This window comes from Ruegeria sp. H7, assembly GCF_056532945.1.
The window spans coordinates 168763-224676 of record NZ_JBQFNZ010000003.1 but is presented as its reverse complement, the minus strand read 5'-3'; the positions used below and the strand labels follow the sequence as shown (position 1 = coordinate 224676).

Annotated in this window: 57 protein-coding genes, 1 tRNA gene and 1 riboswitch (2 of these 59 cut by a window edge); of the genes, 31 read left to right on the top strand and 27 right to left on the bottom strand. The window is 60.7% G+C overall.

Annotated features, from left to right (window positions below; genetic code table 11):
• Window positions 1-306, bottom strand: partial view of a DUF58 domain-containing protein gene (locus tag ACR0AC_RS09935; RefSeq protein ID WP_170623331.1) — the 5' end (the start) only. It extends 570 nt beyond the left edge of the window; the window shows 306 of its 876 coding nt (coding positions 1-306); the start codon lies at window positions 304-306; the stop codon falls past the left edge of the window.
• Window positions 303-1310 carry an AAA family ATPase gene (locus ACR0AC_RS09930; RefSeq protein ID WP_480873097.1) on the bottom strand — a complete coding sequence of 336 codons (1008 nt, stop codon included), beginning with the start codon at window positions 1308-1310 and terminating at the stop codon, window positions 303-305. The genes ACR0AC_RS09935 and ACR0AC_RS09930 overlap by 4 nt, the downstream gene beginning before the upstream one ends.
• Before the next feature lie 64 nt (window positions 1311-1374).
• Between ACR0AC_RS09930 and ACR0AC_RS09925 the strand changes: the two genes are divergently transcribed.
• Window positions 1375-1956, top strand: coding sequence for a DUF1285 domain-containing protein (locus ACR0AC_RS09925; protein WP_480873095.1), 582 nt, complete (start codon window positions 1375-1377; stop codon window positions 1954-1956).
• Here ACR0AC_RS09925 and ACR0AC_RS09920 read toward each other — a convergent pair.
• Window positions 1953-2897, bottom strand: coding sequence for a DMT family transporter (locus tag ACR0AC_RS09920; protein ID WP_480873093.1), 945 nt, complete (start codon window positions 2895-2897; stop codon window positions 1953-1955). The two genes, ACR0AC_RS09925 and ACR0AC_RS09920, sit on opposite strands and share 4 nt — an antisense overlap.
• A gap of 174 nt (window positions 2898-3071) precedes the next feature.
• Between ACR0AC_RS09920 and ACR0AC_RS09915 the strand changes: the two genes are divergently transcribed.
• Window positions 3072-3824, top strand: coding sequence for a TIM barrel protein (locus ACR0AC_RS09915; protein WP_170623338.1), 753 nt, complete (start codon window positions 3072-3074; stop codon window positions 3822-3824).
• 73 nt (window positions 3825-3897) lie between these two features.
• A complete protein-coding gene (locus ACR0AC_RS09910; protein WP_170453539.1) occupies window positions 3898-4128 on the top strand; it encodes a DUF2798 domain-containing protein in 231 nt (76 codons plus the stop codon).
• Window positions 4129-4173: 45 nt separating this feature from the next.
• Here the strand turns inward: ACR0AC_RS09910 and polA are convergent, their stop codons facing one another.
• The 3 genes from polA to ACR0AC_RS09895 form a co-directional block, all read right to left on the bottom strand.
• Window positions 4174-6969, bottom strand: coding sequence for a DNA polymerase I (gene polA, locus ACR0AC_RS09905; protein ID WP_480873090.1), 2796 nt, complete (start codon window positions 6967-6969; stop codon window positions 4174-4176).
• 70 nt (window positions 6970-7039) lie between these two features.
• On the bottom strand, window positions 7040-7510 hold the full coding sequence (locus ACR0AC_RS09900; RefSeq protein WP_480873089.1) for a hypothetical protein: 471 nt from the start codon (window positions 7508-7510) through the stop codon (window positions 7040-7042).
• Between the two features lie 82 nt (window positions 7511-7592).
• On the bottom strand, window positions 7593-7769 hold the full coding sequence (locus ACR0AC_RS09895) for a zinc-finger domain-containing protein (RefSeq protein ID WP_480583615.1): 177 nt from the start codon (window positions 7767-7769) through the stop codon (window positions 7593-7595).
• An 87-nt stretch (window positions 7770-7856) separates the two neighbouring features.
• Between ACR0AC_RS09895 and ACR0AC_RS09890 the strand changes: the two genes are divergently transcribed.
• Window positions 7857-8846, top strand: a complete 990-nt coding sequence (locus tag ACR0AC_RS09890) for an ABC transporter ATP-binding protein (RefSeq protein ID WP_480873224.1) — start codon at window positions 7857-7859, stop codon at window positions 8844-8846.
• Here ACR0AC_RS09890 and ACR0AC_RS09885 read toward each other — a convergent pair.
• Window positions 8843-9307 (bottom strand): DUF1203 domain-containing protein, encoded by a 465-nt coding sequence (locus ACR0AC_RS09885; RefSeq protein ID WP_480873087.1) that lies wholly within the window; start codon window positions 9305-9307, stop codon window positions 8843-8845. The genes ACR0AC_RS09890 and ACR0AC_RS09885 overlap by 4 nt on opposite strands.
• Window positions 9308-9416: 109 nt before the next feature.
• Between ACR0AC_RS09885 and ACR0AC_RS09880 the strand changes: the two genes are divergently transcribed.
• The 3 genes from ACR0AC_RS09880 to ACR0AC_RS09870 all read left to right on the top strand — a co-directional run bounded on the left by ACR0AC_RS09880 (window position 9417) and on the right by ACR0AC_RS09870 (window position 13880).
• Window positions 9417-12335 carry an error-prone DNA polymerase gene (locus ACR0AC_RS09880; RefSeq protein WP_480873085.1) on the top strand — a complete coding sequence of 973 codons (2919 nt, stop codon included), beginning with the start codon at window positions 9417-9419 and terminating at the stop codon, window positions 12333-12335.
• A 48-nt stretch (window positions 12336-12383) separates the two neighbouring features.
• A complete protein-coding gene (locus ACR0AC_RS09875) occupies window positions 12384-12797 on the top strand; it encodes a group III truncated hemoglobin (protein WP_480873084.1) in 414 nt (137 codons plus the stop codon).
• Between the two features lie 144 nt (window positions 12798-12941).
• Complete coding sequence (locus ACR0AC_RS09870) at window positions 12942-13880, top strand: DMT family transporter (protein WP_480873082.1); 939 nt, start codon at window positions 12942-12944, stop codon at window positions 13878-13880.
• A gap of 9 nt (window positions 13881-13889) precedes the next feature.
• Here the strand turns inward: ACR0AC_RS09870 and ACR0AC_RS09865 are convergent, their stop codons facing one another.
• Both ACR0AC_RS09865 and ACR0AC_RS09860 read right to left on the bottom strand, forming a co-directional pair.
• Window positions 13890-14615 (bottom strand): NYN domain-containing protein, encoded by a 726-nt coding sequence (locus ACR0AC_RS09865; protein WP_170623347.1) that lies wholly within the window; start codon window positions 14613-14615, stop codon window positions 13890-13892.
• 93 nt (window positions 14616-14708) lie between these two features.
• Window positions 14709-15821: an S-(hydroxymethyl)glutathione dehydrogenase/class III alcohol dehydrogenase gene (locus tag ACR0AC_RS09860; RefSeq protein WP_170453530.1), complete on the bottom strand. Its 1113-nt coding sequence runs from the start codon at window positions 15819-15821 to the stop codon at window positions 14709-14711.
• 130 nt (window positions 15822-15951) lie between these two features.
• Here ACR0AC_RS09860 and ACR0AC_RS09855 point away from each other — a divergent pair, with 130 nt between their 5' ends.
• Window positions 15952-16239, top strand: coding sequence for an I78 family peptidase inhibitor (locus ACR0AC_RS09855; RefSeq protein ID WP_170453529.1), 288 nt, complete (start codon window positions 15952-15954; stop codon window positions 16237-16239).
• Between the two features lie 61 nt (window positions 16240-16300).
• The gene (locus ACR0AC_RS09850; protein ID WP_170453528.1) at window positions 16301-17953 is read left to right on the top strand and encodes a Y-family DNA polymerase; all 1653 of its coding nucleotides are present in this window, start codon (window positions 16301-16303) and stop codon (window positions 17951-17953) included.
• 3 nt (window positions 17954-17956) lie between these two features.
• Here the strand turns inward: ACR0AC_RS09850 and ACR0AC_RS09845 are convergent, their stop codons facing one another.
• Window positions 17957-18682 (bottom strand): SDR family NAD(P)-dependent oxidoreductase, encoded by a 726-nt coding sequence (locus tag ACR0AC_RS09845; protein WP_480873079.1) that lies wholly within the window; start codon window positions 18680-18682, stop codon window positions 17957-17959.
• A gap of 185 nt (window positions 18683-18867) precedes the next feature.
• Between ACR0AC_RS09845 and ACR0AC_RS09840 the strand changes: the two genes are divergently transcribed.
• The 5 genes from ACR0AC_RS09840 to ACR0AC_RS09820 are packed head-to-tail and all read left to right on the top strand — an operon-like array spanning window position 18868 to window position 23077.
• Window positions 18868-20202, top strand: coding sequence for an NAD(P)/FAD-dependent oxidoreductase (locus ACR0AC_RS09840; RefSeq protein ID WP_480873077.1), 1335 nt, complete (start codon window positions 18868-18870; stop codon window positions 20200-20202).
• A complete protein-coding gene (locus tag ACR0AC_RS09835; RefSeq protein WP_480583594.1) occupies window positions 20153-20701 on the top strand; it encodes a hypothetical protein in 549 nt (182 codons plus the stop codon). Before ACR0AC_RS09840 ends, ACR0AC_RS09835 begins: the two co-directional genes overlap by 50 nt.
• Entirely contained in the window at window positions 20701-21924 is a 1224-nt protein-coding gene (locus ACR0AC_RS09830; protein WP_480583591.1) for an MFS transporter, read from the top strand. The genes ACR0AC_RS09835 and ACR0AC_RS09830 overlap by 1 nt, the downstream gene beginning before the upstream one ends.
• Entirely contained in the window at window positions 21921-22538 is a 618-nt protein-coding gene (locus ACR0AC_RS09825) for a DUF3833 domain-containing protein (RefSeq protein ID WP_480873075.1), read from the top strand. Before ACR0AC_RS09830 ends, ACR0AC_RS09825 begins: the two co-directional genes overlap by 4 nt.
• Complete coding sequence (locus ACR0AC_RS09820) at window positions 22535-23077, top strand: DUF3833 domain-containing protein (RefSeq protein ID WP_170623354.1); 543 nt, start codon at window positions 22535-22537, stop codon at window positions 23075-23077. Before ACR0AC_RS09825 ends, ACR0AC_RS09820 begins: the two co-directional genes overlap by 4 nt.
• A 128-nt stretch (window positions 23078-23205) precedes the next feature.
• On the opposite strand, the gene ACR0AC_RS09815 is transcribed toward ACR0AC_RS09820, so the two are convergent.
• Window positions 23206-23281, bottom strand: a tRNA-Lys gene (locus tag ACR0AC_RS09815).
• Window positions 23282-23492: 211 nt separating this feature from the next.
• Between ACR0AC_RS09815 and dapF the strand changes: the two genes are divergently transcribed.
• Window positions 23493-24335: a diaminopimelate epimerase gene (dapF, locus tag ACR0AC_RS09810; RefSeq protein ID WP_170453479.1), complete on the top strand. Its 843-nt coding sequence runs from the start codon at window positions 23493-23495 to the stop codon at window positions 24333-24335.
• Window positions 24332-25588 (top strand): tRNA (N(6)-L-threonylcarbamoyladenosine(37)-C(2))-methylthiotransferase MtaB, encoded by a 1257-nt coding sequence (gene mtaB / locus ACR0AC_RS09805; RefSeq protein WP_170453478.1) that lies wholly within the window; start codon window positions 24332-24334, stop codon window positions 25586-25588. Before dapF ends, mtaB begins: the two co-directional genes overlap by 4 nt.
• Before the next feature lie 139 nt (window positions 25589-25727).
• Here mtaB and ACR0AC_RS09800 read toward each other — a convergent pair whose 3' ends face one another.
• The 3 genes from ACR0AC_RS09800 to petA are packed head-to-tail and all read right to left on the bottom strand — an operon-like array spanning window position 25728 to window position 28467.
• Entirely contained in the window at window positions 25728-26519 is a 792-nt protein-coding gene (locus tag ACR0AC_RS09800) for a cytochrome c1 (protein WP_170453477.1), read from the bottom strand.
• A gap of 17 nt (window positions 26520-26536) precedes the next feature.
• Window positions 26537-27868, bottom strand: a complete 1332-nt coding sequence (gene petB / locus ACR0AC_RS09795; RefSeq protein WP_170453476.1) for a cytochrome b — start codon at window positions 27866-27868, stop codon at window positions 26537-26539.
• A 14-nt stretch (window positions 27869-27882) separates the two neighbouring features.
• Window positions 27883-28467: a ubiquinol-cytochrome c reductase iron-sulfur subunit gene (gene petA, locus ACR0AC_RS09790; RefSeq protein WP_170453475.1), complete on the bottom strand. Its 585-nt coding sequence runs from the start codon at window positions 28465-28467 to the stop codon at window positions 27883-27885.
• A gap of 462 nt (window positions 28468-28929) precedes the next feature.
• On the opposite strand from petA, the gene ACR0AC_RS09785 reads away from it, so the two are divergent.
• Window positions 28930-29373, top strand: coding sequence for a c-type cytochrome (locus ACR0AC_RS09785; protein WP_480873071.1), 444 nt, complete (start codon window positions 28930-28932; stop codon window positions 29371-29373).
• Window positions 29374-29388: 15 nt separating this feature from the next.
• On the opposite strand, the gene ACR0AC_RS09780 is transcribed toward ACR0AC_RS09785, so the two are convergent.
• Together ACR0AC_RS09780 and ACR0AC_RS09775 are read right to left on the bottom strand one after the other, a co-directional pair.
• Entirely contained in the window at window positions 29389-29997 is a 609-nt protein-coding gene (locus ACR0AC_RS09780) for a glutathione S-transferase (protein ID WP_170453473.1), read from the bottom strand.
• A 55-nt stretch (window positions 29998-30052) separates the two neighbouring features.
• Window positions 30053-30679 carry an FMN-binding negative transcriptional regulator gene (locus ACR0AC_RS09775; protein ID WP_170453472.1) on the bottom strand — a complete coding sequence of 209 codons (627 nt, stop codon included), beginning with the start codon at window positions 30677-30679 and terminating at the stop codon, window positions 30053-30055.
• Between the two features lie 54 nt (window positions 30680-30733).
• Window positions 30734-30884: riboswitch (FMN riboswitch) on the top strand.
• A gap of 70 nt (window positions 30885-30954) precedes the next feature.
• Between ACR0AC_RS09775 and ACR0AC_RS09770 the strand changes: the two genes are divergently transcribed.
• The 5 genes from ACR0AC_RS09770 (at window position 30955) to cobO (ending at window position 34933) form a co-directional block, all read left to right on the top strand.
• Window positions 30955-31395, top strand: coding sequence for a 6,7-dimethyl-8-ribityllumazine synthase (locus ACR0AC_RS09770; protein ID WP_480873068.1), 441 nt, complete (start codon window positions 30955-30957; stop codon window positions 31393-31395).
• 145 nt (window positions 31396-31540) lie between these two features.
• Window positions 31541-32641 carry a chorismate synthase gene (gene aroC, locus ACR0AC_RS09765; protein WP_480873066.1) on the top strand — a complete coding sequence of 367 codons (1101 nt, stop codon included), beginning with the start codon at window positions 31541-31543 and terminating at the stop codon, window positions 32639-32641.
• Window positions 32625-33287, top strand: coding sequence for an HD domain-containing protein (locus ACR0AC_RS09760; protein ID WP_480873064.1), 663 nt, complete (start codon window positions 32625-32627; stop codon window positions 33285-33287). The genes aroC and ACR0AC_RS09760 overlap by 17 nt, the downstream gene beginning before the upstream one ends.
• Before the next feature lie 54 nt (window positions 33288-33341).
• Window positions 33342-34277 (top strand): DMT family transporter, encoded by a 936-nt coding sequence (locus ACR0AC_RS09755; protein WP_480780760.1) that lies wholly within the window; start codon window positions 33342-33344, stop codon window positions 34275-34277.
• Between the two features lie 56 nt (window positions 34278-34333).
• Window positions 34334-34933 (top strand): cob(I)yrinic acid a,c-diamide adenosyltransferase, encoded by a 600-nt coding sequence (gene cobO, locus ACR0AC_RS09750; protein ID WP_170453467.1) that lies wholly within the window; start codon window positions 34334-34336, stop codon window positions 34931-34933.
• Window positions 34934-34965: 32 nt separating this feature from the next.
• Here the strand turns inward: cobO and ACR0AC_RS09745 are convergent, their stop codons facing one another.
• From ACR0AC_RS09745 to ACR0AC_RS09725, 5 genes are all read right to left on the bottom strand, one after another.
• Window positions 34966-35187: a hypothetical protein gene (locus tag ACR0AC_RS09745; protein ID WP_170453466.1), complete on the bottom strand. Its 222-nt coding sequence runs from the start codon at window positions 35185-35187 to the stop codon at window positions 34966-34968.
• A gap of 206 nt (window positions 35188-35393) precedes the next feature.
• Window positions 35394-36962, bottom strand: coding sequence for an alkaline phosphatase D family protein (locus tag ACR0AC_RS09740; RefSeq protein WP_480873061.1), 1569 nt, complete (start codon window positions 36960-36962; stop codon window positions 35394-35396).
• A 135-nt stretch (window positions 36963-37097) separates the two neighbouring features.
• Window positions 37098-37463, bottom strand: coding sequence for an SPW repeat domain-containing protein (locus ACR0AC_RS09735; RefSeq protein WP_170623368.1), 366 nt, complete (start codon window positions 37461-37463; stop codon window positions 37098-37100).
• A gap of 110 nt (window positions 37464-37573) precedes the next feature.
• Window positions 37574-38524, bottom strand: a complete 951-nt coding sequence (locus ACR0AC_RS09730; protein ID WP_480873222.1) for an AraC family transcriptional regulator — start codon at window positions 38522-38524, stop codon at window positions 37574-37576.
• A 125-nt stretch (window positions 38525-38649) separates the two neighbouring features.
• Entirely contained in the window at window positions 38650-39516 is an 867-nt protein-coding gene (locus ACR0AC_RS09725; protein ID WP_170623370.1) for a branched-chain amino acid aminotransferase, read from the bottom strand.
• A gap of 159 nt (window positions 39517-39675) precedes the next feature.
• Between ACR0AC_RS09725 and ACR0AC_RS09720 the strand changes: the two genes are divergently transcribed.
• The 7 genes from ACR0AC_RS09720 to ACR0AC_RS09690 all read left to right on the top strand — a co-directional run bounded on the left by ACR0AC_RS09720 (window position 39676) and on the right by ACR0AC_RS09690 (window position 46654).
• Window positions 39676-40188 (top strand): MarR family transcriptional regulator, encoded by a 513-nt coding sequence (locus ACR0AC_RS09720; protein WP_170623372.1) that lies wholly within the window; start codon window positions 39676-39678, stop codon window positions 40186-40188.
• Window positions 40185-40886 carry a response regulator gene (locus ACR0AC_RS09715; RefSeq protein WP_170453461.1) on the top strand — a complete coding sequence of 234 codons (702 nt, stop codon included), beginning with the start codon at window positions 40185-40187 and terminating at the stop codon, window positions 40884-40886. The genes ACR0AC_RS09720 and ACR0AC_RS09715 overlap by 4 nt, the downstream gene beginning before the upstream one ends.
• 69 nt (window positions 40887-40955) lie before the next feature.
• Window positions 40956-41882, top strand: a complete 927-nt coding sequence (locus tag ACR0AC_RS09710) for a histone deacetylase family protein (RefSeq protein WP_480873058.1) — start codon at window positions 40956-40958, stop codon at window positions 41880-41882.
• Window positions 41879-42121, top strand: coding sequence for an exodeoxyribonuclease VII small subunit (locus ACR0AC_RS09705; RefSeq protein ID WP_170613140.1), 243 nt, complete (start codon window positions 41879-41881; stop codon window positions 42119-42121). The genes ACR0AC_RS09710 and ACR0AC_RS09705 overlap by 4 nt, the downstream gene beginning before the upstream one ends.
• Window positions 42122-42988, top strand: coding sequence for a polyprenyl synthetase family protein (locus ACR0AC_RS09700; RefSeq protein WP_480873056.1), 867 nt, complete (start codon window positions 42122-42124; stop codon window positions 42986-42988).
• Between the two features lie 16 nt (window positions 42989-43004).
• On the top strand, window positions 43005-44933 hold the full coding sequence (gene dxs / locus ACR0AC_RS09695; RefSeq protein ID WP_480873054.1) for a 1-deoxy-D-xylulose-5-phosphate synthase: 1929 nt from the start codon (window positions 43005-43007) through the stop codon (window positions 44931-44933).
• 179 nt (window positions 44934-45112) lie between these two features.
• Window positions 45113-46654 carry an ankyrin repeat domain-containing protein gene (locus tag ACR0AC_RS09690; protein WP_480873052.1) on the top strand — a complete coding sequence of 514 codons (1542 nt, stop codon included), beginning with the start codon at window positions 45113-45115 and terminating at the stop codon, window positions 46652-46654.
• Window positions 46655-46720: 66 nt separating this feature from the next.
• Here the strand turns inward: ACR0AC_RS09690 and ACR0AC_RS09685 are convergent, their stop codons facing one another.
• Window positions 46721-48880, bottom strand: coding sequence for a hypothetical protein (locus tag ACR0AC_RS09685; protein ID WP_480873050.1), 2160 nt, complete (start codon window positions 48878-48880; stop codon window positions 46721-46723).
• A gap of 252 nt (window positions 48881-49132) precedes the next feature.
• On the opposite strand from ACR0AC_RS09685, the gene ACR0AC_RS09680 reads away from it, so the two are divergent.
• Entirely contained in the window at window positions 49133-50623 is a 1491-nt protein-coding gene (locus ACR0AC_RS09680; protein ID WP_480873048.1) for a chymotrypsin family serine protease, read from the top strand.
• A 21-nt stretch (window positions 50624-50644) separates the two neighbouring features.
• Here ACR0AC_RS09680 and ACR0AC_RS09675 read toward each other — a convergent pair whose 3' ends face one another.
• On the bottom strand, window positions 50645-51073 hold the full coding sequence (locus ACR0AC_RS09675) for a hypothetical protein (RefSeq protein WP_170623383.1): 429 nt from the start codon (window positions 51071-51073) through the stop codon (window positions 50645-50647).
• A gap of 106 nt (window positions 51074-51179) precedes the next feature.
• On the opposite strand from ACR0AC_RS09675, the gene ACR0AC_RS09670 reads away from it, so the two are divergent.
• Window positions 51180-51944: a helix-turn-helix domain-containing protein gene (locus ACR0AC_RS09670; protein ID WP_480873046.1), complete on the top strand. Its 765-nt coding sequence runs from the start codon at window positions 51180-51182 to the stop codon at window positions 51942-51944.
• A gap of 31 nt (window positions 51945-51975) precedes the next feature.
• Here ACR0AC_RS09670 and ACR0AC_RS09665 read toward each other — a convergent pair whose 3' ends face one another.
• The 4 genes in view from ACR0AC_RS09665 to ACR0AC_RS09650 are tightly spaced (each overlapping or abutting the next) and all read right to left on the bottom strand, a layout consistent with a single transcriptional unit that may run on beyond the window.
• Window positions 51976-53664 (bottom strand): ABC transporter ATP-binding protein, encoded by a 1689-nt coding sequence (locus tag ACR0AC_RS09665; RefSeq protein WP_480873044.1) that lies wholly within the window; start codon window positions 53662-53664, stop codon window positions 51976-51978.
• Window positions 53661-54575 carry an ABC transporter permease gene (locus tag ACR0AC_RS09660; RefSeq protein ID WP_170453450.1) on the bottom strand — a complete coding sequence of 305 codons (915 nt, stop codon included), beginning with the start codon at window positions 54573-54575 and terminating at the stop codon, window positions 53661-53663. The genes ACR0AC_RS09665 and ACR0AC_RS09660 overlap by 4 nt, the downstream gene beginning before the upstream one ends.
• Complete coding sequence (locus tag ACR0AC_RS09655) at window positions 54572-55540, bottom strand: ABC transporter permease (protein ID WP_170521055.1); 969 nt, start codon at window positions 55538-55540, stop codon at window positions 54572-54574. The genes ACR0AC_RS09660 and ACR0AC_RS09655 overlap by 4 nt, the downstream gene beginning before the upstream one ends.
• Window positions 55541-55914 carry the 3' end of an ABC transporter substrate-binding protein gene (locus ACR0AC_RS09650; RefSeq protein WP_480873042.1) on the bottom strand. 1180 nt of this gene lie beyond the right edge of the window, so only the last 374 of its 1554 coding nucleotides appear in the window; the start codon falls outside the window, past its right edge; it ends in the stop codon at window positions 55541-55543.

Here is a 55914-nt window from a genome sequence, read left to right as displayed (position 1 = left end):
GTTCGACGCAAAGCGCATCGAGGCACCCTGATCGACCCACAGCATCACCGATTGCGCAATCTGCCATTCGCGTTCGCGCACAAATTGCTGATCACCGCGCGCTGATCGCCTGTGATCGATCATCCGCCGACTGTCACCGATCTGTGCCGGGCGGTACTGCCAGAAATCATCGCCCAACCCCGAGCGTCGCCGCCCGTGGTCACCCAGCAGGACGGTCCCGGCCAGATGTTCGGCACGCGCCAACAGGGGCGGCAGCCGGGACGCCTCGGCCTCGGATCTTTCGCGAAGGGTCAGCGCGGCATTCACGCCGCGGCCTCGGTCCGGATCAGACCGGCGGCGGTGGATTCGATCAGTTCAGACAAGCTGTCGCCGCGTGCCCGCGCCGCAAAGTTCAGCGCCATACGGTGGCTCAGGACCGGGCGGGCCATATCCAGCACATCCTCGGCATTCGGGGCCAGCCGCCCTTGCAGCATCGCGCGCGCTCGCACGGTCATCATCAATGCCTGCGCCGCACGCGGGCCGGGGCCCCAAGCGACGGTTTCGGCGACACGTTCCGAGGCTCCGGGCTCATCAGGGCGGAAGGCGCGGACCAGATCGAGGATCAATTCGACGACCGAGTCCCCAACCGGCATCCGACGCAGCAGGACCTGCGCGGCCAGCAACTCTTCCTTGGTGAAAATCTGATGCGCCGCGTCCTCTTCGACGCCTGTTGTCGCCAACAGAATATCCCGCTCGGTCTGGCGATCCGGGTATTCGACGTCGATCTGAACAAGGAACCGGTCCAGTTGCGCCTCGGGCAGCGGATAGGTGCCCTCTTGCTCAATCGGGTTCTGCGTGGCCAAAACGTGGAAGGGCACACCTAACGAGCGATCCTCGCCCGCCACGGTCACCGTGCGTTCCTGCATCGCCTGCAGCAGCGCTGACTGGGTGCGTGGGCTGGCGCGGTTGATCTCATCCGCCATCAGCAACTGGCAAAAGATCGGACCCGAGATAAAGCGGAAATGACGGGTGCCGTCATCGGCGGTGTCCAGAACCTCGGAACCCAGAATATCGGCGGGCATCAGGTCGGGCGTGAACTGGATACGGTTGCCATGCAGGCCCATCACGGTCGACAGCGTCTCGACCAAACGTGTCTTGCCCAGACCGGGCAAACCGATCAACAGCGCATGCCCACCGCACAGAAGCGCGGTCAGGGTCAGATCCACGACCCGTTCCTGCCCGATGAAGCGGCGAGTGATCGAGGACTTGGCCTCTTGCAGTTTTGTTTCCAGCGCTTCGATCTCGGACACGAGGTCGGCAGGTTCGGTCATGACTTTCCCTTCCGTGGACTATTATAAATGAAGTGTATCGCGCTAAGAGGAAATGGCAAAAGCAATGAGCGGACAAAAACCTGTGAAACCTTCGCCGGATCGTCTGGCTGCATCAGTCAAAGCGGCCAAAACCAGGGGTTTACCGCCCGTTCACCTGTGGAATCCTCCGTTTTGCGGCGATCTGGACATCCGGATCGCACGGGATGGTACCTGGAGTTACTTAGGGTCGCCGATCAACCGGTTCGAGTTGGTAAAGCTATTTTCCTCAATTCTTAAGAAAGATGGCGACAGATACTACCTCGTCACCCCGGTCGAAAAGGTGGGAATCACTGTCGAGGACGCGCCGTTTGTCGCCGTGGACTTTGACCAAACAGGCGACGGCGCGGCGCAAGAGCTGACATTCACAACCCATGTGGGCGATACGGCGGTGGCCGGGCAGGACTATCCCATCCGCATTGTCACCGATCCCGAAACAGAAGAACCCGCGCTATATATGTTGATCCGCGCCAACCTTGAGGCGCGCATCGACCGCAAAAGCTTTTACCGGCTGGTCGATATCGGGACCGAGCACGAGGGTTGGTTCGGCGTCTGGTCCGGCGGGCAGTTTTTCCCGTTGATTGCGGCAGAGGCACTGACCGACGTTTAGGTCGATTGCGGAATCCTGCGGTCCTGCGCGACCAGCACCGCCAATGCAACGATCCCCGCGCCCAGCGCGCGGGTCCAGTCCCATGCCTCGCCCAGCACCAGCATGATGATCATGACGTAGAAGGGCGCGACGTTGATGTGGAATGAGGTCAGCGCGACGCCCATTTTGCCAACAGCGGCAATGAAGAACACCTGGCTGATGCCCATTGAGACCAGCGCGTAAATCACCAGCATCGCGCCTTGGGCAAAATCAACGGGCCGTGAGGGGCGCAGATCAAGCCCAAGCAGATACGCCCCCAACAGCAGCACTGCCGCCATCATCAACGCGCCGACAAAAGTGATCGTCGATCGGCCCATCTGACTGAGTTCAGGGAAGTCGCGCGCTGTGGCCATGCTGCCCCAGCAGAACAGAAACGTGGATACAACCGCGCAAGCCGCCCCCACACCCAGCTGTGCCGGAGTCAGCGCACTGGTGGCGATGATCCCACCGATGATCGAGACCAGGACGCCGAGGGCAAAGTTCCATCGCAGGCGTCGCGTGCCGGTTGCCATTTCAAGCAAAGTGGCGGCCAAAGGCGCGCAGGATGCGATGATCGCCACCGTCACCGGATCGGTCAGCTTTTGCGCCAGCAGGATCAGGAACATGCCGCCGCCGAACCCCACCGCTCCGATATACAGCGCCCGGCCCCAGCGGGCGTTCAGCACCCGCGCCGGACCGTCAAGCCAGATCCAGATCGGAACCATAACGGCCAAAGCCAACGCCATCCGCGCCGCAAACAGCGCAATCGGAGGCCAGCTGTGCAACAGGACCTCTGCCGCCGGAAACCCTGCCGCCCATGTCAGCATCGACGCGACCGCCAACCCGTTGCCGGACAGCGCAGCATTGCGGTCGGCGGGCAAAGCGAGTGCGGTCCCGCGCGCGGGGTCGGGGCTGTAAGCCATAAAGATCGGGCCTTTTTGTCAAAGCGGCGCCGGACATGATTCGCCGCATTGGGGCGGATCGTCCCTCAGACCCGATCCTTGATCTGGTCGATTTTCGACAATCTGTCGTTTTCCGTCCCTTTCCTGAAAACCGCCCGCTCGCTAAGGTCCGGGGACCAAACACCTGGACCGCTCATGCCCAGATTTGCCGCCAATCTCTCGCTGCTCTTTACCGAGCTGCCCTACCTGGATCGCTTTGCCGCCGCAGCCGAGGCCGGGTTCAAGGCGGTCGAGATTCTGTTCCCCTATGATCTGGCCGCGAAAGAGACCCGCCGCGCCCTGCTGGCCAATGGGCTGGAACTGGTTCTGATCAACGCCCCACCGCCCAACTACACCGGCGGGCAGCCCGGTTACGCAGCACTTCCCGGCGGCGAGGCGCGGTTTCAATCCGATATCCGCCGGGTTCTGCGCTACGCCGACGCGCTGCGCCCGAAGATCATCCATATCATGTCCGGCTATGCGTCCGGGCCACAGGCGATGGCCAGCTTCGTGCAAAACCTGCAATGGGCGGCCGAGATCGCGCCCACCCAGCAGTTCACCATCGAGCCGCTGAACCCGGTGTCCCAACCGGGCTACTTCCTGAACGACTACGCGCTGGCGGCCGAGGTTCTGGACCAGGTGGATCGCCGCAATATCGGTCTGCAATATGACAGCTTTCACGCCGATATGATCCATGGCGACGCGTTGGCCGTCTGGGATCAATACCATGACCGCGTGGTGCACGCTCAGATCGGGGCCGCGCCGGGTCGGTCGGAACCCGGCAGCGGACACACGGATTTCGACAGGCTTTTCAGTGCGATGGACAATAGCGGCTATGCTGGGTGGGTCAGCGCGGAATACACGCCTTCAACGCGCCGGACCGAGGAGTCGCTGGACTGGATGCGGTAGCCTGACAGCAACCACTGGCATTTGCGGCCAAAATACCCCACATGTTGCCAAGGCCAACGAACGGATGATGCCCATGACCGCCGCCCGCTTATCGCATGTCGTGTTTTGCCTGATCATGTCAGGGCTGATGTCCTGCATCGTAACCGGTATTGCGACGGTCAAGGCCGTGGGGCTGGGGCCCACCACCGTCTCGGACTGGATGGCCTCGTGGATGTTCTGCTGGCCCATCGCCTTCGCGGTCATTGTGGTTCTTGGGCCTGCAGTGAAACGGCTGGTGGACCGACTGGTCAGGCCCAAAGCCTGACCCGCTGCGAAGAGGGCCCGCCGGGCCTGATGAGCAGCGCTTTCCTTAATGCGCTTCGGCCCAGTTGGCCCCCTGCCCGGCATCCACCTCCAGCTTCACATCCAGCTTGACGGCCGGGTCCGATGCACCCTCCATCACGTCGCGCGCCACACCGATCACCTGATCCACCGCATCTTCGGCCACTTCAAACAGCAATTCGTCATGCACCTGCAACAGCATCCTGGCAGGCAGCCCGTTGATCGCATCCGGCATCCGCACCATCGCGCGCCGGATCACATCCGCCGCCGTCCCCTGAATCGGCGCGTTGATCGCCGCCCGGCGCGAAAACCCGGCATGTGGCCCCTTGGCATTGATCTCGGGCGTATGGATTTTCCGCCCGAACAGGGTCTGCACGTAGCCATGTTCCTTGGCAAAGGCGACCGTATCGTCCATGTACTGGCGAATGCCCGGGAAGCGCTCGAAATACCGGTCAATGAACCCCTGCGCCTCGGCCCGGGGGATGCGCAGGTTGCGCGCCAGACCAAAGCCCGAGATACCATAGATCACACCAAAGTTGATCGCCTTGGCCTGACGGCGGATATCCGGCGTCATCTCGTCCAGCGGCACGTCAAACATCTCAGACGCGGTCATGGCGTGAATGTCCAACCCATCCGAGAATGCCTGTTTCAGCGCATCAATCCCGGCGATATGCGCCAATATCCGTAGTTCGATCTGGCTGTAGTCGAGGCTGACCAGCACATTGCCCGGCTCGGCAATAAACGCCTCGCGAATGCGCCGCCCCTCTTCAGTGCGCACGGGGATATTCTGCAGGTTCGGATCGGTCGAGGCCAGACGCCCCGTGCTGGCCCCGGTGATCGAATAAGACGTATGCACCCGCCCGGTATCGGGGTTGATATGGGTCTGCAAAGCATCCGTGTAGGTCGATTTCAGCTTGGACAGTTGCCGCCAGTCCAGCACCCGGCGCGGCAATTCATGCTCGGTCGCCAGATCCTCAAGCACATCCGCCCCGGTCGAGTATTTCCCGGTTTTCCCCTTCTTGCCGCCTTCCAGCCCCATTTTGTCGAACAGGATCTCACCCAGCTGCGCGGGTGAGCCGACGTTGAAATTCTCACCGGCCAATTCGTGGATTTCAGCCTCTAACCCGGCCATTTTCTGGGCAAATGCGTTGGACATGCGGCTGAGAACATCGCGGTCAACCTTGATGCCATGCATCTCCATCTCGGCCAGCACCGGCACCAGCGGGCGTTCGAGGGTCTCATACACCGTCGTCACTTGCACCTGATGCAGTTGCGGCTTGAACAATTGCCACAGGCGCAGAGTGATATCGGCATCCTCGGCGGCATAGGCCGTAGCCTCTTCAATCGGCACCTTGTCGAAGGTGATCACCGATTTGCCCGAACCCAGCAGCGGTTTGATCGGGATCGGCGTGTGGTTCAGATAGCGTTCGGATAGCGTATCCATACCATGCCCATGCGCGCCGCCATGCATGGCATAAGACATCAGCATCGTGTCATCGATGGGGGCCACGTTGATGCCGTACCGCGCGAAAATCTTGGCATCATACTTCATATTCTGCCCGATCTTCAGGATCGACGGATCCTCGAATACCGGTTTCAGCAGATTCAGAGCCTCATCCAGCGGCATCTGCCCTTCGGCCAGCACATCGGTTCCAAACAGATCATCGGTCGCGCTTTGCCGGTGGATCAACGGGATGTAACAAGCCTCGCCCGGCTCAATGCACAGCGAAATACCGACCAGATCGGCAATCATCTCGTTCAACCCGGTGGTCTCGGTATCCACCGCAACCCAGCCGCGCTCATAGGCCTGATCGATCCATTTTTGCAGCGCCCCGGCATCGCGCACGCATTCGTATTTCGAGGCATCAAACGGGATAACCTCGGCTTCAACTTCTTCGACCGGCGCAGGCGCGTCGGCAATCACCGGAGCCTCAGCCCCCAACTTATCCGCGATGCGCTTGGTGAGGGTGCGGAACTCCATCTCGGCCAGAAACGCCAGCAACTTCTCCGGCTCGGGGTCTTTCACCTCAAGATCGTCCAAGGTGAAATCCAGAGGCGTCTGCTCATCCAGTTGCACCAGCTTCTTCGACAATTCGATCTGGTCGCGCTTTTCGATCAGGGTCTGGCGGCGCTTGGGCTGCTTGATCTCTTCGGCGCGGTCCAGCAGGGTTTCCAGATCACCATATTCATTGATCAACAACGCCGCCGTCTTGATCCCGATCCCCGGCGCGCCCGGCACGTTATCCACCGAATCCCCGGCCAGCGCCTGCACATCGACCACCCGTTCCGGCCCGACGCCGAATTTCTCGAGCACCCCGTCCCGGTCGATGCGCTTGTTCTTCATCGCATCCAGCATTTCCACGCCGTCGCCGACCAGTTGCATCAGATCCTTGTCGGAACTGACGATGGTCACACGACCCCCGGCCTCACGCGCCTGAACGGCCAGCGTGGCGATGATGTCGTCGGCCTCATAGCCCTCAAGCTCCTTGCAGGCGATGTTGAACGCTTTCGTCGCCTCGCGGGTCAGGGGCATCTGCGGGCGCAGATCCTCGGGCATCGCCTCGCGGTTGGCTTTGTAGAGATCGTACAGATCATTGCGGAACGTGTGCGAGCCCTTGTCGAAAATCACCGCCACATGGGTCGGCGCATCTGGCCCGGCGTTCCCTTCGACATATTTCTGCAGCATGTTGCAGAACCCCGAAACCGCCCCGATCGGCAGCCCATCGGATTTGCGCGTCAGCGGAGGCAGCGCGTGATAGGCCCTGAAAATAAAGGCCGATCCGTCGATCAGATGCAGGTGACACCCTTTTCCGAAATTGCTCATGCGCGCTCTCCCTGTCGGTCAGGGATGGTTCTGCCACAGGGGCAGGCGACTGACCAGTCAGGAACGTGGGTTAACCACCAAAGAGGCCGCTGAAAACGTCCGAGAAGCTGTTCAGAAGCGCCATGATCACCAGCACGCCGAGGAAGGCGAAGAAGGCAAAGGCGAAGAACTGGAACAGGATCGCACCGATGCCAATGGAGATGCCCGCGATAGCAGGGCGCATCCGTTCGTGGCGCAGAATGCCAATTACCGAGACAACAATCGCCAGCCCGCCCAGCATGGCCACGCCGATTTGCAGGAAATCGTCCAGATCGCGGGTTTGGGCGACCGGTTCAGGCTGTTCCAGCCCAGCGGCAGCGCGGAGGGTCGATTTTCCAATCTCGGCGGCCAGTTCCCCCAGCGACACGCCGGTTGATTGCTGCGGCGCAAACGGCCCGGCCCAGAACACAAACAGCGCGGCAAACAACGCCATCGCCGCCAGGCAAAATCCGATCCAGCCAAAAACCGGGCTGGCGTTCTGTGTAGCAGTCATGTCGGTCATCGCACTCACCCGCGTTGGTCCCACCAAAGAGTTACCATGAGAAACGCGGCAAGATTTGGGCAGCGACCGAAGCGGCGGACGATCAGCCTTGCTCTGTGCCCCTCAGAACATATTTGCAGTCGCAATAGGGGCATTCGACCCAGCCGGTATCCTCGGGGATCTGCAACCAGACGCGCGGATGACCCAATGCGCCCTCACCCCCGTCACAGGCGACACGGGTGGTTTCGACGATCCTGGTTTCCGGGGCTTCGATGGTCACGGCTGGCGATCCTTCTGCGGTTGTCGGCCTCGCGGGCATGTACTAGGTGCGTTTATGAGCGATGAGCAAACCGGGGGCAAGAGCCACATGGCCGATGCGGCAATCAGGATCGAAGGGCTGCGCAAGACCTATCGCGGCAGCAAGGGCCAGCCCGAGAAACAGGCGTTGAAAGGTATTGATCTGACCATCCCGCGCGGGTCGGTCTTTGGGCTGCTGGGGCCAAACGGGGCCGGGAAATCGACGCTGATCAATATTCTGGCCGGGCTGGTGGTGAAATCCTCGGGCAATGTGTCGATCTGGGGCTTCGATCAGGATCAGAACCCGCGCCAATCCCGCGCCGCCATCGGCGTGATGCCGCAGGAACTGAACCTCGACCCGTTCTTCACCCCACGCGGCGCGCTGGAAGTTCAGGCCGGGCTGTATGGCGTGCCAAAGGCGCAACGCCGCAGCGATGAGATCCTTGAACTGGTCGGCCTCAGCGACAAGGCCGAGGCTTATGCCCGCACCCTGTCGGGCGGGATGCGCAGGCGGTTGCTGCTGGCCAAGGCGCTGGTGCATCACCCCAAAGTGCTGGTGCTGGACGAACCAACGGCGGGCGTGGATATCGAGCTGCGCCAGATGCTGTGGGCCAATGTGCGCAAGCTGAACGAACAGGGCATGACCATCATCCTGACCACGCATTATCTGGAAGAAGCGCAGGAAATGTGCGACCAGATCGCTATCATCAACCACGGCGAAAAGATCGCGCAGGACAGCACCGCAAACCTGCTGGGCCGCATGGACAGCCGCACCATGGTGATTGTCCCCGACCGTCCTGTCACCGATTTGCCCGCAACCGAGGGCGTCGAAGCCACCCTGCGTGACGATGGCAATCTGGTGTTGAACTACCGCAGCGCACAAACCAGCGCCGAGCAGGTTCTGGAAGCCGTCCGCGCCGCAGGTATCCGCATTCGCGATGTCCGGACCGAGGAAGCCGACCTTGAAGATGTCTTCCTCGCCCTGACATCCTCGCGCGTGGATGAACCGGCGGACGATCAGGACCAGCCGCGCCGGGGGATGCACCGGGTCAAGCTTTAGACCCGGTCGATCCGCGCCTGATAGCAATTGTTGCGGGCAGAGCGGACGTGGATATAGGCAATCTCTGGTCGGGCAAAGATGTCCCGGACCTTTGCGCCAATCTGATCCGTGGGCGTGATCGCCCCGGTGCCATAAACGATCCGGTTGTCCGCACCATACCCCTTGATCAGATAGTCCGGCGAGGTGGTCAGGATCTCTGGCAGTTCCGCTCCCTCGTACCGCTCGCACGGGGCGGCGCACAGGAATATCGGGCCGGTTTCTGCATAGGGATGTGTCTCTAAAAAGGGTCTATGCGCCAATATCAGCATCTCTTCGCCTTCAGGAATGTTGCGCAGACAATGACGACATGGATTGCCAGCGCCGGTCGAAACGGCCCGCTCGGGCGGGACACCATAGGCATCCGGGCCGCCTGCCTGAAGGGCGCGGACATCGTCAGTGGGCAATGCGGTGATCTTGAACATATCGGGTCTCCTTTTTCCTGACCCTGCCCGCCTCATCGGCCTCAATCGACCCGTTTCCTGCGCAAAGGACTCGAAAAAGAACAAAACGTGAATATAATAGAGAATCGCCATGTATGCCGAATTGTCGATCACCTCGAATTTCACCTTCCTCACCGGGGCCTCGCACCCCGAGGAGTACATGGAGCGTGCCGTCACCCTGGGCCTGCCCGCCATCGCCATTGCCGATGACAACTCGGTCGCCGGGATCGTCCGCGCCCACACCCAAGGGCGCGAGATAGCCCGCAGGGTGCGTGAGCGGCTGGAGTGGGAGGCGCAGAACACCTCCATCGGCCCGCCCTGCCCGGATCATATTCCCAAACCGCCCTCCTACCCGATCCACGCGGTGCCCCGCCTGATCCCGGCGGCAAGGCTGATCTTCACCGATGCGCCCACCGTTACCGTCCTGCCTCTGAATCGGCAGGGCTGGGGCAACCTGTGCCGTATTCTGTCCACCGGCCGCCGGCGTGCCGAGAAAGGCGACTGCATCCTGCACCTGTCGGACCTGTTGGCGTTTTCCGACGGTCTCCACTTGCTGCTCTGGCCACAGGCGGACCGGTCGCAGGGCGGCGCGAGCCCATGGCGGACACAGGCGCAGCAGCTGACGCGCCGCTTTGTCGGGCGGATACATCTGTTGATGCACCCCCGGTATGATGGCGCAGACAGCACCTATTTCTCTTTATTAGAGACGGAATCGAAACATCTCGGCATCCCCACCCTCGCCAGCGCCACGCCGATGATGCATCACGGTGCGCGTCGCAAGCTGGGGGATGTGCTGACCGCCATTCGTCTGCGCCGCAAGGTGGATGATCTGGGCCGTGCAGCGTTGGCCAATGGCGAACAGCGCCTGCGATCCGAGGCTGAGATGCTGCGCATCTTCAAGGGGCATGAAGGGGCTGTCGCCCGCGCCCATGACCTCAGCGAACGGCTTACCTTCTCGCTGGATGAATTGCGCTATGAATACCCCAGCGAGGGCAGCGCGCAGGAAACCCCAACCGAACGTCTGCACCGTCTGGCCCATGAGGGGCTGAAATGGCGCTACCCGGCGGGCGCATCCGAGAAGGCCAGGAAGATGCTGGCCCATGAGCTCACCCTGATCGGCAAGCTGAAATACGAACCCTACTTCCTGACCGTCCGGGACATCGTCAAATTCGCGCGGTCCCGCGATATCCTGTGTCAGGGGCGCGGCTCGGCGGCCAATTCGGTGGTCTGCTACTGCCTTGGCATTACCGAAGTCAGCCCCGAACTGGGCACGATGGTGTTCGAACGCTTTGTCTCGGAGGCCCGCGATGAACCGCCCGATATCGACGTGGATTTCGAGCACGAACGCCGCGAAGAGGTGATCCAGCACATCTATGACCGCTATGGCCGGGACCGCGCGGGCCTCTGCGCCACGGTGGTGCATTACCGTGGTAAACGCGCCATTCGCGAGGTTGGGCGGGCCATGGGTCTGACCGAAGACACGATCTCGGCGCTGTCCTCACAGTTATGGGGTTTCTTCTCAACCGTCGGGCTCGAAGCGCACCGGATGCGCGAGATTGGCCTCGACCCCGAAGATCGCCGCCTGAAACAGACTCTGTCTTTGGTCTATGAGATCAACGGCTTCCCCCGCCACCTCTCGCAGCATGTCGGCGGGTTCATCATCACCGAGGGACGTTTGGACGAACTTGTCCCCATCGAAAATGCCACAATGGAGGACCGCACTGTCATTTGCTGGGACAAGGACGACATCGACTCGCTTGGTATCCTCAAGGTCGATGTGCTCAGCCTTGGGATGCTGACCTGCATTCGCAAGGCGTTCGACCTGATCGGGCAACATCACCAGACCAGCTACACCCTCGCCACCCTGCCGCCCGAGGATTCGCGTGTCTATGACATGCTCTGCAAGGCTGACAGTGTCGGCGTGTTTCAGGTCGAATCACGGGCACAGATGAACTTCCTGCCCCGCATGCGGCCGCGCAATTTCTATGATCTGGTGATCGAGGTCGCCATCATCCGCCCCGGACCCATTCAGGGTGACATGGTCCACCCCTATATCCGCCGCCGGAATGGCGAGGAAGAGGTCAGCTTCCCCTCGGACGAACTGGGCGAGGTGCTGGGTAAAACGCTGGGCGTACCGTTGTTTCAGGAACAGGCGATGCAGATCGCCATCGTCGGCGCGGGGTTCACCCCGGAACAGGCCGACCGGCTGCGGCGGTCTCTGGCAACCTTCAAGAAGCATGGCAATGTCAGCGAGTTTCGCGCGCTGTTCCTGCGCGGGATGAAGCGCAACGGGTATGAACAGGATTTTGCGGAACGCTGTTTCTCGCAGATCGAAGGATTCGGGTCCTATGGCTTCCCTGAAAGCCACGCGGCCAGCTTTGCGCTGCTGGTCTATGCCAGCGCCTGGATCAAATGCCACCACCCCGGCATCTTCGCCTGCGCCCTGCTGAATTCACAGCCGATGGGCTTCTATGCCCCCGCCCAGATCGTGCGGGATGCGCGAGAACACGGGGTGCAGGTGCGCCCGGTCTGCATCAATGCCAGCTTCTGGGACAATGTGATGGAGCCCGACGGCCATGGTGGGCTGGCCCTGCGGCTGGGATTCCGCCAGATCAAGGGGCTCAGCGAAGAGGACGCCAGCTGGCTGACCGCCGCACGCGGCAACGGCTACCATCAGGTCGATGACGTCTGGCGCCGGGCGGGGTTGGGCCCGTCGGTGATCGAGCGGCTGGCCGAAGCCGACGCCTTCGCCGCCTGCGATCTGACCCGGCGCGAGGCGCTGTGGCAGGCCAAGGCGATTGCCACCGCCAAACCCTTGCCCCTGTTTTCGCAGGATCTGGAGGGCGAGGCGCTGGATGAGCCCGAAGCCTATCTGCCGCAGATGACGTTGGGCGAGCAGGTAGTCGAGGATTACGTCGCCACCCGCCTCAGCCTGCGGGCGCATCCGGTCGCCCTGCTGCGGCATCTGCTGACGCCGGATCAGCGCGACAAAACCACGCCTGTCGCGTGACGACAGAACGGGATATTGGCCCGGAACAGAGTCGAAACCGGTGCCCTCATGACCAGACCCGCCCTGCCGCCGCGCTTTCCGGCAACGCCCGATCAGATCAACACTCAGGTCCGCGCCTTCTATGCCCGCGTGCGCGAGGATGCTGTGCTGGGTCCGGTCTTTGGCAACCATGTCACCGACTGGCCCAGCCATGAGGAAAAGATCGCCGCCTTCTGGCGCAACGCCATCCTGTTCGAGCGCTGCTATGACGGCAATCCCCAACGCGTCCATATCGAGCGGCCCGACGTGAAGCCCGAGATGTTCGCCCATTGGCTGGACCTCTTCGAAGAGGTCGCCGCCCAAACCCTGCCCCCGGAAACCGCAACCCCATGGGTCGCGCTGGCCCGGCGTATCGGGGTCGGGATGAAGGCCGGTGTGCAATCGGCCCGCCAACCCAAGGACGCTCCGCCGATCCTGCGTTGATCCCTGAACATGGCGGCTTTGCGATGTTAGCGGTAAAATAGGGGCTATGCGCCCCGGTAAAATCGGTTTACTCAGGGGCAAGACAGCCCTTTTGCGCTGCGACGGCACAGTGCCACCACACCGACATCACCCGAGGCCATATCGATGAGCACTCAAAACAGCACCCTTCGGGGACTTGGTTTCGCGTTTGCGGGATTCGCGGTCTTTGCCAGCCATGACGCGCTAATCAAAGTGCTGGGCGGGACCTATTCGGTGATGCAGATCATCTTCTTCGCCACGCTGTTTTCCTTTGTGCCCATGGCGGTCACAATCCTGACCGACCGGACAACGGGCAACTTCCTGCCGCATCACCCGTGGCTGGTGCTGCTGCGCTCGGCGCTGATGGTCACGGCCATGTCCTGCGCCTTTTACGCCTTCTCGGTCCTGCCGCTGGCCGAGGTCTATTCGCTGCTGTTTTCCTTCCCGCTGATCGTCACGGTCCTGTCGATCCCGATTCTGGGCGAAGTTGTCCGCGCCCAGCGCTGGGCCGCCGTTGGCGTCGGCCTGATCGGCGTTCTGATCGTGCTGCGCCCCGGTTCAACGGATATCACTTTGGGCCACCTCGCCGCCCTGACGGCTGCGTTTTGCAGCGCCTTTGCATCCGTTCTGGTGCGCAAGATCGGGAATGAGGAACGCTCGGCCGTGCTGATCCTCTACCCCATGCTACTGGCTATTGTGGTCATGAGCTTGCTGCAACCCGCCGTCTACCAGCCGCCCTCGCTGCTGCATCTGGCGATGATGGCGCTGGTCGGCGTGTTCTCGGTCATCGCGCAACACCTGATCATCCTGGCCTACCGCGCCGCGCCCGCCGGTGTTGTCGCCCCCAGCCAATACAGCCAGATCATCTGGGCAACGCTGTTTGGAATGATCTTCTTTGGCGAGCGACCGGACGGCTGGGTCGCCGTCGGGGCAAGCGTCATCATCGCGTCTGGTGTATTCGTGGTCTGGCGCGAGAGCCGGTCGAATACCACCTCAACCAACACCCCGGTTTTGCGGGTGCGCTCACCGCGCTCGGATACAGGGGCGTCGCGGCCGGGGGATTGAATCAAGGCTTTAGGTGTCACTGCACCTGATCTTGAGTCCTCCATTTATGTTACCTTCTTCAAAGCGGCCAATGGCTCTAACCAAATCGCTCAGCCTTTTGTGACCGTAAGTACGGGAGTCGAAGTCCGGATACATCTTACCTAATTGACTACCGACAAAAGCGAGACTGGCCCATCCATCCGCCTCGTTCGTGTTCAGCACAACGTTTCGGATCAATTGGTAAGCATGGTTCAACTCATGCTTCGCCTTTGGTGTCTCTGCACTCTTCGCGCGTGATGCAATGGGTTCGGATTTTTCAATATTCTCTATGTAAATGAAACGATTGCACGCATTGACGAACGCTTTGGGTGCTTTTCGCTCGCCGATTCCATATACATCCAATCCCTGTTCGCGAATGCGGCTTGCCATGCGGGTGAAGTCGCTGTCTGACGACACCAGTACAAACCCGCCGAAGCGCTCAGAATGCAGGATGTCCATGGCATCAATTACCAAGGCAATATCGCTGGAATTCTTCCCAGATGTATTGGCGAACTGCTGATGGGGAACGATGGCAAATTCAGCCAGCAATGCGGCATCCCATCCTTGGGGTGCGCCGTTGGAAAAGTCTCCGTAAATCCGCCTGAGACCGGCTTCGCCCAATGTCGCAATTTCTTCGAATATCTCTTTGGCATGTTTCGCGGGCACATTGTCCGCATCTATCAATACTGCCAATCGGTAGGATTTTCCTGTTGTCACTTCAAATCCTCAATTCAAAATAATTCTATCATCAAAAATTAGGTACGAAAAAAGGGCGAGCTAAAGCCCGCCCTTCAAGAACATTTCATTGTATCAGTAAACCACAACCGACCGAATGCTCTCACCTTTATGCATCAGGTCGAAGCCGTGGTTGATGTCGTCCAGACCCATAGTGTGGGTGATCATCGGGTCGATCTCGATCTTGCCGTCCATGTACCAGTCGACGATCTTGGGAACGTCGGTCCGGCCCCGCGCACCGCCAAAGGCGGTACCGCGCCAGGATCGGCCGGTGACCAGCTGGAACGGACGGGTCGAGATTTCGGCACCCGCAGGGGCCACGCCGATGATGATCGACTCACCCCAGCCCTTGTGGGCCGATTCCAGTGCGTCGCGCATGACGCCGACATTGCCGGTGGCGTCGAACGTATAGTCCGCGCCGCCCTTGGTGAGGTTGACCAGATAGGGAACCAGATCGCCTTCGACCTCTTTGGGGTTCACAAAATCGGTCATGCCGAATTTCGTCGCCATTTCCACCTTGGCAGGGTTCAGGTCAACGCCCACGATCTGATCGGCCCCGGCCAGACGCAGGCCCTGAATGACGTTCAGGCCGATACCACCCAGACCAAAGACGATGGCCCGGCTACCGATCTCGACCTTGGCGGTGTTGATGACGGCTCCGATACCGGTGGTCACGCCGCAGCCGATATAGCAGATCTTGTCGAACGGCGCGTCCTCGCGCACCTTGGCCAGCGCAATCTCGGGCAGGACCGTGTGGTTCGAAAAGGTCGAGCAGCCCATGTAGTGCAGGATCGGATCACCATCCAGCGTCGAAAAGCGCGAGGTGCCGTCGGGCATCAGGCCTTTACCTTGCGTTTCGCGGATCGCCTGACACAGGTTGGTCTTGGGGTGCAGACAGTATTCACACTCACGACATTCGGGGGTGTAGAGCGGGATCACATGGTCGCCGGGCTTCAGGCTGGTGACACCGGGGCCGACCTCGACCACGACGCCTGCGCCTTCGTGGCCCAGAATGGCGGGAAACAGGCCCTCGGGGTCGGCACCCGACAGGGTGAATTCGTCGGTGTGACAAATGCCGGTCGCTTTGATTTCAACCAGAACCTCGCCCGCTTTGGGGCCTTCCAGGTTCACGTCCATCACTTCCAAAGGTTTGCCCGCCTGAACGGCGACGGCGGCACGGGTGCGCATTGTGCTTGTCTCCCTGTCTTGTTTGCCCCGACCCTGCGCCAATTGCAGGGTGTTTTCAACTGTGCTTTGATGACAGGCAGGTTAAACGCTTGATATTGCAGAAACGACATTGCCGGAATGAGGAGCGCCAATGCACCGATTTATCCCGATCCTGATCCTTCTTGCGGCCTGCGCCGAACCTCCTGCCCCGGAAGAGGCGCGGACCGAGCCCGAAGCCGCGCCGGTCGATCTGGCCTTTTGTCAGGGCGATCCGTTTGCTGACTCGGTCGGTCAGCCCGTGTCTTCCATTCAGGCCGATCTGCCCGAACGGGCGCGGGTTCTGGGACCAAACGACATTGCGACGCAGGATTATCGCATCGACCGGCTGAATGTCTTCGTGAACGGTGCGGGCGTCATTCAGCGTCTGACCTGCGGGTAGGCGTGGACTCGGGCGCTGATTCTCAGGTAAGAACAAAATAAGAACATTTTGATGTCTGCCGATGCCAAAACGCCGAATACTTTCACTGTGGTTTCCCCGTCTGGGGGCTGAACGGCTGATCCGCGCCGCGCGGGGGCTGCATAGCGGACCTTTGGCTGTCGTGGCCGAACAGTCGAACATGCAGGTCGTGACCTCTCTGAACGCCGAAGCTCAGGCTGCCGGGCTGCGCGTGGGTCAGCCGGTGCGCGATGCCCATGCCATGTGTGCCTCGCTGATCACCAGACACCGCAACGCCCCGGCCGAGGCTGCGTTTCTGACCGCGCTGCGCCGCTGGGCGGGCAAGTTCAGCCCGTGGGTGGCCGAGGAAGCGCCGGACGGGCTGATCGTCGATCTGTCGGGCTGCGCCCATCTGTTCGGCGGGGAAGAGGCATTGCTGAGCGTGCTTGAAACCGACTGCGCCGATATGGGCCTCAGCGTGCAGATGGGGATCGCGGATACGCTGGGCGCGGCCTGGGCGCTGGCACGCTATGCAGGGCAAGAGGCCACATCCGACCGCAATGGCGACGCCATCAGTCAGGAGGCCCGTGCCACCCGCGCGCGGGCGGGCAAGCGGCGGCACTGGACCAGAGGCGGGGCCGCGCCGCAGGTGATGGCGCTGGGCGGCGGGGCCCGGATCGCCGCGCCAGGGCAATCCTACGGCGCGCTCAGCCCGCTGCCCATCGCGGCGCTGCGGCTTGAGGATCAGGTGGTCGCACAGCTCAACCGTCTGGGCCTGCGCCGGATCGGCGATCTGCTGGGGCAACCACGCGCCAGTTTGGCGCGGCGGTTCGGACGCGGGCTGGTGCTGCGGCTGGATCAGGCCATGGGCAGCGCGCCCGAGCCCGTCTCGCCCGCCCGCCCGCCACATCAGTTTGCGGTGCGGATGACCCTGCCCAACCCGATCGGGTTGATCGAGGACGTGATGGCTGCTGTTGATCGCGTTCTGCCGACGCTTTGTACCAAGCTGGAAGAGAAAGGACGCGGCGTCCGGACCCTGCGGTTGGAAGCCCACCGCGCCGATCAGGCGGCTGAGATCATCGAGGTCGGTCTGGCCCGTCCGACCTATGACAAACACCGCATTCGCCCCTTGTTAGAGATGAAAATCGATAAGATCGACGCTGGCTATGGCATCGACATGCTGCGGCTTGAGGCGATCCAGACCGAACCTATCCACGCCCGAACGATGGCAGGACATGCCGAAGCCAGACAGGTGGCCCGCAACCGGCTTGAAGGGAATACAGCCGTGGATGACCTGATCGGCAAGCTGGGCGCGCGGGTCGGGCTTGAGGCGATCACACGGCGACATCCCGCCGCCTCGCACATCCCCGAGAAGACGGCGCAGGTGCTGGCGGCGGCGTGGTCGGAACCGGCTCGCGATTGGCCTGCGCCGGCACGTCCGCGCCCCTTGCAGATGTGGCAGCCCGAGCCGGTGATGGCCCCGGAAACCCCGGATGTGCCCGGCAGCTTTCGCTGGCGCGGGCGCGACTGGCAATTGGCACAGGCCACCGGCCCGGAACGGATCGCGCCCGAATGGTGGCTGGACGATCCCAACTGGCGCAGCGGCGTGCGCGATTACTGGGTGGTGGTGACGGAACAGGGGGAACGGCTGTGGCTGTTCTACGGCCATGGCGGCACCATGTCAGCGGGCTGGTTCTGTCAGGGGCAGTTTGGTTAGGGTCTATTTTCCACGATACACCAGCCAATCCGGCAGGTAATCTACCAACCGGACCACCCAGGAAAACGGTGCAGGAAAATCGGTGCGAAAACGACGGCGCGACATCGCTTTGATGACACGCTCTGCCGCGTCCTCAGGCGTCATCAGCATCGGCATCTTGAAGTCATTCTTCTCGGTCAGGCGGGTCTTGATGAAACCCGGATTGACGATCCGAACCGTGACCCCCGTGCCCGCCAGATCGAACCGCATCGTCTCGGCCAGCGACACCAACGCCGCCTTGCTGGCCGCATAACCCACCGCCGCAGGCAGGCCACGATAGCCGGACAAAGAGCCGATCAGAGTAATGTCCCCCCGACCTGCGCGCATGAAGCCCGGCACCGTCTCACCCAGTAGCCGCAACGCGCCAGTGTAGTTCACGTCGGTCATGGCCAGAACCGCCTCGGTGTCCCAATCGGCCGAGCGCATCGGCTCATAGGCTCCGGCGTTGTAGACCAGCCCGTCGATCTCTCCGGTCTCGGCCACGGCGCGGCGTACGGCGTCCAGATCGGTCACGTCGAAGGGCACCGACCGCGCATTGGGCAGCTTGGCGCAGATTTCGGCCAGGCGGTCGGCATTGCGCGCCGACAGGATCAGATGCGCACCGTCGCGGGCCAGCCCCTCGGCCACGGCCCGGCCCAGCCCTTCGCTGGCGCCTACGATCCAATAGGTTTTTCCGTGAAAACTGCTCATCCCCGGGCCATATCTGTTGTGCTGTATCTTCTACGGTTGGGCCAAAGGGCTGGATCACGCAACCACACAGGAAACTCAGCCCAGACGTCACAGTCTAGAGCACGTGGCAAATTAATCTAATCTGATTGATCCGGCGTGAACCCTGCTACGTATCCCTTTGTAAAATGTCGCACTAAGGGGATCACATGTTCGACGAAACACGGGGCGTACGTAAGAAAATCGCAATCGTAGGTGCAGGCATTTCAGGTCTATCCGCAGCTTACTACCTTTCAGAAGACCACGACATCACAGTTTACGAGGTCGAACCCCGACTGGGGGGGCATGCCCGCACGGTCATGGCGGGAAAGAAAGGTGATCAACCGGTGGATACCGGGTTCATCGTGTTCAACTACGCGACCTATCCTTACCTGACCAAACTGTTCGACGAATTGAACGTGCCGGTCACCAAATCCGAGATGAGCTTTGGCGCAACCATCGACAACGGTCGGATCGAGTATGGGCTGAACAACCTGCGCACCCTGACGGCGCAGAAACGCAATCTGGCGCGGCCGTCTTATTACAAGATGATCGCCGACATCCTGCGCTTCAGCAAAGAAGCGCCCGAGGCCGCCAAGGACGACGACACCACGATCGGAGAGCTGGTGGATCAGATGCGTCTGGGTCACTGGTTCCGGCAAAACTATCTGATGCCGATGTGCGGCGCGATCTGGTCGACGCCGGTTGAATTCGTGGATCAGTTCCCAGCGCGCTCGCTGGTGCAGTTCTTCCGCAATCACGCCTTGCTGGCCAGCGGCCGCGCCAACCAGCACCAGTGGTACACGGTCAAAGGCGGCAGCATCGAGTATGTGCGTCGCATCGACGCCGCCCTGCGCGAACGGGGATGTGACATCCGTCTGGGTGCTCCGGTCGATCATGTTCAGCGTGACGACATGGGCGTTTCGGTGACAAGTCAGGGCCACACCGACCGGTTTGACGAGATCATTCTGGCCACCCATTCCGATCAGTCCCGCGCCATTCTGGGCGACAATGCCACCGCCGCCGAAGCTGCAGCATTGGAAGCGATCCGCTATCAGCCCAACAGCGCCATCCTGCATTGCGACCCCGGTCAAATGCCCAAGCGTCGTGCTTGCTGGTCCAGTTGGACCTATCGCTCGCAAGCCGGGAATGTCGGCGTCACCTATTGGATGAACCGTTTGCAGAACATTCCAGACAGCGATCCGCTGTTCGTGACGCTGAACGCGTCGTCAGAAATTCCCGCGGACAAAATCTATGATCAGGTCGAGTTCGCCCATCCGGTGTTCGACAAGGCCGCCCTGAAAGCACAAGGGCAAATCCGCGAGATGCAGGGACAGAACCGGACCTGGTTCGCCGGAGCGTATAACCGGCACGGGTTTCACGAAGACGGGATTGCCAGCGCGATGCATGTCGTGGATCGCATCAAGGGCACCCCGCAAACGATCGGAGCTGACCATGGCACTTTGGAACAAGACCCGGCCATCCCTGCTGTTGCGGCTGAATAGGCGCCTCTGGCGCGCCGGGCTTTTGTCTTTGACGCTGCTGGCCCCGGTTGGGCTGGCAGCGGATCCGCTGTCGCGCGAATTGAAAGACCCCAAGCAGATCGGCAGCGGGACCTTTCGGTTTCTGGGTCTGCCGCTTTACGACGCGAAACTCTACACCCCCGGCGGGGCCGCGTTTAACTGGGCCGAGGATTTTGGCCTGCAACTGACCTACCGCAAGAACCTAAAACAAAAGGCACTTGTGGAATCGACGCTGGAAGAGATGGCCCGTCAGGGCAACCCACAGCCCACACAGGCACAGCTTGAAGCCTGTTTTCAGGCTGTCAGCAAAGGTGACAACTATCTGGCGATCTCGGAAGGGCCCAACAAGGTCGGGTTCTGGCGCAATGGCACCCAAACCTGCACGCTGGCGAGTACCGACATCAAGAAATCCTTTATGTCGATCTTTCTGGGCAACAACACCCGGTCGGCCAGCTTTACGCAGAGTTTGAAGGGTCAGTGATGCTGTATCCCCGTGTCAGCCTCTATGCGCTGATGCTCGCTGCGGCGGGTATTCCGCTTTATATTCACTTGCCGCGCTTTGCGGCGGTGAATCTGGGCATCGGTCTTGGGGTGATCGGTACAGTCTTGCTGGTGATCCGACTGGTCGATCTGGTGCAGGACCCGCTGATCGGCTGGGCCATCGACCGCTGGCCGGGGGGGCAGCTTTTGTTCGCAGCTTTGGCCGCGTTGGGATTGGCCATCGGCTTTCCCTTGCTGTTTGGCCTGCCCGAAGGCGCAAGTGTCACAGCCCTGATCACGGTTCTAATCCTGCTGTTTTCGGCCTACAGCCTCGGCACCATCCTGCTCTATGGCCGCAGCGCGACGCTTGCGAAAAAGGCCGACGCGAAAGAACTGATGACACTCGCCGCCTACCGCGAAGGCGGGCAACTGACGGGCGTGGTCATCGCGGCCAGCGCGCCAGCCCTGTTCGTGGCCTTGGGGGCTTCAGCGCAAGGTTACCCCGCTTTCGGGCTGTTTCTCGGCCTGTTGGCGCTGTTGACCTTGGTTCTGACAATACCGATCTGGCGGCGCACACCGATCACCGGTCAGGGCCTGTCCTTCACAGGTCTCGGGCAGGCCGGAGCGCTGAGACTGCTGGCATTGGCACTGGTCAACAGCCTTCCGGTCGCCATCACCTCAACGCTGTTCCTGTTCTTTGTCGAAGATCGCCTGCAACTGGCCGGCAAGGCGGGGCCGCTGCTGATCCTTTTCTTCCTCAGCGCAGGCGCAAGCGTGCCGCTTTGGGCCAAGCTCAGCAATCGGATCAGCCCGAAAAAGACCCTGATCATCGCCATGCCCCTCTCGATCGCGGGCTTCATCGGTGCCGCAACGCTATCGGCCGGAGACCTCACCGGTTTCGCCATCATCTGCGTCGCATCCGGCGCGGCGCTTGGGGCGGATATGGTGGTGCTGCCTGCCATGTTTTCCGTCGTGCTGACACGCGCGGGGCTGAACGCCTCGGCCGCGTTTGGCATCTGGTCATTCGCTGGCAAGCTGGGCCTTGCGCTCGCTGCCTTTTTCACTCTGCCGCTTCTGGAACGCAGCGGCTTTACACCCGGTCAAACCAATAGTGCCGAGGCGTTGAACACGCTCAACCTCGCCTACGCCGTGCTGCCCTGCATCCTAAAGCTTGGAGCGTTCGGGATGGTTCTGACCCTTCCTACGGAGGTTACAGCCAAATGAATACGCTTATCGTGTTTCTGCTCGCCATCCTCGCTGTTCTTGCGGCCCGGGGCCGGTTTCTGAGCTTTCGGTCCCAATCGCCTGCCGATTACATGGGCACCGGCCCGGATTTCTCGCTCAAGAAACACCTCAATGGTGAGATCCTGTCCGAAGGCTTGATCTATGGCCCCAACGGCAAGATGTCGAACAGCTTCGTGGCGCGAATGGTCGGCGAATGGGACGGCAACTCGGGCACATTGGCGGAATGGTTCACCTATTCCAACGGCAAACAGATGACCCGCAAATGGTATCTGACCATGGGCACCGGCAACACTTTCATCGCCACGGCGGATGACATCGTGGGCGAAGGCAAAGGTGAGATCTCGGGCTCGACCGTCAAGCTGACCTACAGGATCATCCTGCCCGAAGATGCGGGCGGGCATACGCTGGATGTGACCGACTGGATGTACCTGACCGAAAATGGCGCGATCATGAACCGATCCGAAATGCGCAAATTCGGCATCAAAGTGGCCGAGCTGGTCGCCACCATGCGCCCCACGCCCGAGATCAAGACCACGCATCTGTCCGGCACAAACGGCTATGATGCCGACGCGGACGGCAGGCCGTTGCAATGATCCGTATCCGCGCGCTCATATCCATTGCCGCGATCGCCTGTCTGTTGGTGCTGGCGGCGTGCTCGGCCAAACCGAGGGTTCCCAAATCCTTCCTGTCGGATCGCGAGTTGAACCTTGAGGAGTTTTTCGAAGGCAAAACCGTTGCCTACGGCCAGTTTCAGGACATCCTCGGCAACGTCCCGCGCCGCTTTACCGTTGATATCGACGGCACCTGGGACGGAGAAACGCTCACCTTGGTCGAAGATTTCGTCTATGATGACGGAGCGACCGAGCAGCGTATCTGGACCCTGACCAAAACCGGCGCCGATACCTGGACCGGCACCGCCCCCGGCGTGCTTGGCACCGCTGAAGGGATCGAGCGCGGTGACACCTTCAACTGGAAATACAAGATCGACCTGCCGATCAAGGACGGTACTATGCGCGTGAAGTTCGACGACTGGATGTGGCTGCTGGAAGACGACCGCCTGCTGAACCGCGCCTATGTCTCACGCTTCGGTGTCCGCATCGGAGAGGTCATCCTGTTCTTCGAAAAGAAGTAGTTCGAGGGTTGGGGTGTGCCTACATCCGACCCCAACGGTCTTTTGCATATTTCTATTCCGTTCCATACCGCTTGATTGCAGCAGACGCGGGAAAATCCCGCCTGTTCTAGTTTGCCTTACGGAAAAAGTGGTGAGCCGTGCAGGATTCGAACCTGCGACCCACTGATTAAAAGTCAGTTGCTCTACCAACTGAGCTAACGGCCCACTCTTTCGTTGGATCTTGACGATCCGTGGCGCTCTGTAAGGCAATTACCCGACCGGGTTCAAGCCCTTATTTTGCGCCTCGTTTCGCCGGTTTAATCAGTGTTTCCCGCGACCCGATAGGCGGCCTAATTAGGCAGGTGGCGCGGGGGGGTCAACCCCTTTTTTCAGGAATCTGCGCGACAGGGTGGATTCATGTTCAGAGCAACGTTATATGCCCGCCATGCAACAGATAAGCGATACCGGTTTGCCCTTTATGAAGATGCACGGGCTGGGCAATGACTTTGTCATTGTGGATGCGCGCGCGCATGCCGTTCCGATCAGCGCGGAATTGGCCAGGGGAATCGGGCACCGTCAGTTTGGCGTCGGATTCGACCAGTTGGCCGTGATCGAAACCGGCCCAGCCGACGCACATCTGGTATTTTACAACGCGGACGGATCGACCTCGGCCGCTTGTGGGAACGCCACCCGCTGTATCGCCCGGTTTCTGATGGAGGAAAGCGGGAAATCCGATCTGACGCTGACGACTGAACGGGGCACATTGTTGGCCAAAGAGGCCGGGAACGGCCTGACCTCGGTCAATATGGGGCAACCTCAGCTGGAGTGGCACGACGTCCCGCTGGCGGAAGAGATGGACACTCTGGAACTGCCCATAGAAGGCGCGCCAACGGCGACCGGCATGGGCAACCCGCACTGCACGTTTTTCGTGGATGACGCCGAAGCGATTCCCTTGACCGAGTTCGGGTCGCGCTACGAACACCACCCTCTCTACCCCGAACGCACCAATGTTCAGGTTGCTCAGGTGATCGGGCCGGATCATATCCGGATGCGCGTCTGGGAACGCGGTGTGGGCATCACTCTGGCCTCTGGCTCGTCCTCTTGCGCCACAGCGGTTGCGGCTGCTCGGCGGGGCCTGACCGGGCGCAAGGTGCAGATCGAACTGGACGGCGGCACCATCTGGATCGACTGGCGCGACGATGGTGTCTGGATGACCGGACCAACAGCCCATGTATTCTCGGGCACCCTGACGCCCGAATTCATAAGGTCGCTGGGATGAGCGCCCCGAAATTCACCACTCTGGGATGTCGCCTGAACGCCTATGAAACCGAGGCGATGAAAGAGCTGTCGCAACAGGCGGGGTTGACCGATGCGGTGGTCGTGAACACCTGTGCCGTGACGGCTGAGGCGGTGCGCAAGGCGCGGCAAGAGATTCGCAAGCTGCGCCGGGAAAACCCAAACGCCCGCCTGATCGTCACCGGTTGCGCGGCACAGACCGAGCCTGAGACCTTTGCCCAAATGGAAGAGGTCGACGCAGTCATCGGCAATACCGAGAAAATGCGGCCCGATACCTGGAAGGGTATGGCGGCCGATTTCATTGGCGAAACCGAAACAGTGCAGGTCGATGACATCATGTCGGTCACTGAAACCGCTGGCCACCTGATCGACGGTTTCGGAACCCGATCCCGCGCTTATGTGCAGGTCCAGAACGGATGCGACCATCGCTGCACCTTCTGCATTATCCCCTATGGCCGCGGAAACTCGCGCAGTGTCCCTGCGGGCGTGGTTGTCGATCAGATCAAGCGGCTGGTGGACAAAGGCTATAATGAGGTCGTCCTGACAGGCGTAGACCTCACCTCGTGGGGGGCCGACCTGCCGGCGCAGCCCAGGCTGGGCGATCTGGTGATGCGCATCCTCAAGCTGGTGCCAGACCTGCCCCGCTTGCGGATCAGTTCGATCGATTCCATCGAAGTGGACGAGAACCTGATGCAGGCCATCGCGACCGAGCCGCGCCTGATGCCGCATCTGCATCTGTCGCTGCAACATGGCGACGATCTGATCCTGAAACGCATGAAACGCCGCCACCTGCGCGACGACGCCATCCGCTTCACCGAAGAGGCCCGCAAGCTGCGCCCGCAGATGACCTTTGGCGCAGACATCATCGCAGGTTTCCCGACCGAGTCAGAGGCGCATTTCGAGAACTCGCTGAAACTGGTCGCTGATTGCGATCTGACCTGGCTGCACGTCTTCCCCTACTCCAAACGCGACGGCACCCCGGCGGCCCGCATCCCGCAGCAGGTCAACGGCAACATCATCAAAGACCGCGCCGCCCGCCTGCGCGCCGCAGGTGATGCGCAGGTCACCCGGCACCTGTCAGACCAGATCGGCAAAACCCATCACATCCTGATGGAAAACCCCCATATGGGTCGGACCGAACAATTCACCGAGGTCGCCTTCAACGCGCCTCAGCCCGAAGGCCAGATCGTGACGGCAACAATCACCGGGCAGACCTCGGGCCAACTCACGGTCTGATCCCCCCTTCTTCTGTTCGAAAATACCTCGGGGTGAATTGGCCGCAGGCCAAGAGGGGCTGGCCCCTTCTGGCGACCTCAAAAAGAAACCCCCGCAACCTTAGGGCGCGGGGGTTCTTGTGTCAGTATTCCGAAAAGGATCAGTCCTCGTTGCGAAGCTTACCCTTGTGCGGCGCCCACAGACGCTTGTTCACCAGGTACAGCAGCACCGACAGAACGGTCAGGAAGATCACGCCGACAAAACCGGCATTCTTGCGATCCATCATCTTGGGCTCGGCGGCCCACATCAGGAAGGCGGCAACGTCCTCGGACATGGCTTCGACAGTGGCCGGGTGGCCGTCGGCAAACTCAACCTGATCTTCCGAAATCGGCGGGGCCATCGAAATCCAGCCGCCGGGGAAGGCCTTGTTTTCGTACAGGATGGTGCCTGCCTCTTCCTTCTCTTCGCCAGTATAGCCATCCAGCAGCGAGGCGATGTATTCCGCGCCGCCCATACCTTTGACCAGCTGGTTGATGCCCAGGCCATAAGGACCATGGAAGCCCGCACGCGCCTTGGCCATCAGGCTCAGGTCGGGTGCGCCAACCGCGTCATTGACCGGGAAATGGTCGGTCGGGATCGCCGGGCGGAAATCGTCCAGCTCGGGGTCGAAGACCTCGAAATTGTCGGCCGCGTAGGTGATGACCTGCTCTTCCGAATAACCCAGCGCTTCCAGATCGCGCAGGGGCACATATCTCAGCCCGTGACAGGCTGCGCAAACCTCGGTGTAGACCTGAAGGCCGCGCTGCAGCTGGTTCTGATCCCAGGTTCCGAACGGACCCTCGAACGAGAAGTCGAAATCCTCGATATGCTGCTCGCCGCCACCTGCCGCAAAGGATGCAGCAGGGGTCAGAGCGAGGGCAAACGCGGCGCCGATTGCAAGTTTCTTGAACATGTTTCCGGTCCCTCTTCTTACTCGGCCGGCGTGGCTTCGGCGTCAGCCTTGCCATAATGCGCGTTGAAGTCTTCTTCGATGGTCTCGGGCTGCGGCAGCGGCTTCTCGATCACCCCAAGGATTGGCAGGATCACGAAGAAATAAGCGAACCAGTAGGCCGATGCGATCAGCGAGAAGGTTGCATAGGGCTCTTCCGCGGGCATCGCACCCAGCCACATCAGGGCGAAGAAGTCGATGATCAGCAGGTAGAACCACCATTTGAACATCGGACGGTATTTGCCCGAACGCACGGTCGAGGTGTCCAGCCAGGGTGCCAGAGCCATCGCCAGGATCGCACCGAACATCGCGACCACACCAAAGAACTTGGCGTCGACGATGCCGCCGGTGATGAAGCTGGCGAATTGCACAACCCAGACCTCGCCGGTGAAGGCCCGCAGGATCGCGTAGAACGGCAGGAAGTACCATTCGGGCACGATATGCGCAGGTGTCACCAGCGGGTTGGCTTCGATGTAGTTATCCGGGTGGCCCAGGTAGTTCGGCATAAAGCCGACAATGGCCCAGAACACGACCAGAATAACCGCCAGCGCAAACAGGTCCTTGATCACGAAGTAAGGCCAGAAGGGCAGCGTGTCCTTGTCGGCCTCGGCTTTCGAGCCACGACGCACTTCAACACCTGTGGGGTTGTTGTTGCCGGTGGTGTGGAACGCCCAGATATGCACGATGACCAGCGCCGCGATGATGAACGGCAGCAGATAGTGCAGCGAGAAGAAGCGGTTCAGCGTGGCGTTGTCCACCGCCGGTCCGCCCAGCAGCCAGGTTTGCAGCGCATCACCGACAAACGGGATGGCGCCAAACAGGCCGGTAATCACGGTCGCACCCCAGAAGGACATCTGACCCCAGGGCAGAACGTAGCCCATGAAGGCGGTGCCCATCATCATCAGATAGATCAGCATCCCGATGATCCACGTGATCTCACGCGGGGCTTTGTACGAGCCGTAGAACAGGCCGCGGAACATGTGAATATAGACCGCAACAAAGAACAGCGACGCGCCGTTCATGTGCAGGTAGCGGATGAAGTAGCCGCCATTCACGTTACGCATGATGTGCTCGACACTGGCAAAGGCCAAATCGACATGCGGGGTGTAGTGCATCACCAGAATGATGCCGGTGACGATTTGCAGCGCCAGGCAGAACGCCAGAACGATGCCCCAGATCCACCACCAGTTCAGGTTCTTGGGGGTGGGAATCATCAGGGTGTCATACAAAAGGCCGACGATGGGCAGGCGGCTGTGCAGCCACTTTTCGCCGTTTGACTTCGGCTCGTAATGATCGTGGGGAATTCCGGACATAAGTTGGGTCTCCCTTAGCCGAGTTTGAGGGTTGATGCGTCCACCCATTCAACGGGTGGAATCGGCAGGTTCTCAGGCGCGGGGCCTTTGCGGATCCGGCCAGCCAGATCGTAGTGCGAGCCGTGGCAGGGGCAGAACCATCCGCCGAAATCACCGGCGTCGCCCAGCGGAACACAGCCCAGGTGGGTGCAAACGCCCATCTGCACGATCCAGGCACCCGCTGCTTCGCCTTCGGGCGAGGGCAGCACGCGGTTGGCGTCGGTTGCGGGCGCGTCCGCGTTCAGGTTGAAGTTCCGGGCCAGCGGGTCGGGCAGGTTGCCAACCGCTTCCTCATCCTGTTGCTGCGCTTCGGCAATCTCGGCACCGGTGCGGTGGCGGATGAACACGGGTTTACCCAGCCATTTCACGGTCAACTGTGTGCCCGGCTCAACCCCGCTGACATCTGTACGGATCGAGGACAGGGCCTGCACATCCGCCGACGGGTTCATCTGGTTGATCAGGGGCCATACGGCTGCACCTGTCGCAACGACTCCTGCGCCGCCAGCGACGTAATAGAGGAAATCTCTGCGGGTGCCTTCGTGGTCTTCTGCGTGGGACACGAGGTTATCTCCGGTTTTCTGGCGCCCGCGGACGGGCAAATAGCTCGCGCACCGCACGAATGCGGTGTCTTAACCGCGCTGTCTATCGACGCAAATAGCGTTCGTCCAGCGGTCATAAACGCGCAATACGCCGCATCTGTGCTATTTGTCACAATGCATCGGGTATTTTTGGTGATTCAAGCCCACATCTTTTCCGATCATCCCGAATCGGCGGGGTTTGATTCGATGGTCAGGGACACATCCCCGCTATGCCTGACCCAAGCGGATTCGGGGCACATCTTCCGGCAGAAGATTGATGCCATGTCATGCAATATCCGCGACGGCAGAGCCGCATTGTTCCGCGACAAATGACACCTCTGAAATAGACCATTTGTTCAGTGGGATAGCGGTCTTTTTGCTGTTGAATCCTGTGCCTGAATGCCGGACATCCCGGTCTGCGCGAACGCCGATCAGGAGACCCCGATGTCAAAAACCCCCTTGGCCGCCGTTCTGTTAACGATTGCACTGTCCACCCAAACCGCCGCCGCTGGCGATCCCGCCAAAGGCAAGCAGCTTTATAACCGCTGTTCTTCGTGCCACGCGATCATCAAAGATGGCGAGGTTCTGGAGAAAGGCGGCATTACCGGACCGAATCTCTATGGCGTCGTGGGCCGCGTCGCCGGGTCCGAGACCGATGATCTGAATGGCAGCGAGCGCCTGCCCATCGGCATGTTCACCGACGATATGATCCGGGCGGGCGAACAGGGGCTTGTCTGGACCGAGGAAAACATCGCGGTCTATTCAAAGGACCCGATTGGTTTCATTCAGGAGTTTCTGCAGGACGAAACCGCCCGCCCCAACATGAGCGTCAAGCTCAGGAAAGGGGCCGAAGACATCGCCGCCTATCTGGCAACCTTCAGCGACTAGGGGCGCGGGTCGCCCTCAGCCTTGCGGGCGGGTGGCGACCATACTGGGCCGCTCGCCAAACTCGGCAAACCAAGCCGCAAGCGCATCATTGCCCTTGCGCCAGCCGCGCTCATCGTGGCGCAAATCAAGATAGCCCAGCGCACAGCCGACAGCCACTTGCCCCATATCCAGCGGGCCGGACAGATGCGCCATCCAGCGCTGGTTCAGGGCGGCACAGGCCCGGTCGATCTTGACCCATTGCGACTCGGTCCAGTCGTCCCATTGCTTGTCTTCGGGGCGCAACCGGTCTTCGTAGGTCATCGACAGGGCCGCATCCAGAATACCATCTGCCAGCGCCTCAAGCGTCAGTACATCCCAGCGGCGCGCGCCATCGGGATAAAGCCGCCCTCCGGCGCGGGCATCCAGAAACGCGCAGATCACCCGACTGTCGAACAGGGTTGGCCCATCCGGGCGTTCCAACGCCGGAACCTTGGTCAGAGGGGCCTTGCTGATCAAAGATGCCGCCGGTGAAATCGGCGTACTGGCCACCGTCTCAAGCTCGACATCCTCCAGCTGATCCGTTTCGTGCAGCAGCACCATGACTTTGCGCACATAAGGCGAGGTCAGACTGTGATAGAGTTTCATTCGCACGCTCCCTGATTGCGCCGACCTTACAACAAGGGCGAAAAAACAAAAGCGGTCAGTCGTCTGACGGCTTGGCCCCGCGCATCAGCGTCTGCAGCACCTGCAACTCGGACCCAATCCCCGACGCGATGTGATCGGACGCCTGCATCCGCACATCATCGGGTTTGTTCTGGTTCAGCTTCCAGGTACCCTGAATGTCATCGATCCGCATCCGACAGGGCACAATCATCCGCATCATGCGATCCAGCGCCTCATCGGTCATCTTGTCGGTACGCCACGGCGGCTTCGGACGCAGCCGATCTTCGTAGAACGCCGACTGCCGGTCCAACAGATCGCGCAATTCCTGCGGCGGGCGCATCTCAAGAACGCCGGTCAGATGGGCGGCCACATAATTCCAGGTCGGCACCTGATCCGCGATCCCGTACCAGTCGGGTGACACATACCCATCCGGCCCCGATACCGCGATTCGCGCCGTCACAGGCTGCTTCAACACCCGCACAATCGGGTTCGAGCGGACTAGATGCAGCTCGGCCACCGCCCCGTCTTCGGACAGCAAAAACGGAACATGGCTTACAATCGGCGCGCCATCGGTCGAGATTGCCAACACGCCAAAGGCCCTATCACGGGCAAACGCAATATGACGCGCGCGGTCCTCGGCGCGGAAGGCGGGGTTCGGGTGCATGGCATTCCTCCTGCCAAATCTCTTGCAGAAGGGGCCCGATCTATGCAAGGTCCGTCTCGTTCTCAGGGCGGGGTGAAATTCCCCACCGGCGGTATGCGGGCAATGACCCGTAAGCCCGCGAGCGGCTTCGGATCATCCGGGGTGACAAGCAGATCTGGTGAGAGGCCAGAGCCGACGGTTAAAGTCCGGATGAAAGAGAACGTGCAGCGTGCCGCCTCGGCGCGTCTGCTCGTGATCGCCTTGGGTGACGTGTCTGTCTACTTAAGGAGGTCCAAATGACACACACCCGCTATGCTTTCATCAAAGCCAATTGGCATTCCGATATCGTCGACCGCGCGCTTGACGGCTTCTTTGAGCTCATCCCAGCCGAACAGGTCGACATCTACGACGCCCCCGGCGCGTTCGAAATGCCCCTGCTGGCGCGCGATCTGGCCCAAACCGGCCAATATGCCGCGATCGCCTGCGCCGCCTTTGTCGTCGATGGCGGCATCTACCGGCATGATTTCGTGGCACAAGCCGTGGTGGACGGCCTGATGCGCGCCGGGCTGGACACCGGCGTTCCGGTCCTGTCGGTCTCGCTGACGCCGCACCAGTATCAGGAAACCGACCACCACAACGCCATTTACCGCGAGCATTTCGTGCAAAAGGGCCGCGAGGCAGCCCAAGCCGCGCTCAGCATCACCCGGACCCGCACGAAAATCGCAAGCGCAGCCTGATCGCTTCTTCTTGTTCCAAATACGGCAGGGGTGAATTGAGCCGCAGGCTCAAGAGGGGACAGCGTCCCCTCCCCCACAAAAACGCAAATCCGCTTGAGGCCAAGCCCCACGCCCGCTAATCACGACCCGCAAAGGAGCACGCCCCATGTCGATGAACAGCTTTGGACACCTCTTCCGCGTTACCACCTGGGGCGAAAGCCACGGGCCCGCATTGGGTGCGACTGTAGACGGCTGCCCGCCGGGCGTTGCAATCGACGAGGCGATGATCCAGCACTGGCTGGACAAGCGCAAACCCGGCCAGAACAAGTTCACCACCCAGAGGCGCGAACCCGATCAGGTGAAAATCCTTTCCGGCGTTTTCGAAGGGCAAACAACAGGTACGCCCGTACAGCTGATGATCGAGAACACCGATCAACGCTCGAAAGACTACGGCGATATCATGGACAAGTTCCGCCCGGGTCACGCCGATATCACCTACTGGCAAAAATACGGCATCCGCGACTATCGCGGCGGCGGGCGTAGTTCGGCCCGTGAAACCGCATCGCGCGTGGCTGCAGGCGGGCTGGCGCGTGAGGCGATCAAACAGATCGCACCCAATGTGCAGATCACCGGCTACATGACGCAGATCGGGCCGCATAAGATCGACCGCAATAACTTCGACTGGTCGCAGATCGAACAGAACCCGTTCTGGACGCCCGATGCGCAAGCGGCCGACGAGTGGGCCACCTATCTGGACGACCTGCGCAAGTCCGGCAACTCGGTCGGGGCGGTGGTCGAGGTTGTGGCGCGCGGCGTCCCCGCCGGGATCGGCGCGCCGGTTTATGCCAAGTTAGACACTGATCTGGCCGCCGCGATGATGTCGATCAACGCGGTCAAAGGCGTTGAAATCGGTGAAGGCATGGCTGCCGCCGAACTGACCGGAGAGGCCAACGCGGACGAAATCTTCATGGGCCAGAACGGCCCGCAATACAGCAGCAACCACGCGGGCGGCATTCTGGGCGGTATCTCCACCGGGCAGGACATCGTGGTGCGGTTTGCGGTCAAACCGACCTCGTCGATCCTGACCACCCGCAAGACCATTACCAAATCCGGTGAGGAGACCGAGATCATCACCAAAGGCCGCCACGACCCCTGCGTCGGTATCCGCGCGGTTCCCGTGGGTGAGGCGATGATGGCCTGCGTCATCCTCGACCACTTGCTGCTGCATCGGGGTCAGATCGGCGAGAATCGTGGACATATCGGCTGATCTGTGCGCCCGTCTGCGGGGCATCGTCGCGCAGCGCATGCAGGCCGACCCGGCGCATGATCTGGCGCATCTGGATCGCGTCTGGAGCAATGCGCGGGCCATCGCCGATGAACAGACAGACATGCAGGTCCTTCTGGCCGCCTGCTATCTGCACGATCTAGTCAACCTGCCCAAGAACGATCCGAACCGGCACCTCGCCTCTCGTCTGTCCGCGCAGGAATCAGAGCCTATTTTGGGTGATCTGGGCTTTGATGCCGCGTCGATCCGCGCCACCCAGCACGCGATTGAGGCCCACAGTTTCTCGGCCAACATCCCCCCGCGCACTGCCGAGGCCCGCATCCTGCGCGACGCAGACCGGCTGGACGCACTGGGCGCGATTGGCATCGCCCGCACCTTTGTTGTTGCTGGCGCGCTGGGCCGCGACCTTTATGATCCCGATGATCCCTTTGCCGAAGCGCGCGCGCTGGACGATCTGAAATTCTCGCTCGACCACTGGAAAGTCAAACTGCTGACCCTGCCTGCCGATATGCTGACCCCTGCCGGGCGGGCGCTTGCACAGGAACGGGTGTCACAGATGTTTGGATTTCTGGATGCCTTCGCGGATGAAATCGACCACCCCGTTCCCGATCACTGGAAATCCACCTGATTGGTACAATCCCGTCGTTGATCTTTCGCCGCCAAAGGCGCAGGGTCCCGGCCAATGGCACAATCCTTAACATCGCATCGACCCATGCTTGCCGTGGGTTTGAAACTGGCTGCGCTGATGCTGTTCACCTCGATGTCGGCACTGGTCAAAGCCCTGTCCGAGGATTTCCCGCCCGGTGAGCTGGTCTTTTTCCGCTCGCTCTTTGCCATTCCGGTCATCATCATCTGGCTGATCTGGCGGGGCGAACTGGCGCAAGGTTTTGTCGTCAAGAAACCCATGGGCCATTTCTGGCGCGGCGTTCTGGGCACCAGCGCCATGGGACTGACCTTTACCGGCCTCAGCCTTCTGCCCCTGCCTGAGGTCACGGCCATCGGCTATGCCACCCCGATCTTCACCCTGATTCTGGCCGCGCTGATGCTGGGCGAGCGTATCCGCATGATCCGAATCGGGGCGGTCGCTCTGGGCTTGCTGGGGGTTCTGATCATGATCTGGCCCCGGCTGGGCAGCACTCAGATGGAGATGGCAGCAACCATCGGCGCGCTGTGCGTGCTGGGGGCAACCATCGCCCGCGCCTTTGTTCAGATCCATATCCGGCAATTGGTCAAGGTCGATCACCCAGCCGCCATCGTGTTCTACTTTTCCATGACCGCCACGCTGCTGTCGGCGCTGACCGCGTTCTGGGGCTGGACGATGCCCACGCTGAATCAGGCTCTGATACTGGTCACTATGGGCCTGATCGGCGGGGTTGCGCAGATTCTGGTGACCTCATCCTATCGGTTCGGGCAGGCCTCGATGCTGGCGCCATACGATTATTCGACCATGCTGTTTGCGATTTTCATCGGCTATGTCTGGTTCGATGAGTTGCCAACAGTCGCCATCCTGATCGGCGCAGCGCTGGTGATCGCAGGCAATGTCGTCGTGATCTGGCGCGAGCATCAGTTGGGGCTAGAGCGCAGCAAGGCGCGATCCGTCACCGACCCCAAAGCGTGACTTTACCTTTCGCAAACTTCGCCTAGGTTGGGCGCGACAGTCAAAGAGGGTTCCCCATGAGCGACGCACAGGATCACAAGGAAAAGATGCAGCAGGTGCAGGCCAAGCACCGCAAGAAAGTGTCCGAGGCGGTTGATCCGGGGCGCGGGCTGGTGCTGATCAACACCGGCAAGGGCAAGGGCAAATCCTCGGCCGCGTTTGGTGTGGTGATCCGGGCGCTGGGCTGGGGTCAGACAGTCGCGGTGGTGCAATTCATCAAGGGTAAGTGGAAGACCGGTGAACGCCGGTTTTTTGAAGACCGCGATCTGGTCACATGGCACACGATGGGCGAAGGTTTCACCTGGGATACGCAGGACCGCGAGCGTGACATTGCCGCCGCCACCGCCGCCTTTGACAAGGCCTGCGATCTGATGGCCAGCGGCGAATATGATCTGGTCGTGCTGGACGAGATCAACATCGCCCTGCGCTATGAATACCTGTCGGTTGAGCGTGTGATCGAGGGGCTGAAGGCACGGTCCGACAAGACCAGCGTCTTCCTGACCGGTCGCGACGCTCCGCAAGCGCTGCGCGACTATGCCGATCTGGTCACCGAAATGACCGAAGAAAAACACCCGTTTCAGGCTGGTATCAAAGCCCAGCGCGGCGTGGACTTTTAGGAATGGTCAAGGTGGGCGTCGCCATACCCACCTTACCCTGCGCGCTTGCCTGACAGGTTTTCAAATACGTAGCGCACAGACTTGCGGCGGCTTGCGGCGCTCTCTGGAAGAGTGTCGTCTTTTCCCGCCGCATCGCGGGCAGCCTTGCGGTTCTTTTGGTCCACGTAAGCCGTGTAATCGGTGTCGCAGCAGCTGCACCCACAGGCAGTGGCGGCATCGTGCCGGGCAATGATCTCGTCCATCTTTTCGCGCATACCGAAGCCCTGCGATTGTCTCGTTTCCGAGGCGGCGGCAGGCCCTCACTGTGTCACGCGCTAAGCCCGCAAACCGCCCCGAAACCCTGTGCTGGATAATACATCATCTGGCGTTGAGCTATATCTGATTATTTTAGTCGGACAATTCAAGTCAAAAAAATGCGCCCACGAATTTCTTCGGGGCGCAAGTTGTGGGGAAGATAGGATCAGATGGCCTGGTCACGCGGATCCAGCGTTACCGACCATAGCTCGGTATCCGCGCGGTCCATCAGGCGAACGGTCATTTGTTGCGTTGAACCGTCGATATCCACGAGGCCAAAGAACTGCAGACCCGCACTGGGCGGCAGGTTCACCCCTTGATCTTCGGTCGGAGCTTTGACGAATTTCACCTCGGGCCCGAAGGTTCCGTCCAACGCATTAGGACCAAAGGTCCCGGCGTGCAGGGGGCCCGAAACAAACTCCCAAAACGGTTCAAAATCCTGAAATTGGGCTTTGTTAGGGTCGTAGTAGTGCGCCGCGGTATAGTGAACATCTGCTGTAAACCAGACCGTGTTCGTGATGCCCGCCGTCTTGATGAAACGCAGCAGATCGGCGATCTCCAACTCGCGACCCTTGGCCGGCCCACTGTCACCGTTCGAGATCGCCTCCGCTCCGGCCTGTTCCTTCCAGTTGTCCCAGACGATCAATCCGATCGGCATGTCCGAGGCAATCACCTTCCAGGTGGCTTGCGAGGCTGCAAGTTCGCGTTTCAGCCAGGCCAGTTGCGCGGCACCCAGAATGCGGGACTGATCGGTGATTTCATCCTCCATCGCGGGTCCGTTGGGGCCGCGATAGCTGCGCAGATCCAGGAAAAACACATCCAGCATCGGACCGTATGAGATCTTGCGATAGACCCGGCCGGGCTCAGCCGGAGTTATGCGCAACGGTGTCATCTCGTGAAACGCCCGTCCGGCGCGGGCTTGCAGCACATGCACCGATTTCTCGGAATACCGATCATCCGAGATCAGGTCCTTGGCGTCCGACCAGTTGTTGACAACCTCGTGGTCATCCCACTGGAAGAAGGTGGGGCAGACGGCGTTCATGGCGCGCACGTGCTCGTCCATCATGTTGTATTTCCACTGGGCGCGGAATTCGTCCAGCGTCTCGGCAACCTTGCGCTTTTCGTCGATCAGGGTGGCGTTCTTCCAGATCACCTGCCCGTCCTTTTCGACCTCGTCCTGCATCGGGCCATCAGCATAGACCGTATCGCCTGAATGGATGAAAAAGTCAGGCCGGTGCTGCGCCATAGTCGCATAGGTGCGCATCCCGTCATCATCAATCCCCCAACCCTGACCTGCGGTGTCGCCGGACCAGGCAAAACGAATATTCCGGCGCGCGGACGGAGCGGTGCGGAATTGCCCAATAACAGGCTCTGATACGGTATTGATGTCGCTTAGATCGGCGGCGACAAAGCGATAGAAGATATCCTGATCCGCTGGCAGCCCGTCGATTAGGCGTTTGACCGCGAAGTCTCCGTTCGGGATTGCATCCATTGGCGGCAACCGGCGGGCATCGGCAAAGCTCTCGGTGGTCGAGACCTCCATCATCACGCGCGCAGGCCGGTCGGTGCGAGTCCAGACCATGCCCGAGCTTGCATCCACGTCGCCTGACTGAACACCATGTGTGAAAACGGGTCGCGACGCGGCACGGCTGATGGCAGGCATGGCCAGCGACGCAGCAAATGCAGTGCTGCCAGCCAGAAACGTGCGGCGGGTCGGGCGAATATTCTTGGTCATCTCGGGGCTCTCCTGTCTGGTGATCGTCTCAAAGATCACGCGATTGGTGAACCGATAAGAACCGCCCGTTTGTAAAACGCGCGGCTCAGTTTTTTGACAGTATCACGATGATACTGTGACAGCTGTGGATAATTCTCAGGCGGCAACACCCTGTTCAGGCGCGCTGAGCGAGATCACCAGTACCACCGCAGCACCGTTCAGCCAGTAAAAGACGGCATCCAGACCCGAAAACCCGAAAAGGCTAGGGGCGAACAGGAAGGTGATGCCGACGATAAGGTCCACGGCCAGATGGAACTTATAGCTCAGGACACGCCAGACCCCCAGGTGATGGTCGGTCAGAGCAGTCAGGACAAAGGCCGCGACCCCGGTGATAACCGACAACCACAAAGCCATGGGGTTGGACTGACCCAGCCCCAGAACAAAGGGCAGCACGATCAGCGCCAGCGCGACGGGGTAGTCCAGATAGGCGTGAATGTTGCGCGTAACGAAACGAAGAGACATCGGAAGATCCTTTTCTTGCTTGGGATAATCCGAAGATGGGGTGGGGATCTCAGACGTATCAGTTCAGGTCGTTCAGGTCTTTTTGCAGATCGTACAAATGCGCCGGTCGATCAGTGCATCGCCCGGTAAGCAGCCGGGGACACGCCGACCTGCTTCTTGAACACGCGCGAAAACGCCGCTTCGGACGCGTATCCGACCTCGGCCGCCGCATCCGCCACGTTCCAGCGGCTTTCTGTCAGTCCATGGCAGGCGATCTGCATCCGCCACGAGGTCAGGTATTGCATCGGGGTCGTTTCCATCTTCTCGGCAAACAACTGGGCAAAGGCGGTGCGTGACATCCCGGCTTCGCGGGCCAGAGTCTCGACACTCCACTCCTGCGCGGGCCCGTGGTGAAATGCGGTCAGCGCGCGGGATATGCGGGGATCGGCAAATCCGGCAAGCGCCGCGCCGGTCGGGCTTTGGCATTCCAGATAGGCCCGGATTGCCTGCGCAAACAGGACCTCGGACAGTTTCAGCGCGATCAGGTCACCGCCGATCCGCGCGCCGCCCACTTCGGTCCCGATCATGCGCAGCGTGGCCTCGATCCAGGCCCCGGCTTCTTCGCCATAATTCTCGATCAGAATGTAGGGCGGCAGCCGGTCGATCAGCATATGCCCAGTGCCCCGCCGCCCCGGCGGACCGGTGAACGAGAAATGGCCGCAGATCAATTGCGTATCGCGGCTTTTGTCCTCGCCACCATAAACCAGAACGCCGTCGCCCTGATACCCGGCGTCCTCCAGCACCTGCTCCAGCGGCAGGGCGTCCAGCGGATTGACCTCATTGCACAGCAGCGCATGGGCCGCGCCGTGCGGGATCAGAATCAGATCGCCTTGCTTCAAACGCAAGGTTTCGCCCTTGTTAGAGACAAAAATCTTCAACTCCCCACGCTGCACAAAGTGAAACCGGGCCACGTTTTCGAACGCGGGCACCTGAATACCGAAAGGCGGCGTGAAAGAGGTGCGGAAATAGAACGTCCCCCGCAGGGACAGACGGGTGAGGATATCGCTGAGCAGGTCCAACATGAATGTAACGTAACCCCACCTGCGCTTTCGTCCAGCCATCTGAACGATCTGCACAATGTCTTGAACGGCAGGCAAAGAAAAAACCCCGCGCAAGGCAGGGGTTTGGAGTTCAGGATCTGCGCAGATCAGGCGCGGACAAGCTTTTCGTAATCTTCGGCAATCTCGCGGGTCAGATCGCCCACTTTGAACGTATAGTCACCAATCTGCCCGACCGGAGTGACCTCGGCAGCCGTACCGGTCAGCCAGCATTGTTCGAAATCGGCCATTTCCTCGGGCTTGATGCGGCGTTCGTGGACGGTGATGCCCTTGTCTTTCAGCATCTGGATCACGGTCTGGCGGGTGATGCCGTTCAGGAAGCAATCGGCCAGCGGGGTGTGCACCTCTCCGTCCTTGACGAAGAACACATTCGCGCCGGTCGCCTCGGCCACGTAGCCGCGCCAATCCATGAACAACGCGTCCGAACAGCCCTTGGCCTCGGCCTTGTGCTTGGAGATGGTGCAGATCATGTAAAGACCCGCCGCTTTGGCGTGAACCGGGATGGTTTCCGGGCTGGGGCGTTTCCATTCCGCGATGTCCAGCTTGGCACCCTGCATTTTGGCATCGCCGTAATAGGCACCCCAGGGCCAGACCGCGACGGCCATGCGAACCGGGTTCCTGGCCGAAGCCACGCCCATATCCTCGCCCGAGCCGCGCCAGACCAGCGCGCGGACATAGGCGTCCTGCAAGCCGCTGGCTTTCAGGGCTTCGTCCTTGGCGGCCTCGATCTGGTCGACGTCATAAGGCATCGGCATATCCAGCGCCTCGGCCGAGGCGATCAGACGCTCGGAATGTTCGCGGCTTTTGAAGATCTTGCCGTTATAGGCGCGCTCGCCCTCGAACACAGATGAGGCATAGTGCATCGCGTGGGTCAGCAGGTGCACATTGGCCTCGCGCCAGGGCACCAGTTCACCATCCATCCAGATGACACCGTCACGATCATCGTACCCCGCCATGCGAAACCTCCTGAACCGGGTTGAATTTTCGATTGTTGCGCTATTTAGGTCCGGAGCGGACACATTCTTGCGCAAAAACTGCGATTCGATACCTGTCCGCCCTTGGAATGTCAATAAGGCTGACATAAACTGAGCATTGTGTAACGAATGAGGCAAGATATGTCCGAAATCCGCCCCGCCCCGATGTTTGGGGGCGAAAGCCTGTTGTTTCTTACGGATGAGCAGTTGCGACAGGGGATCGAGGCCATGTTTTTCGCCTATCGCGGCTTTACCGCCGATCCTGACCGCATCCTGTCCGAGATGTCCTATGGCCGCGCGCATCACCGGGCGATTCACTTTGTCAATCGCGCGCCGGGGACCACGGTGAACAACCTGCTGGCCATTCTGGGGGTGACAAAACAATCCCTGAACCGGGTGCTGCGAACGCTGATCGAGGATGGAATGGTCGAAAGCCGGGTGGGTACCGCCGACAAGCGCGAGCGGCACCTGTTTCTGACCGAAAAGGGCCGCGCGCTGGAGGCCACGCTGTCCGACGCCCAGCGCGCCCGGATGCGTGCGGCATATAAGGACGCAGGCCCCGAAGCGGTGGCTGGTTTTCGTAAAGTGCTTGAAGCGATGATGGATGCTGATATGCGTCATGCGTATACGAAGCTGCGGGATACGACCTCATGAGCGATATGGACGCCCATCTGCTGATCGTCGACGATGACGAGCGCATTCGCGATCTGTTGAAGAAGTTCCTGATGCGGAACGGGTTTCTGGTAACCGCCGCTCGCGACGCAGCCCATGCGCGCCGGGTGCTGTCGGGGCTGGATTTCGACATGATCGTGCTGGACGTGATGATGCCGGGCGAGGATGGCGTGAGCCTGACAAAGGCGCTGCGCGAAACCCATGCGACTCCGATCCTGCTGCTGACCGCGCGGGGTGAAACCGAGCACCGGATTGCAGGATTGGAAGCCGGGGCCGATGACTATCTGGCCAAACCGTTCGAGCCGAAAGAGCTGTTGCTTCGGATCAATGCGATTCTGCGGCGTATGCCCGAAACGCCTGCTCAGGATACCGCCGCAAAGATACTGACGCTGGGCCCGATCCGCTATGACATCGAACGTGGTGAGATGTGGCAGGGCGAAGACCCGGTGCGTCTGACCGCAACGGAAAGCCAGTTGATGAAGATCTTCTCGGCCCAGCCGGGCGAGCCAATCAGCCGTGCGAAACTGGTCGAGGATCTGGGCCGCGACAAGGGGCAGGCGCAGGAACGCGCGGTGGACGTGCAGATCACCCGGTTGCGTCGGAAGATCGAACAGGATCCGAAGCAGCCCAGATACCTGCAGACGGTTCGGGGTGCTGGTTACATGCTGGCGCCGGATTGATTTGGCCGCTGCCCGGCGATTTTATGCCTTCGGCGAAGGTATTTTTAGCCAGATGAAGAAGGGATCCCGATGAAGACTGCCTTGTTGACCCATGCCGATTGTCTGGGGCACGTGACGCCGGACGGGCATCCTGAGCGGGTGGCGCGGCTGGAGCATATTCTTCATGCGCTGGAGCCTTTGGATCTGGATCGCAGGACGGCCCCGATGGCGGCGGATGATGATTTGCTGCGGGTCCACCCCGAAGATTACATCCGGGATATTCGGGCCACGCGGCCTGCGGAGGGGTTTGCGCAGATCGATGGGGATACGTTTATGTCTCCGGGCTCTGTCGATGCCGCCTATCGCGCGGCGGGGGCCGTGGTGCGGGCTGTGGATCTGGTGCTGGGCGGTGAGGCTGCGAATGCGTTCTGTGCGATCCGACCGCCGGGGCATCATGCGGAAACGGACAAGGCGATGGGGTTCTGCCTGTTCGGCAATGCGGCTTTGGCGGTGAAACATGCACTGGATCATCATGGGCTGAGCCGGGTCGCCGTTGTGGATTTCGATGTCCATCACGGCAATGGCACACAGGATTTGCTGTGGGACGAACAGCGCGCTTTGGTGATCACCAGCCAGCAGATGCCACTGTGGCCGGGATCAGGGCGACCGGATGAGACCGGCGCTTTTGAGACCATCCTGAACATACCGCTGGCCCCCGGCACAGGCGGGGCCGAGATGCGGGCGGCTTATGAGGCGCAGGCTTTCCCGCGTTTGCGGGCGTTCAGGCCCGAATTGATCATCATCTCAGCCGGGTTTGACGCGCATCAGGATGATCCGCTGGCCAATCTGAACTGGTCGACCGGCGATTTTGCCTGGATCACGGCTGAACTGTGCAGGATTGCGGATGAGGTTTGTGAGGGCCGTATCGTCTCGACTCTGGAAGGTGGGTATGATCTGAACGCACTGGCCGAGGCGACACGCGCCCATGTGGAAGAACTGATGAAGGCAGCACGATGACCGATACCCCCGTTGAGCAGATGACCTTTGAACAGGCGATGAAAGAGCTTGAGGCCGTGGTCGGCCAGCTGGAACGTGGCGATGTGGCGCTGGATCAGTCGATTGCGCTGTATGAACGCGGGGCAGCGTTGAAGAAACGTTGCGAGGATGAGTTGAAGCGGGCCGAAGAAAAGGTCGCCGCGATCACCTTGGATGCTGGCGGCCAGCCGACCGGGACGACGCCTGTCGAAGGTCAGTAAATGTTTCGCGACCAGTTGGCGCGGGATGCGGCGCGCATTCAGGCGCAGTTTGACCATGTCCTGAACGCCTTTGACGATTTCGATGTGACGCGGGCGATGGGTTATGCCACCGAAGGCGGCAAGCGGTTGCGCGGATTTCTGGTGCTGGAAAGCGCCCGTCTGCATGACGTGGACGAGGCGCGCGCGATCTGGCCTGCCACGGCGATCGAGGCGCTGCATGCCTATTCTCTGGTCCATGATGATCTGCCTTGTATGGATGACGACGATCTGCGGCGCGGTCGCCCCACGACCCATGTGAAATGGGATGAAGGCACGGCGGTTCTGGCCGGAGATGCCTTGCAGACATTGGCCTTTGAGCTTTGCGCGCGACCCGAAGTTGGGGCGGCTGATATACGGGCTGAATTGACCCTGACATTGGCCCAAGCCAGCGGCGCGCAAGGTATGGTCATGGGGCAGGCGCTGGACATTGCGGCCGAGACTGCAGCAGAACCCTTGTCGCTGCAGGCAATCACGCATTTGCAGGCCGGCAAGACAGGCGCTTTGATCGAATGGTCCGCCTGTGCGGGTGCTCGATTGGCGCAGGCCGATCCGGCACCGCTGCGCCAATACGCCCAAGCGCTTGGGCTTGCTTTTCAAATCGCAGATGACATTTTGGATGTGGAAGGCGACGCAGAAAAGGCCGGTAAGCGCCTGCAAAAGGATGCGGATGCGGGAAAAGCCACGTTTGTCTCTCTGTTGGGGCTGGGCCCTGCCAAAGCCCGCGCGGCGGAACTTGTCGACCAAGCCTGCGCCGCGCTGGATGGCTACGGCCCAAGGGCGGAAACCTTGAAGGACGCCGCCCGCTTCGTTATTGCCCGGGACAGCTAAGTCAGGAACGCGCTAAATGTCTGATCGCCCGAACACGCCTCTGCTGGATCTTGTGAGCCGTCCTGCCGACCTAAAGCAGTTCTCGGACTCGCAGTTGCATCAGGTGGCGCAGGAATTGCGGGCCGAGACGATTTCCGCCGTCTCAGTGACAGGCGGGCATCTGGGCGCAGGTCTGGGCGTTGTGGAACTGACCACCGCGTTGCATGCTGTGTTCGACACCCCGCGCGACAAGATCATCTGGGATGTGGGGCATCAGTGCTATCCGCATAAAATCCTGACCGAGCGGCGCGACCGTATCCGCACGCTGCGCATGAAGGATGGCCTGAGCGGGTTCACCAAGCGCAGCGAAAGCCCGTATGACCCGTTTGGGGCGGCGCATAGCTCGACCTCGATCAGTGCTGCGCTGGGCTTTGCCGTTGCGCGCGATCTGGGTGGCGTCACGCCCGAGGGGCTGGGTGACGCGATTGCGGTGATCGGCGACGGGTCGATGTCGGCGGGCATGGCCTTTGAGGCGATGAACAATGCGGGCCACCTGAAAAAGCGCCTGATCGTCATCCTGAACGACAATGAGATGAGCATCGCCCCCCCGGTTGGTGCGCTGTCCAACTATCTGTCGCGCATCTATGCCGAGGAACCATTCCACGATCTGAAAGCCGCCGCCAAAGGCGCGGTGTCGCTGTTGCCCGAACCGTTCCGCGAAGGGGCCAAGCGCGCCAAGGAAATGCTGAAAGGCATGGCCGTGGGCGGTACCTTGTTCGAAGAACTGGGCTTTTCTTATGTCGGCCCCATCGACGGCCATGATCTGGACCAGTTGCTGCCGGTGCTGCGCACGGTCAAGGCCCGCGCGACCGGACCGATCCTGATCCATGTGCTGACGAAAAAGGGCAAAGGTTACGCCCCCGCTGAACAGGCGCGCGACAAGGGCCACGCCACCGCCAAGTTTGACGTTGTGACGGGCGAGCAGAAGAAGGCACCCTCGAACGCGCCGTCCTATACCTCGGTCTTTGGCAAGACGCTGGTGGATGAGGCCGCGCGGGATGACAAGATTGTGGCCGTCACGGCGGCAATGCCGGATGGGACCGGTCTGAACCTGTTTGCGGAACGCTACCCGTCGCGCTGTTTCGATGTGGCGATTGCGGAACAGCATGGGGTGACCTTTTCGGCGGCGCTGGCGGCGGGCGGGATGAAGCCGTTCTGCGCGATGTATTCGACCTTTTTGCAGCGCGGTTACGATCAGGTGGTGCATGATGTGGCGATCCAGCGCCTGCCGGTGCGCTTTGCCATCGACCGCGCGGGGCTGGTTGGCGCAGATGGGGCGACCCATGCCGGGTCGTTTGACATTGCCTATCTGTCGAACCTGCCGGGTATGGTCGTAATGGCTGCCGCAGACGAGGCCGAGTTGATGCATATGATCGCCACAGCCGTTGCCCATGATGACGGCCCCATTGCCTTCCGCTATCCACGTGGCGAAGGCGTAGGCGTCGACCTGCCCGAACGCGGCGAAGTGCTGGAGATCGGCAAGGGCCGTATGATCCAAAAGGGCGCGCGCGTGGCGCTGCTGTCTTTTGGTACTCGTCTGGCCGAGGTTCAGAAGGCGGCCGAAGCGCTTGGCGCGCGGGGGATTACCCCAACCATCGCCGACGCCCGCTTTGCCAAACCGCTGGACCGGGATCTGATCCTGACCCTGGCCGACGACCACGAGGCGCTGATTACCATCGAAGAAGGCGCTGTGGGCGGCTTTGGCAGCCATGTGGCGCAGCTTTTAGCGGATGAAGGCGTGTTTGATCGCGGTCTCAAATATCGCTCGATGGTATTGCCGGACATCTTCATCGATCAGGCCAGCCCGGCGGATATGTACGCGGTTGCCGGTATGAATGCCGAGCAGATCGAAGCCAGGGTTCTGGATGTTCTGGGCGTTGCCTCGATCGGCGAAAAACGCGCCTAAGGCCGGGCGGTCATGCGGCTTGCAACCCTGATGGGCGAAAGCTAGGCTCGGGTCAGGCTGTTTGAGGCAGCCACCCGGTCCGCGGAAAGCTGTCATCGGCACCTCTGTAAGACGACTTGTAAACCAAATCGGTTTCTCAGCCCGGATCAGCGGACCGTCGGGCAGCGGAGGGAATACCGATGACCAAATCACTCGACCAACTGCGCCGTGACGCGAAGGCCTTGGGCAAAGCTCTGACTGCGGGCGACAAGGGCGCGATGTTGCGCGTCCATGGCATTGTCAAAACACCCAGAAACGGGGTCTACAAACATGCCGATTGCCTGCATGTGATCGCGCGCGAAACGGGTTATGCCACATGGCCCGCGCTGAAACTGGCCGTCGAAACGCAAGGCATGGACCGGGCGCAGAAACAAGGGCGGCTGCGCTGGGCGCTTTACAACGGCTCGGCGGAAACGGTGGCGTATCTGCTGACGCAGGAGCCTGACCTGGCCGAGGATCAAGTGCCGCTGTTGGTTGCGCTATACGACGTGAACGCGATGCGCCGGGTTTTGGCGCGGGATCCGGGTGCCGCAACGCGCGAATACCCTCCCCGGCGTCCCATGTGCCATCTGGCGTTTTCGCGGCACATCAAGGCCGCCCCCGAGAAAGAAGGCGACATGCTGGCCATGGCGGATCTGCTATTGGCCCACGGCGCAGATGTGAATGACAGCTTTGCCTTCGACCCGGAGTCAGACCATCGCCTGTCCACGCTTTATGGCGCTGTCGGCCATGCGGACAACATGCCCCTGGCCAAATGGCTTTTGGACCACGGCGCGGACCCCAATGACAACGAATCCCTCTACCATTCCACCGAGCTTGGCCATACCGAAGGGCTGCGGATGTTGCTGAACCATGGGGCCGATCCCAAGGGTACAAATGCGCTGTCAAGGGCTATTGATTTCAACAGCACAGAGGCGGTGCGCCTATTGCTGGATCACGGCGCGGACCCCAACGAAGGCATCGCGCCTCACCCGTCGGGTGAGCCATCGCTGGTGATACCCGCCTTGCACCAGACCGCACGGCGTTTGGCGTCGGGTGAGATCGCCCGGCTCCTGCTGGATCACGGTGCTGACCCAAATGCCGTCAGTCGCGGCCATACGCCCTATGCCTTTGCTCGCGTCTTCGGGAACCGGGATGTGGCGGATGTTCTGGAGCAGGCGGGGGTATCCACGCAGCTATCAGAGACCGAGGCACTTTTGGCGCGTACAGCGGATGGAGTGCCAAGGCCCGGCGACCGGATCGATATGACTGCCCTATCGAAAGAGATGACCTATCTTCTGGGCCGTCTGGTGTGGCGAGAAGGCAGCCTGCCCCATATGCAGCGCCTTGTGGAGATGGGCTTTGACGCCAACCTGCCAGATGAGATGGGAATGCCGCCGCTGCATCTTGCCGGGTGGGAAGGGATGGCCGATGTCACGGCCTTTTTTCTGCACCAGAACCCGGACCTTGACCACACCAACGCTTATGGGGGCACATTGCTGTCGACGATCATTCACGGGTCAGAAAACTGCCCGCAACGCGCGCATCGCGACCATATCGACTGCGCCCGGATGGCGTTAGAGCGGGGCGTACCATTGCCCCGAAAAGCCCCGCAATTTGCAACCCGGCCCGAGATGTCTGAATTTCTTACCGTTTGGGCGGACACGCATCCGGATCAGGTTGCGGAACACGGGGTGATTTGACACGCACCGACGAAAGAAAAGCGGCGGCGCAATTCAAGCGCCGCCGCCCGGCTTGCACTACTGGCGTCAGCCGTCCAGGCAGAAGCCTTCGATGTCGCCATTTGTCCAGTTGTTCGGACCACTGTTCAGAATGGTGCGGTCGCTTACATGGATGCGGATGTTGTAGCCGCAGGGATCCATGCCGGTGGTATCAAGCTCCCAATTGCCAGACGCGCCATCGGTACTCAGCGATCCAGCCGCGTAGCTGATCGTGACCGACGAACTGCCGCCCACAAACGGGGGCAGAACCGTCGCCGCAGGTGCGGCGGAAGTGATGACCATGGTGCCGCCCGCAGCCTCGGGCAGCGGGGTCACATGGATGCGCAGGCTTCCGCAGTGATTGCCCGTCATCGAATACGTGCCCGAGATCACTTCGCCAATGCCGAACTTGCCACAATTCCCTGCGCCGCTTGTGATTTCGACATCTGCGCCGGGCCGGGTGTTGTCGACCATAAAGACCGTCGATACGGTTGTGCCCAGAACCGGACCTGCCGGTTGCCGGAACTCGATGAAGACCGAGTGCAACCCGTTCTCCAGCCCCGTCAATGCGCCCAACAGATCGTCGGCGACCGAGACCAGCGGCGAGGCGGCCAGATAGGGGAACCAATCCCCAACCGCGTTGACCGTCTGCTTGACCGAAAACGGGCTTGGGAAGGTGGTAACATCGGCCTCGAACGGGTTTGTGTAGGCCCGTGGTGCGATATCGGAAGGTCCCTGGATCATGATCCGGTACTCCATCGCGCCTGCCGGGATGTTGAAGGCCCGGCCCTTCAGCAGCGTCCGCCCGCCAAACGGCGCATCGTCGGCATTGGGGATGATACCGCCCACGCCCGCGCCATTGGCATATCCCATGGCGTTGATCTGCGGGATCGGCATGTTTCCGATGGATTCCAGGAAGGGCAGGAACTGTCCGGGCACGCCGCCTTTCGGAAGATGTTCGACCTCGATCGTGCAATCGGCCCGGTCGCCCCAATGGGGCACGAAATCCGGATCATTCGGCGCGGGCGGGACGGCCCAGGACAGGATACCGCGAATCCGCGCCTGCCCGGTCATGCACCATTCTTTGCGATGATCATCCAGATCCACCGGCAGCGAGGCCTGATACCACAGCCCGTCATCCGGGATCTGATCGATATTGTGCACATCGACCCAGGTGATGCCCTGGAATTCCCAGCCCGATCCGAAATCAAGGTAGAAGGCGACATATTCCCGCGACCCTTGCGAACACAGATCGCCCGAATAGCCACTGGCGCGCTTGATCTCGATCACGCCATGCAGGTGCGAGGTGTCGCGATCCAGACCAACGCAGTGAAGCTCTTCATATGTCGTGTTGAAGTCGGGCTTCATGATGAAGTCATCGAAATCCGAAAGGTCGATGTCAAAATCCGGTATCTGGAAGGCCGCCATCGTCTGGCTTGCGGCGATATCCGTGCTGTCGGCCGCAAGTTTGACCATGGTGGGAAAGACATTACGCAGAACCTGCATCTTGTCCGCCCGGTCGGTCTTTTTCATCAACTGCGCCAGCGAGGCCGCCGGTTTGTTCGCAACCAACTGGGTTTCCAGCAGCGATGTCGCCTGCTGCAGCACTTTCGGATCGATCTGTTGAATGCCGATATCGGTGATATGATCGATCAGGTTGCATAGGAACGGGCTTCTGGGGTTGATCTGAATGTCGCGCTCCAGCCTGTTGCCCCAGATCGGCAGCCAGTTCGGCATGTTGGCCGGCGGGACCACGTTCCAGGACAGAACGGCCCGAACGGTCGGCAAAACCGGGTCGCGGTCGCAACATGTCCGTTTCTTGGGATCGACCTTGATCGACACCGCGTAACACAGGTCATCCTTGAACCCAAGGTCATGGATGTTGAAGCTGTTCACCCCGCTGTCGACCCACACGCCGTCACCGTAATCGAGGTAAAAGCGCACATATTCCTGCGACCCGTCGGTGCAGGGCCCGCCGCCATAGCCATCGGCCTGCTTGATCCGCACAATCGCGGTCAGGATGCTGCTGTCGGGGTTGTAGCCGATGCAGGTCAGTTCTTCGAACGCGACGTCCTGAATCTTTTTCAGAACCGGCTTTTGCAGCCCTTTCAGGTCCAGTTGGGACAGGTTGCCAAAATAGTTCGGGTTCTGAAGCAGCCTGAAATTGGCAGAGGTTCGAAGTTCAATTTCCTTGCTGACATCCGTCATGGGAATTCTCCAATAAATGCTTAAAATAAATAAAAAACATGCAGTCAAAAATACCTGCACAGGTTGTATTATACACGATTTTGGCTGATTCCGCGACTGCCCGTTGGGGCTTGGCTGCAAATGGCCGATGCCAGCGCGGCACAACCTGGCGGTGATGCAGGCCTGGCCAATCTGTGCTAGTCTATGGGTAAGCCAAGCGCACGAACACTCCTGATAGTTGCTGACTTTTTTCATGCCGTAGGAGGGCTTTTGATGGTTACCCCGAACGCCGAAGGCGATCTTTATCCGCTGCTCAGGGCCTACAAGAAACAGCATTTGGGCAAGGGTGCGTTTCGACGATATGACGCCCATGCGATTGGGATCGGGCAGAAAATCGTATCGGGCAAACCAACCGATACGCTGTGCCTGCGGTTCTATGTCAGCTGCAAGCACCCGACAGACCGAATAGCGCCGGATCGCCGGGTGCCCGCCGCATTCCGAACTTGGTCGCAGCGCGACGGGCGCGAGGTCGAATTGCCGACCGATGTGATCGAGCAGCCCCCGATGCGCTTTACCGCCGACCCGATAGACAGGTTCCGCCCTGTTCCGGGCGGGGTCAGCGGCGGCTCGGTCTTTACCGGCACAATCGGCGGCTGGGCGTGGGACCGGACCGATGCAAGCTTTGTGATGCTGACGGCATGCCACGTCGTAGGTTTTTTTGACGTCGTGGTCCTGTTGAACGGACCGATGCTGCAGCCGGGCTTGTCGGATGGCGGCGATGTGACGGACGACCGGGTGGGAACCGTCAAGCGGCTGATCGAGTTGCAGGCAGGCGAAACCAGAACCGTCGACGCAGCCATTGCCGAACCCACTAACACCGACATGGTGCAAACGGTTGTGCTGGACGTCGGCTCGGCGATCTATGCGGTGGACACGCCCACGCTGGGCATGGCTGTGCAGAAGTCGGGCAAATCCAGCGGGTTGACCCAGGGCCAGGTTGTCGATGCGGATGTGGACACTGCCGTGTTTCTGGCCGACGACATTTTCTTTTTCGAGGATGCCGTGCAGATTCAGGCCTCTGACGGCGGTGTTTGGGCGGAACCGGGCGACTCGGGCTCTGTCGTTTTTTCGCAGGCGGGGTTGCCCACGTCCTCGGCCATCCATCCGGCTGTGGGGCTGCATTTCGCCAGTTCCACGGATGCGGACGGGCTGGCCTGCAAGATGCGAAATGTTTTCGAGCAGCTTGATCTGGCACCGATTTGCGATGGCCTGTTTGCCGACTTTGTCGAAGAGATGGCGGTTGCGCCGGGCTTCACCTCGCCCGATGCGGATGTGTCACCGGCTGCGAGGCTGCATCCGTTCACACCGCGCGAAAGACGCTGGGCAAGGGCCGGGTCGCCGGTCCGTGGTCTTGGGCGCGACCTGCAGGCCCGTCTGGACGGATCGGGCAGCGGGCGTCAGCTGAACACTCTGGTAAGCGCGCACCGCGCAGCCCTGACCGAGTTGATGATCCGAAATGGCGATGTGCGCCGCGCCGCGGTTACCGCCATAGGCCCGATCCTGTCCGGGGCGGTCACCACAAGTGACGTGCTGTCCCGACGTATCTGTGCCCAGGATGTCAAGCGGCTGCAAAAACTGATCCATGAGATCGAACGATCCGGCGATGAAAAGCTGGTGGCGTCGGTGCAGGCCATGGCCAAAATGCTGGAGGTGGTCGAGGGCAAGTCCCTGTCCGACCTGTTCGAACAGGGTGCCGCTTATTGAACGGTTGGGCCGAACTCAGGATCAGGTTGCGACAGGATTGCCGTCTGGCTGCGTTCGGCAGGACCACAGGATCAGCAGCAGGAAGGACAGGTTCAGCACAACGTTGAACGGCGCGCCCACAAGGATGGACCCCGCGCTATCGGTGCAGAACCATGTCCACGCAGCAATCTTTGCAACCTTCGCGGCCACCGTCGCCGACAAAGGCGCAACATGGGTACCCAACGCCCATTGCATAGCGCCCAGCCCGGCTGTCAGACCGCCCGTGATCGCCAGCAACAATGTGGTCGGAGCGGATATATCCGAAGGAACTGTTTGGAACGGCCAATACGCGACCGTCAGAAATATATGCGCAAGACCGTGCAAAGCCGGAAGCGCGGTAAGCGCGAATAGAACGCCGGTCACGATCAGAATAATGCCGGACAAGCGCATTGCGGAATGTTGTCGGGTCATGGTCCCCTCCTGTTCAAGACCCGTCCTTGATGCGCCATGGCTCGAGCGCAAAGCAATTACGTCAGAGGTAAGTGATTTCTGCACCCGCGCTTGCTAGGCTTGCGTCATGACCCCGTATCCCAGATTGCTGAAAGAGTGGCGCAAGCGGCGCAGGATGAGCCAGCTTGATCTGGCGGTTGAGGCTGATGTCAGCGCCCGCCATATCTCGTTCCTAGAAACCGGCAGGTCCCGGCCCAGCCCGGACATGATCCTGCACCTGTCCGAGGTCATGGATGTGCCGGTCGATGCGCGCAATCAGATGATGCGGGCCGAGGGGTTCGCCGCTCGATTTGCGGCGACGCCCTTCGATGATGCCGCCATGGCCCCCATCCGCAGCGCCGTGGACTGGACGCTGAAACAGCATGAACCTTACCCGGCAATGGTGCTGGACCGGCTGTGGCACCTTGTTCGGCTGAACAAACCCGCCGAAATGCTGTTTGCACCGCTTGGGATCGCGCAAGGTCAAAGCCTTCTGACGCTGATCACCAGCCCACTGATGGCCGAGCTTGTCGAGAACTGGCCCGAGGTGGCCCATCACACAATGCTGCGTCTGCGGTCCGAAAGCGCCAATGCCGGTGGCCTGCCGGAACTGGACGCCGCCGCGCGGGCTCTGGCGGAACAGGCGCAGATTGGCAGTGACGCCGCCTTTGGACCAACCATTCCGACGATCTATCGGTTTGGCGGCCAGCGCGTTTCGATGTTCGGCACCATCGCGCAGTTCAGCACCGTTACGGATGTGACGCTGGACGATCTGAAGATCGAACTGTTCTTTCCATCCGATGATGCCAGCGCGGATTTCCTGAAAGCTCTGCCCCGTTCGGCGCAGCATTGAGGGCGCCCTGAGCAGCAATTGACCAGTGCCACTACGCCAGTTGTTTCAACCGGGGCATCAAATCCAGCAGCTCTTTGGTATAGGCATGCTGAGGGGCCGAGAATAGGGCATCGGTGTCCTGAACCTCGACCAGTTTGCCCTGTCGCATGACGCCCACCCGATCACACATCTGCCGCACGACGGGCAGATCGTGGCTGATAAACAGCATTGTCAGGCCAAGGTGATCCTGTAGGTCCTTCAGAATGTTCAAAATCTGTGCCTGAATCGAGACGTCCAGCGCGCTTGTCGGCTCGTCACAGATCAGGAACCGGGGCTGCGTGGCCAGCGCGCGGGCGATACAGATGCGCTGGCGCTGCCCGCCCGAGAATTCATGCGGGTATTTGCGCCAGGCATCCTTGGCCAGACCGACCCAATCCAGCAACTCGCGCACGCGCGGCTCAACGGCGGGTTTTGGCAGGATTTTGTGGTGATGGATCGGCTCGGCCACAAGGTCCCCGACCTTCATGCGGGGGTTTAGGCTTGAGAACGGGTCCTGAAAGATCATCTGGATCTGGCGGCGATAGGCCTGCAGTGCGTCCGCCCCCATGGCGGTCACGTCCTGCCCATCAAAGATCACTTGGCCACCGTCCACCGGATAAAGCGTGCCGATCATCCGTGCGACGGTGGATTTGCCGGACCCGCTTTCGCCAACAAGGCCGAACACCTCGCCGTCGCGAATGTCGAAACTGACCTGATCGACGGCGGTAAAGTACTTGCGTTGCGATGGCAGCAGACCGCCCTTTTGCAGGAAGGTCTTGGTGATGTTGTCGACCTCAAGCAGCTTACCGGATTTAGACAGATCGGTCTTGTCCCAATGCGCTGCCAGATCGTCGATCTTGAAGGTCCTTTCTCGCTCGCCATAGCTGACCACCGGAAAACGCTCGACCTTTGTATGCGGGCGCGGCACAGCGGCAATCAGGGATTTGGTATAGTCATGCGTCGGCGCGCCAAGGATCTGATCGGTCGTGCCGCTTTCAACCACATGGCCGGAATACATCACGGTCACTGTGTCTGTGGTATCGGCAATGACGCCCATGTCGTGCGTCACAAGGATGACGCCTACCTGACGTTCCTTGGCCAGTTCCTTGATCAGATCCAGCACCTGCGCCTGCACGGACACGTCCAAGGCGGTCGTAGGCTCATCTGCGATCAACACGCTGGGTTCGGTACACAGCGCAAGCGCGATCACCACCCGCTGACGCATCCCGCCGGAAAACTGGTGCGGGTATTGATTGAACCGATCCGCCGGGTCCGGGATGGACACCCGATCCAGCAGGGCAATGGCGCGTTTCTTCGCCTCGGACGCCGACAGGCCAAGATGCAGCTGGATTGTCTCGACCAATTGTTCGCCCACCGTGAACAGCGGGTTCAGGGAGGTCAGAGGGTCCTGAAAGATCATCCCGATCTCTTTGCCCCGGATTCTGCGCTTGTCCTCGGCGTCCAACTCGTCAATCCGGCGACCGTTCAGCCAGACCTCGCCCTCGGAGACATGGGCCGGAGGGTCCAGCAGGCCGATCACGGCGTTGCCGGTCATGGACTTTCCCGCGCCGCTTTCGCCGACAACGCCCCGGATTTCACCGGGATGTAGGTCATAGGTCACATGCTCGACCGGCTTGAAGATGCCGTGGCGGGTGGGGATTTCCACCGTCAGGTTGCGGATCGAAAGAACGGGGTCGGTCATTTCAGCCTCGGGTTCAGAACATCGCGCAGCCAGTCGCCAAGCAGGTTCACACTCAGCGCCAGCGCCAGCAGGGTGCAGGCGGGGAAGAACAGGATCCACCACTCACCCGAGAACAGGAAGCCCTGCCCGATACGGATCAGCGTGCCCAGCGACGGTTGCGTAGGCGGCGCACCAACACCAAGGAAACTGAGCGTCGCCTCGGCAATGATCGCCAGCGCCAATGAGATGGTGGCGATCACCAGCACCGGTGACAGCACGTTGGGCAGGATATGGCGCAACATGATGGTCAGCGGGCTTTGCCCAATGATACGGGCGGCGGCGACGTAATCCTTGTTCTTTTCCACCAACGTGGCACCCCGGACGACGCGTGCGAACTGCACCCAGTCGGACAGGCCAATGGCAAGGATCAGCACCCAGATCGCCATCTGGTCTCGGTATTCAATGGGCGTGATGCCCTTGGCGATGCCAAAGATCAGCATGGCCAGAAGGATTGATGGGAAGGTCAGCTGCACATCCGCCGTACGCATGATGATGGTTTCGGTCCAGCCGCCGAAATAGCCGGACAGCAAGCCCAGAATGATCCCCAGAACCATGGCAAACAGAACCGCCGCCACGCCCACAAACAGCGAGATTCGCATGCCGTAGAGAATGGTTGAGAACACATCCCGGCCCTGATCGTCGGTGCCCATCAGAAAGCTTTCACCGGTAAAGGCGTTCGGCTCCATCGGCGGGGTGAAGCCATTCATCAGGTTCAGGCTGGCCGGATCAAACGGGTTCGTCGGCGCAATCAGCGGTGCAAGGATGGTGGCAAGGATCAGGACCAAAGCCACCGTCGCAGAGACTATGGCCACGGGCGAGCGGCGAAAGGCGTAGAACTGGTCGCTGTCCAGAATGCGTTTCACACGGCTCATGCGCTGACCCTCAGGCGCGGGTCGATGAAGGCGTAAAGGATGTCGACCGCAAGGTTGATGGTGACGAAGATGACCGAGATCATCATCAGGTAAGCTGCCATGACAGGGATATCCACGAACTGGATTGCATTGATGAACAAAAGGCCAAGGCCTGGCCACTGGAACACTGTCTCGGTGATGATGGCGAAGGCGATGATGGCCCCCAATTGCAGGCCAATGATGGTGATCACGGGAACCATGGTGTTTTTCAGCGCGTGGCGGAAGTTGATGGTCCGGTCGCTCAGTCCACGGGCGCGGGCAAAGCGGATGTAGTCCTGCCGCAGCACCTCGAGCATCTCGGACCGCACCAGCCGCATGATCAGGGTCATTTGGTACAATCCCAGCGTGATCGCGGGCAGGATCAACGCCTTGAGGCCACTGGCGGTCAGGAACCCGGTGTTCCACCAGCCAAGGTCAACGACCTCACCGCGCCCAAAGCTGGGCAGCCAGCCCAGTTCGACCGAGAAGACGTAGATCAACAGAATACCGATCAGGAAGGTGGGCAGAGACACCCCGATCAGCGAGGCCGACATGATGAAATTCGCCGCAAACCCGTCCCGCCGGATTGCGGTAAAGACGCCCAGCGCAATGCCCAGAACAATGGCAAACACGGCTGACACCATTGCCAGTTCCAGCGTCGCAGGGGCGCGTTCGGCCAGAATCTCGGCCACCGGGCGACCCTGGCGGAAGCTGACGCCGAAATTGCCCTGCACCGCCTCTTGCAGGAACTTCACATATTGCACCGGAAATGGCTGATCGAGGCCCAATTGGCTGCGCAGACGTTCCACGTCTTCCATGGTCCGTTCCTGCCCCAGCATGTTGTCGATCGGATCACCGACAAAGCGGAACATGGAAAAGGCGACAAGGCCCACGACGAACAGAACCAGCGCCGACTGGGCCACGCGCCTGATGATGTATGACAGCATTTAGTTGACCGTGACCCAGCGCAGAAGAAAGAAGTTGTCGGGCCGTTGCGTCAGCTCGATATTGCTGCGGGCACCCCAGACCAAAGGCTGAACGTAAAGCGGCACATAAGCTACCTCGTCCTGCAGGATACCTGCGACCTCATCCAGCATTGCCTGACGTGCGGGTTCGTCAATCTCGGACTGGATCAGCGGCAGCAGTTCATCCACGCGAGGGTTCGAATAGCCGCCAAAGTTCCACGAACCCAGCTTCTTTTCCTCATTCGGGGTCGCGGCGAGAAAGCGCACGGGATGTTCGGCATCAAACGTGCCAGGCGACCAGCCCAGAAGATACATGTCGAAATTGTCGGCCCGCAGTTCCGGCCAGTAGTTTTGCA

Bases quoted from the DNA above. Each gene is read 5' to 3' on its own strand.
- ACR0AC_RS09825 (WP_480873075.1), top strand. From the start codon at position 21,921: ATGAATACGCTTATCGTGTTTCTGCTCGCCATCCTCGCTGTTCTTGCG.
- ACR0AC_RS09925 (WP_480873095.1), top strand. From the start codon at position 1,375: ATGAGCGGACAAAAACCTGTGAAACCTTCGCCGGATCGTCTGGCTGCA.
- cobO (WP_170453467.1), top strand. From the start codon at position 34,334: ATGAGCGACGCACAGGATCACAAGGAAAAGATGCAGCAGGTGCAGGCC.
- ACR0AC_RS09785 (WP_480873071.1), top strand. From the start codon at position 28,930: ATGTCAAAAACCCCCTTGGCCGCCGTTCTGTTAACGATTGCACTGTCC.
- ACR0AC_RS09770 (WP_480873068.1), top strand. From the start codon at position 30,955: ATGACACACACCCGCTATGCTTTCATCAAAGCCAATTGGCATTCCGAT.
- ACR0AC_RS09820 (WP_170623354.1), top strand. From the start codon at position 22,535: ATGATCCGTATCCGCGCGCTCATATCCATTGCCGCGATCGCCTGTCTG.
- ACR0AC_RS09675 (WP_170623383.1), bottom strand. From the start codon at position 51,073: ATGACCCGACAACATTCCGCAATGCGCTTGTCCGGCATTATTCTGATC.
- polA (WP_480873090.1), bottom strand. From the start codon at position 6,969: ATGAGCAATTTCGGAAAAGGGTGTCACCTGCATCTGATCGACGGATCG.
- ACR0AC_RS09930 (WP_480873097.1), bottom strand. From the start codon at position 1,310: ATGACCGAACCTGCCGACCTCGTGTCCGAGATCGAAGCGCTGGAAACA.
- ACR0AC_RS09885 (WP_480873087.1), bottom strand. From the start codon at position 9,307: ATGTTCAAGATCACCGCATTGCCCACTGACGATGTCCGCGCCCTTCAG.
- ACR0AC_RS09690 (WP_480873052.1), top strand. From the start codon at position 45,113: ATGACCAAATCACTCGACCAACTGCGCCGTGACGCGAAGGCCTTGGGC.
- ACR0AC_RS09800 (WP_170453477.1), bottom strand. From the start codon at position 26,519: ATGTTCAAGAAACTTGCAATCGGCGCCGCGTTTGCCCTCGCTCTGACC.
- ACR0AC_RS09840 (WP_480873077.1), top strand. From the start codon at position 18,868: ATGTTCGACGAAACACGGGGCGTACGTAAGAAAATCGCAATCGTAGGT.
- ACR0AC_RS09830 (WP_480583591.1), top strand. From the start codon at position 20,701: ATGCTGTATCCCCGTGTCAGCCTCTATGCGCTGATGCTCGCTGCGGCG.
- ACR0AC_RS09875 (WP_480873084.1), top strand. From the start codon at position 12,384: ATGACCAGACCCGCCCTGCCGCCGCGCTTTCCGGCAACGCCCGATCAG.
- ACR0AC_RS09775 (WP_170453472.1), bottom strand. From the start codon at position 30,679: ATGCACCCGAACCCCGCCTTCCGCGCCGAGGACCGCGCGCGTCATATT.
- ACR0AC_RS09730 (WP_480873222.1), bottom strand. From the start codon at position 38,524: ATGTTGGACCTGCTCAGCGATATCCTCACCCGTCTGTCCCTGCGGGGG.
- ACR0AC_RS09720 (WP_170623372.1), top strand. From the start codon at position 39,676: ATGTCCGAAATCCGCCCCGCCCCGATGTTTGGGGGCGAAAGCCTGTTG.
- ACR0AC_RS09680 (WP_480873048.1), top strand. From the start codon at position 49,133: ATGGTTACCCCGAACGCCGAAGGCGATCTTTATCCGCTGCTCAGGGCC.
- ACR0AC_RS09665 (WP_480873044.1), bottom strand. From the start codon at position 53,664: ATGACCGACCCCGTTCTTTCGATCCGCAACCTGACGGTGGAAATCCCC.
- ACR0AC_RS09855 (WP_170453529.1), top strand. From the start codon at position 15,952: ATGCACCGATTTATCCCGATCCTGATCCTTCTTGCGGCCTGCGCCGAA.
- ACR0AC_RS09715 (WP_170453461.1), top strand. From the start codon at position 40,185: ATGAGCGATATGGACGCCCATCTGCTGATCGTCGACGATGACGAGCGC.
- ACR0AC_RS09655 (WP_170521055.1), bottom strand. From the start codon at position 55,540: ATGCTGTCATACATCATCAGGCGCGTGGCCCAGTCGGCGCTGGTTCTG.
- aroC (WP_480873066.1), top strand. From the start codon at position 31,541: ATGTCGATGAACAGCTTTGGACACCTCTTCCGCGTTACCACCTGGGGC.
- ACR0AC_RS09845 (WP_480873079.1), bottom strand. From the start codon at position 18,682: ATGAGCAGTTTTCACGGAAAAACCTATTGGATCGTAGGCGCCAGCGAA.
- ACR0AC_RS09920 (WP_480873093.1), bottom strand. From the start codon at position 2,897: ATGGCTTACAGCCCCGACCCCGCGCGCGGGACCGCACTCGCTTTGCCC.
- ACR0AC_RS09710 (WP_480873058.1), top strand. From the start codon at position 40,956: ATGAAGACTGCCTTGTTGACCCATGCCGATTGTCTGGGGCACGTGACG.
- ACR0AC_RS09685 (WP_480873050.1), bottom strand. From the start codon at position 48,880: ATGACGGATGTCAGCAAGGAAATTGAACTTCGAACCTCTGCCAATTTC.
- ACR0AC_RS09860 (WP_170453530.1), bottom strand. From the start codon at position 15,821: ATGCGCACCCGTGCCGCCGTCGCCGTTCAGGCGGGCAAACCTTTGGAA.
- ACR0AC_RS09755 (WP_480780760.1), top strand. From the start codon at position 33,342: ATGGCACAATCCTTAACATCGCATCGACCCATGCTTGCCGTGGGTTTG.
- ACR0AC_RS09870 (WP_480873082.1), top strand. From the start codon at position 12,942: ATGAGCACTCAAAACAGCACCCTTCGGGGACTTGGTTTCGCGTTTGCG.
- ACR0AC_RS09700 (WP_480873056.1), top strand. From the start codon at position 42,122: ATGTTTCGCGACCAGTTGGCGCGGGATGCGGCGCGCATTCAGGCGCAG.
- ACR0AC_RS09835 (WP_480583594.1), top strand. From the start codon at position 20,153: ATGGCACTTTGGAACAAGACCCGGCCATCCCTGCTGTTGCGGCTGAAT.
- dxs (WP_480873054.1), top strand. From the start codon at position 43,005: ATGTCTGATCGCCCGAACACGCCTCTGCTGGATCTTGTGAGCCGTCCT.
- ACR0AC_RS09745 (WP_170453466.1), bottom strand. From the start codon at position 35,187: ATGCGCGAAAAGATGGACGAGATCATTGCCCGGCACGATGCCGCCACT.
- petB (WP_170453476.1), bottom strand. From the start codon at position 27,868: ATGTCCGGAATTCCCCACGATCATTACGAGCCGAAGTCAAACGGCGAA.
- ACR0AC_RS09880 (WP_480873085.1), top strand. From the start codon at position 9,417: ATGTATGCCGAATTGTCGATCACCTCGAATTTCACCTTCCTCACCGGG.
- ACR0AC_RS09725 (WP_170623370.1), bottom strand. From the start codon at position 39,516: ATGGCGGGGTACGATGATCGTGACGGTGTCATCTGGATGGATGGTGAA.
- ACR0AC_RS09900 (WP_480873089.1), bottom strand. From the start codon at position 7,510: ATGACCGACATGACTGCTACACAGAACGCCAGCCCGGTTTTTGGCTGG.
- ACR0AC_RS09850 (WP_170453528.1), top strand. From the start codon at position 16,301: ATGCCAAAACGCCGAATACTTTCACTGTGGTTTCCCCGTCTGGGGGCT.
- ACR0AC_RS09890 (WP_480873224.1), top strand. From the start codon at position 7,857: ATGGCCGATGCGGCAATCAGGATCGAAGGGCTGCGCAAGACCTATCGC.
- ACR0AC_RS09705 (WP_170613140.1), top strand. From the start codon at position 41,879: ATGACCGATACCCCCGTTGAGCAGATGACCTTTGAACAGGCGATGAAA.
- dapF (WP_170453479.1), top strand. From the start codon at position 23,493: ATGCCCGCCATGCAACAGATAAGCGATACCGGTTTGCCCTTTATGAAG.
- ACR0AC_RS09915 (WP_170623338.1), top strand. From the start codon at position 3,072: ATGCCCAGATTTGCCGCCAATCTCTCGCTGCTCTTTACCGAGCTGCCC.
- ACR0AC_RS09670 (WP_480873046.1), top strand. From the start codon at position 51,180: ATGACCCCGTATCCCAGATTGCTGAAAGAGTGGCGCAAGCGGCGCAGG.
- mtaB (WP_170453478.1), top strand. From the start codon at position 24,332: ATGAGCGCCCCGAAATTCACCACTCTGGGATGTCGCCTGAACGCCTAT.
- ACR0AC_RS09740 (WP_480873061.1), bottom strand. From the start codon at position 36,962: ATGACCAAGAATATTCGCCCGACCCGCCGCACGTTTCTGGCTGGCAGC.
- ACR0AC_RS09780 (WP_170453473.1), bottom strand. From the start codon at position 29,997: ATGAAACTCTATCACAGTCTGACCTCGCCTTATGTGCGCAAAGTCATG.
- ACR0AC_RS09910 (WP_170453539.1), top strand. From the start codon at position 3,898: ATGACCGCCGCCCGCTTATCGCATGTCGTGTTTTGCCTGATCATGTCA.
- ACR0AC_RS09660 (WP_170453450.1), bottom strand. From the start codon at position 54,575: ATGAGCCGTGTGAAACGCATTCTGGACAGCGACCAGTTCTACGCCTTT.
- ACR0AC_RS09735 (WP_170623368.1), bottom strand. From the start codon at position 37,463: ATGTCTCTTCGTTTCGTTACGCGCAACATTCACGCCTATCTGGACTAC.